The organism is Arthrobacter sp. 01L42, assembly GCF_056400005.1.
In genome coordinates this window covers 1-43,995 of sequence record NZ_JBFTSL010000031.1, presented here as the reverse complement: position 1 = coordinate 43,995, position 43,995 = coordinate 1, and the positions used below count along the sequence as shown (strand labels likewise).

The window sequence follows — 43,995 nt, the reverse complement described above, 5'->3', positions numbered from 1 at the left end:
GAAATCATCAGCCACCCGCGCCCGCCCAAAGGAACCGTCTACATCGGCCTCAACGGCACGGGCAGGCAACCGTCCACGAAGTCCTGAGACATGAACCGTCCACGATCAGTTGAGACATGAAGTGTCAACGATGAGGTGAGACAGCACAACGCCGAATGACGACCAGGACTGATAGCGCAACCAGGTTAGGTAGGATGGATTTAGTAGGCCTTGACCCGCTGTTCGACGATGAGGTGGACCAGGGCGAACACACCGTCCCGGTCGATGGCGGCCAGCGCCGCCTCGAGGGCGGACGGCACATCCTTATCCTCGGTGACGGTGATGCCGAAACCGCCGAACGCCCGGGCCATCATGCCGAAGTCGGGGTTCTTCAGCTGCGTGCCCGACACCCGGGACGGGTAGTGGCGTTCCTGATGGGTGCGGATGGTGCCGTACTCCTGGTTGTCCATCACGACGATCAGCGGCGTGGCTCCGTACTGGGCGGCCGTGGCGAGCTCCTGGCCGTTCATCAGGAATTCCCCGTCGCCGGCGATGGTGACCACCCGGCGCTCCGGGCTGGCCAGTGAGGCGGCGATGGCCGAGGGCACCGAGTACCCCATGGAACCGTTCCGGGCACTGATCATCGAGGCGTAGCGCCGGGTGGGGAAGTACCGGTGCGCCCAGTTGGTGTGCTCGCCTGCCCCGAATGTCACCAGGGCGTCCTGCGGCAGCAGCGGGACGAGGTTGGCCATCAGGGTGTCCATCTTCGCGGGACCGGCGCTGGGTGTCGACGGCGGCAGGCTGGCGAACGACTGCTGCTCGGCGCGCATCCGGGCCGTCCACGCCTTCCACTCCTGCCTGACGGGCAGGTCGATGTTGACCAAGTCCCGGACGAAGGCGTCCGGCTTGGCCAGGATCTGGCGGGAGACCGGACCGGAGCGGCCGCGCAGCGAGGGATCGATGCTGACGAGGAAGTTGTTCTTGTTCCAGTCCTGCCGGCAGACGAAACCGTCCGTGATCACGTCCCCCGGGACCGTCCCGACGAAAACGAGCAGATCGGTTTCCTCCAGGAGGTCATAGGTGGGGCGGGGCCGGCCGTAGCCGATCGGCCCCACGTAGCTGGGCGAATCAAAGGAGACGGTCCCCTGTGTACGCCACTCCGCCGCGGCCGGGATGTGGTGCTTTTCGAGCCAGCGGGTTAGTTCCGAGGCGGCTTCCTGGGTCCAGTCGTTCCCGCCGGTGACAAAGAGCGGCTTCTTCGACTGTGCCAGTGCCTCAGCCAGCGCACCGGCATCGGTGCTGCTCATGCCGCCCGCGGCAACCGGGATGGTCGGGTGCAGGGCCGGATCAATGGGGACCCGGATGATGTCCTCCGGCAGGCCCACCACCACGGGCCCGGGACGGCCGCTCATGGCCGCGAACATTGCCTCCGCGACAATTTCGGAGGCCCGCTCGGGGTGGTCGAGGACCATCACGCGTTTGGCGCCGGTGTCGAACCACGCCTTGATGTCGAACTCCTGGAACGCCTCGCGGTCCCGGTGCGCGAACGGAATCAACCCGACGAAGAGCAGCATCGGGGTGGAGTCCTGCCACGCGGTGTGCAGGCCCACGTGGGCGTTCGCCGCCCCGGGTCCGCGGGTGACCATGGCGACGCCGGGGCGCTGGTTCATCTTGCCGTCGGCCTCGGCCATGTACGCGGCGCCGCCCTCGTGCCGGCAGACCACGGTCTCGATTTCAGAGCCGTGCAGCCCGTCGAGGACGTCCAGGAAGCTTTCCCCCGGGACAACAAAGGTGCGTTCCACCCCGTGCGCTGCGAGCGAATCAACAATCACGTGGCCGGCGGACTTGAGGGTGCTGGCGCCGTTGCGGTTATCCAGGACAGCCCCTGGGGCCGTCTGCAGGGGTTTGATGGTGTCGCCTTCAACTGGGTGCGTGTCGGTTGCGGTCATTGTGGATGCAGACTCGGTTTTCATCACTACTTGTCTTCTTGGGTTGGGTTGGCGGGCATGGCATGTCCACTGAATCCAGCGGAACGGTGGCTAGTCTGTTTCCGGTCCGGTGCAGAAGAAGCAGCCGTCCTCGCAACTGTCGTTCGACGCCGGCGGCTTGTCTTTGTGCGCGTCTGGCGGGTGGCGCTCCTGCAGAGCGCTAGGGCGGCCGGGACTCAGCGGGTTTCGTGGCTGCATGAAGGCTTTCGCGTTGGGTGCCGGGTTGTGGGATTGGTCGGCACTGGGATGTTCGATTAGCGGATTGGAGTCCGGTTGGCCAGCACGGGCGCGGCGCCCGTGAAGCCGTCGCGGGTTTCGGCGATGTCGTGGATTTGTTTCCGGCAGGCGTACCAGCCGCCTACCATCAGCGCGCAGGCCACCAGGGTCACCAGCAATGTGAGCGGGGAATCGATGAAGACCATGACGAGGACGCCGAGCAGGAATACCAGGGAGAGGTAACCGGTGTAGGGGGCGCCGAACATCCGGAAACTGGGGCGCTCAAGCCAGCCTTTGTCTGCCCACCGTTTGAGCTGGATCTGGCAGAGCACAATGGTGGCCCAAGTGACGACGATGCCTACGGCGGCGACGTTCAGGACAATCTCGAAGGCCTGGCCGGGGACCAGGTAGTTCAGCGGGACCCCGAGGAGGGAGACGCCGGCGGTGATAGCGATACCGCCGTAGGGGACACCGGCCTTGTTCATCCGCTGGGCGAACTTCGGGGCCGATCCGGCCACTGACATGGAACGCAGGATGCGGCCGGTGGAGTATAGGCCGGCGTTCAGCGAAGACAGTGCGGCCGTGAGGACCACGAGGTTCATGATGACGTCCACGCCTTGGATACCGATGGATCCGAAGAACGTCACAAACGGGCTGACGCCTTTTTCATACGAGGTGTAGGGCAGCAGCAGGGCGAGCAGAATGACCGAGCCGACGTAGAAGACGGCGATCCGGAAGACCACGGAGTTGATGGCCTTGGGCATGATTTTTTCGGGGTTTTCGGTTTCGCCGGCGGCGGTACCGATCAGTTCGATCGAGGCGTAGGCGAACAGCACGCCCTGCATAAGGATGATCATGGGCAGCAGGCCGTTGGGGAAGAGGCCGCCATTGTCGGTGATGAGGCTGAATCCGACTTCCTGGCCTTCCACGGGCGTGCCGAACATGACGAAGTAGGTGCCGACCAACAGGAACGCGACCAGGGCCGCGACCTTGATCAGGGCGAACCAGAACTCGAGCTCGCCGAACACCTTGACGGAGACGAGGTTGAGGCAGAGGACCACGACGAGGGCGATCAGCGCCCACGCCCACTGCGGTACGGCCCCCATCCAGGGGATGTATTTGCCGAAGAAGTTCATGTAGAGGGCCGCGGCGGTGATGTCCACGATGGTGGTGGTGGCCCAGTTGATCCAATAGAACCAGCCGGAGATGAACGCGGCTTTCTCTCCGTAGAATTCGCGGGCGTAGGACACGAACGATCCTGACGAGGGCCGGTGCAGCACCAGTTCACCCAGGGCGCGCAGGATCAGGAACGCGAAGAAGCCGCAGACTGCGTAGGCGATGACCAGTGACGGGCCTGCCGCGTTGAGCCGGCCGCCGGCACCCAGGAACAGGCCTGTCCCGATGGCCCCGCCGATCGCGATCATCTGGATCTGCCGGGGCTTCAGGCTCTTGTGATAGCCCGAGTCCTCCGCGTGGATCAGGGCATCCGAAGCGTGGGCGTGGCCGCCATCGGCCTGGTACAAGCCAACCTCGTCATTGGGGTTGTTGGGCATGGGTGTTCCTTTCGATCTGTCAGAGATCTAAATGGGGTTCTGGAGGGAGATTGTGGGGACAGCCGGGCATCAGATCAGAAAATCGACCACCCGGTCCGGTCGGACAGGTCAGCGAGAGCCGCCGTGCCTGCCAGGGAATTTCCTTTGGAATCCAGCCGCGGGCTCCAGACGCAGATGGCGCACTGGCCGGGGACAATCGCCAGGATGCCGCCGCCTACACCGCTTTTCCCGGGAAGTCCCACGCGGTAGGCGAACTCGCCGGCTGCGTCATACATGCCGCAGGTCAGCATGATGGAACCGATGCGCTTAGCCTCGCTCCTGGAGATCACCGCGCCTTGTACTCCACGACCATCCTGCGCGAGGAATAGACCCGCCTTGGCCACCTCCGCGCAGGTCATCATGATTGAGCACTGCCGGACGTAGTTCTCGACCACTGCCTCTGCGGGCTGCCGCAGGTTGCCGAATTCCTTCAGGAAGTGGGCGAGGGCCAGGTTGCGGCTGCTGCTGGAGAGTTCACTCTTTGCGGCGATCTCGTCGATGAAAGGGCCCTGTCTTCCATTCTGGTGTCCCACCTGGCCGGTGAGGAAACGCAGGACCTGGGCGGCGGCGTCGGGAGTTCTTTCCATCAGATGGTCGGTGACCACCAGGGCGCCCGAGTTGATGAAGGGGTTCCGTGGGATCCCGTGCTCGACTTCAAGCTGGACCAAAGAGTTGAAGGGCGTCCCTGAAGGCTCGCGAAGGACCCTGGACCACAACGAGCCGGAGTCATCGGCGCTGAGCGCCATCGCCAGGGTGAAGACCTTGGAGATGCTCTGGATCGAGAACGGAAGATCGGCGTCGCCGGAACTGAATAGTTCCCCGGACGTCGTGGCAACCGCGATGCCGAAACGGTCGAACGGCGGGGACTGCAGGTGGGGAATGTTTGCGGGGACTGACCCCGCTTCCGTCCGGGGCCGGTGGCCGCGGACAATGTCATCCAGTAATAAGGCAAGCGGCGGCGAATCAAGTGTTGTCATCATTTCTTGCCCACGTGCTCCTTCTGCGTGCCGGACCACTCCTGAACATGCAGCAGCGCGACCAGTGCATGGCGGGGATTGCCGAAGTCCAGGCCGGTGACCCGGCTGACCTTGCCGATCCGGTAGTAGACGGTGTTCTTGTGCAGCTGCATCCGCTTCGCGCACTCGGCCACGTCGAGTGAGGCGTCGAAGAAGGCACGCAGGGTTACGGCCAGTTCAGCGTCGTCGCGGAGCAGGGCCCAGAGGCTGCGGTGCCGAAAGGCCGCCGTCGTAAAGTTCTCCACGGCGTCGTGGAAGAGGATCTCGGCTTCGAAGTCGTCCACCGTCGCAACCGAAACTTCGCCGGAGCGGCGCATGCAGCCCAGCAGCGCTTCGCATATTCCGGTCACGGAATGGATTGATAGCAGATCGGGAACAGCGGGGCCGACGGCGGCAAAGGGGCTGATGCCGAGGTGCTTGTTGGCGTCCTTGACGATTGCCTCGGCCAGACTCCGCAGACCGGCCCCGGCGTTGGCGGACTGCAGCCCGGGAAGGATCACGGCGGTGTCGCCGTGAAACTGTCCCACGATGGCTGAGGGCTTGTAGGCGGCTGCATGGATTGAAGCGAGGTTGGCCAGCTCGCCGTGTTTGAGTGCGGCGTCGTTCTCCTGGGCTTCGGAGGCCGAGAGGCCAATCAGGATCAGGGCCGCGGGGCGGTCCGCAGGGATCTTCTCGCTGTGCGCGCTCGCCGCAGCCTCGGCGGGACCCGAAAGGAGGCGCACGATCCGGTCCTCGCGCATGTGCACGGATTGCTGGTTGCGGTACCGGATCAGCTCGGCGGAGGCCCGCGCGGCCGAGCCGGTGAGCACGTAGTCGACGTCGTCGCCGAAGCCGCCGCCGGTTTCCTGGAGCCAGATGTAACCCATGATGCGGTCGCCGGCGAACAGGCTGATGGCGACGCGCTCCCGCAGGCCGTCCTGGGGCCGGGCGGGAACCCGGACCGGCAGGCGCGTCCGGTGCAGCTCGCGGTAGGCGCCGAGGTCCTTGAGGAGGAGTTCGTATTTGCGCGGGCCGCGCCGGGCCAGGATCGAGGCCTTGCGCAGTTCGTCAATGGCGTTGGTGACCGTGGAGTAGGCCAGGACCTTGTTGGCGGCGTCCTCGATCACCACGTGGCTGGAGGTCAGGCGGGCCGTGGTCTGGGCGATGGCGAAGAGGTCTTCTTCGAGCAGGGTCAGCACTTCGCGCTGGTAGCTGGGCGGCTGGATTCGGTCCTTGGCGATGGACAGCAGGCGGTCCCAGTCTGCCGCCGGGTCCACCAGCAGCAGGCCGGTTCCGGCGGCGCGGAGCAGCTCTTCGGCTTCCGCCAGTTCCTCGGGGCTGCCCTTGACGGCCAGGACCAGGGGCGGGCGTTTCAAGAGGCGCCGCACTGCGGGCAACGCGGAGCGTCCGCGAACGCCGATCAGCAGGACGAACGCAGTCGCGCCGTCGGCGGTCTCGTCGTCGGCGTCGACGATCAGAAAGCGTTCGATCGCAGCATCCGTGCGGGACGGCCGAAGTATCAGGCTGGCGAAACCCAGCGGAAGATCCGCGAGGATGTCGTCCACTGTAGCTGCGGCCATGGGCTTCTTTCTGACATTGGCACCCGCCCGGACGGCTTTGTCCGGACACCTCAGCCTATCCAGCAGGCATCGCCGAAAGTATGGAAAAGCTCCTAAATTACGCGGCCCGTTTTAGGTCTACGGACCAAGGCGAGGTCTGCAGAGCTGCGGGGCCCCATCGATTGCTCCGTAAGTGCCGTAATCACTCGTCAAAAGGGCATTTACGGAGCGACCGACGGGGTTTGAGGACCGGAAGGGGACCGGTCATCATGGAGTGTTGGTGCGTCATTGCGGAACCCGACGTCCGCCGCACCCGCCGCCACTGGCGCTGACGCCCCTAGGAGAACCCATGGAGACGCCCCCGGACCTGATCGACTTCACCGCAGGCCGCGCCCGGTCCGGAGACCTGGAGGTGGCCTGGATCCACGGCTCGGAATCGGCGAAGCACAACACGGACCCGGACATCCAGGTCCACGCCTACGACCGGCACACGTTCATCCTGCGCCAGAACATGGCGGTCAACTACGAGGCGCCGTTCATGTTCCTGCTGTTCGGCAACGCGCGGGCCGTCCTCATCGATACCGGCGCGACCGCATCCGCGGACTTCTTCCCGCTGCGCCGCGTTGTCGACGGCCTTGTGGCGGCCTGGCTTGCCGCCCATCCCCGCGACGGCTACGGTCTCCTTGTCCTCCACACCCACCCGCATGGCGATCATGTCGCAGGCGATGCCCAGTTCGCGGGCCGTCCCGACACCGTTCTGGTGGACGCGGCCCGGGACAATGCCTGGGAATTCTTCGGATTCACAGCCGCGGGTGCCCCGGCCGCCGGTGCCTCGGACGACGGCGGCGCCGTTCAGCCCGCGCAGGTGGACCTCGGCGGGCGCGTCCTGGCATGCTGGCCCAGCCCGGGGCACCACAACGCGGCCGTGACGTTCTACGATCCCCACACCGGGTTCCTGCTCACCGGAGACACGGTCTATCCCGGCCGGCTCTACATCCAGGACTGGCCAGCGTTTGTGAGCACCATCGAGCGGCTGATCGGGTTCTGCGCCACCCACCCCGTCACCCATGTCCTGGGCTGCCACATCGAAATGTCGCAGCAGCCCGGCGTCGACTATCCGATCTTCACCACCTACCAGCCCGACGAACCACCGCTGCAGATGACCGTGGAGCAGCTCCGGCAGATCCGCCGGGCCATCGACGAGGTGGGCGGACGCCCCGGCCGGCATGTGTTTCCCGGGTTCATCCTCTGCCTCGAGGGGGAATGAGCGGGCGGGACCACCGGCCTCCAGCCCTCAGCGCCCCCGCAGCGACGCCGCGGCCGGGACGCCGGGCGGGAAATCGGGCAACGCCCCTGCGGGCGTGTGGAAGATCCACAACGAGAGCGCACGGTAGGTGGCCCAGTCGTCGTCGGCCGCCCGCAGGGACGCGATCTCGGTGCCGTCGGGTTGCCCGGTGGTGCGGATGACCTGCAGCCGGACCGGCGCGGCCTCCGGCAACCGGAGCATGACGGACCCCGAAGCCGGCAGCGTGCCGTGTGGGAAGCGGACTGCGGCGCCGCCGACCGAAATGTCCAGCAGCTCTCCGCCGGTGCCCTCGGCCTCCACCGGCGCGGACACCTCCATCCGGTAGGCGTTGCGGCGGGATGTGGCGAATTCGGCGGCCCGGATTCTGCGCGTTCCGAGCACCAGGACCGCGCCGGCGAGCACCAGCCAGGCACCGGACGCCACCGTGGAACCGGGCGTCGTGCGCCAGGGCACCAGCCCGGCCAACCCGGCGGCCGCGTACAGAATCACCGCGGAGATGAGGACAACCATCACGATCAGGATGCGCGGCGTCCGGCCCCGGAGCCGGAGGTCGGCGGCGCCCTTGGGCGTCACCTGGAACTCCAGGATGTTCCGCGACATGAGCCACCAGAGGCACGCCAGGCCGACCGGGACGCGGAAAATCCGCAGCGCGAAGGCCGTGGGCCAGTGGATTTCGTTGCGCATCAGCTGCTTGGAGCCCCACAGGCGCACGGTGAACATGACCAGGAAGACCCCGGTGAAAAGCAGCGGCCCGGCAGTGGAGGTCTGCGCCCCGGACAGCATGATCACCACCGGAATCAGGAAGGCCACGAGCGTGGCGATGCCCTCCAGCCACCACAGCGTGCCGTTGAGGTACTCGTGGTAATTCCGCCACGACAGCCACCCCTTCGCCGCCCACAGCTTCTCGTGGACGAGGATCTGCATGGCACCCATGCCCCAGCGCCGGCGCTGCAGCAGGTACTGGTCCGGGGTCGCCGGCGCGAGCCCGACGGCGAGCGTCTGGTGGTGGTAGACGGTCCGCCAGCCGCGCCGGATGAGTTTGAGCGTGGTGTGCATGTCCTCGGTGATGGTCTCGGTCGCCACGCCGCCCACCTCCTGCAGGGCGCTCAGACGCAACAACGACGTCGACCCGCACCAGAAGGGTCCGGCGCCGGGTACGTTGCGGGACGCCATGAGGACGTTGAAGAAGGTGCCCTGCTCACCCGTGATTCCGTCGTCGTCGAACGCGCCGCCGTTGTAGAACGACTGCGGACCCTGGATCAGGGCGATCCCGGGGTCTTCGAACCAGCCCAGGGTGGCGGTGAGGAAAGTGGGCAGCGGGACGTGGTCGCAGTCCAGGACGGCGATAATGTCGATGCCGGGGCCGCCGGCGGCCTTCTCCGAGGCCATCAGGCCCAGGGCGTGGTTCATGTTGCCGGCCTTGGCGTGGTCGTGGACGGGCCGCCGGACATACCGGGCGCCGTAGGCGACGCACATTTCCTCGACCCAAGGCCGGTCGCCGTCGTCGAGGACCCACGTCTCATGCGCCGGGGCCAGCTCGCAGGCCGCCGCGACCGTGGGCGTCAGAACCTCGATGGGCTCGTTGTACGTGGGGATCAGCACCGCCACCCGCATGCCGTTCGGGGCCTCCGTCACGGGCGCCGGCGGATGGCCGCGGCATGGCACCAGTGACCGGATCCGCCGGAATCCTTGCAAAACTGCGGAGGGAGTGTGCTTCGTCCTACTGCTTTGGTCTATTGCTTTGCAACGTGCTCGGCGTCCTCGGGCCCGACGAAATTGCACGAGCCGGGGTGGCGCTTGGGCAACGTGCACGTGCGCCCGGTGGGCAGGTGGACGTTGGCGCACCGGCCCGCCATGGCCACGTCTTCGCGGACATGCGTGACGTGCGTGCTGCTCTGATCCTCTGGCGCTTCCTCGCGGCTGGTTTGTAGGGGGCTTCCGGACGCGCTCTGGTTTTGGCTGTTCACGGCTGCAACTCCTCGGGATCTGCTGTGCAGAAAAGATGGGAAGGATGCTTAGTTTTATCCGAAGTCCCCAGCTTCGCACGGGTGAGTTAACGCCGGGTTACGGGAGTGTAAGGATCCCGTCTCGGCGAGGGGGCGGGTTGCCATCGTCGCGGTTCGCCGCCGCGCGGACCTTTTGCCGCCGCCCCGCTGTTCCTCATACTGGAAGGCAGATCCGCGATTCCGACAGGCGAGGACGGTGGTGACTGATGAGGAGCGGGGTCAGTGGTTCCAACAGCGCTTTCCGGCGCCGGGTGGAGCGTGCCGCGGAACTCCGGGCCGTGCGGGCCTCGGGCAGCACGGCGCAGGAGAACGACGAGCTCAACGCCGCCGAGGAGGAACTCCGGCAAAAGCGCGCCAAGATCGACGACGCCGCCAAGGCTGAGTACCTGATCCGGGATGCCATGGCGCAGGGCAAGTTCGACAACCTCAAGTACGCCGGCAAACCCATTCCCGGGCTGGGTGAGGCGTACGACCCTGACTGGTGGGTCAAGGGCCTGATCCAGCGGGAGAACATCTCCGGGCTGGGCCCGAAGGCGATCCTGCTCCGCACCGAGGACGCCGAGCTCGACGCGCGGCTCGATGCCCAGTTCAGCGAAAAGCAGGTCCGCGACATCGTGGAGGACTTCAATGCCCGGGTCATCGATGCCCGGCGGCAGCTCCAGGGCGGGCCGCCCGTGATCACCAAAACGCGGGACGTCGACGCCGAACTGGACCGCTGGCGGGGCCGCCGGGCTGCCGCGGCCGCCGTCGCCCCTCCGGAGCCGGAGCCGAAGCGGCCCTGGTGGCGGCGGCTGTGGAGAGGGGCGGGCCAGGCGCCGCTGAACTAAACGCTCACAGGCTACGGGCGCCGTCGAACTCCTTGGGCTCATTACTCGAGGGCCGGCCCATTGCAGCTGCCGCAGAGAAAACAACTAGGAGATAACAATGTCTGAACAGGAACCCGTGCTGGTGGTCGGTGCGACGGGATCGCTCGGTGGGCAGGTCGTCGACCGGCTTCTTGACCGGGGCAAGAAGGTGCGGGCGCTTGTCCGCCCGAGCTCGGACGCGGGCAAACTCGAGGCCAAGGGCGTCGAGATAGCCCGCGGCGACATGCTCGACCTCGATTCGCTCGTCGCCGCGATGACCGGCGCCGCCGCTGTGATCACGACGGCGGCCGGGTACACCGGGAAGAACAAGAACGCCCACGAGATCGACACGCGTGGCAACGCCAATCTCGCCATCGCCGCCAGCAAAACCGGGGTGCCGCGCTTCGTGCTCACCAGCATCCTCACGAGTGACCAGACACCCGGTGTGCCGCATTTCTGGCACAAGAAGCTCGCCGAGGACAAGCTCGAAGAACTCAACGTCCCGTTCGTGGCCCTGCGTCCCGGAGCATTTTTCGATCAGATCGCCCAGCTCGGCGGTGACCCGTTCGAGAAGGGCCGCATCATCTGGCTCGGCTCAAAGAGCGTCCCCCTGACGTTCGTTCTGACCAGCGACCTCGCAACCTACCTCGCCGAAGCCGTCGACGCCGACATCGCCGACGGCGAACGCATCGAAATCGGCTGGACGCGCCCCATCAGCATGCGGGAAGGCGCTGAACTGGCGTCGCGGCTGGCGAACAAGAAAATTAGGGTGCTCTCCCTTCCCACCGGACTGCTCCTCAGGATAGGCAAGATTTCGGGAAAGTCCGGCTCGCGCATGAGCGACATGGGAGCCATGGCGGCGTGGTTCGAAACCGGCCGCTACGTGGCCAACACGAGCCGCCAGGCAGAACTCTTCGGCCCCGCGCCAACTCCGGAAGACGCGGTCGCGCGCTTCGCTGCGCGGTTGGGCCACGGACGAGCGCAGTCCTAGTGGGTGCGGCGGTGTCCAGATTAACGGGCGGTCCCGCCGGGTCACACGTGCCGCCGCCACATGCCGGTCAAAGGCCCGTGGCTCCGGGGACGCAATCGGCGTAGCCTGCGCTTAGGCGCGCACTTCGCGCACCCGCGCGTCGGCACGAAACGGGCGATGCCATGAAGAAATACGGCACTGATCATAATCCGCGGCCGGCGGCTTCGGCCGGGTCTGGGCGCCCGGCATCAGACCGTGCACCGCTTCGCCTCGCCGCCACCCTGGCGTTTGCCGGCTTCGCGCTGTCCGTGGTCGCCGGGCTGCTCCATGCCGATACGGCCAGCGCAAATGACCACCCGGCGACGTTCGCGGAGTACGCCCGCAGCGGTATTTGGACGGCGGTCCACCTCGGCCAGTTCGCCGGCATGGCGCTTCTCATCTCCGGGCTGCTGGTCCTGCTGGTGGTCCTGAAAGCACCGGACGGGGCCATGGCCTGGACGGCCCGCTTCGGCGCTGTCGCTGCGGTCGCCGCGCTGGCACTTTACGCCGCCCTCCAAGCCGTCGACGGCGTTGCCCTCAAGCACGCCGTGGACGCCTGGGTTGCGGCTCCGGAGCCGGAGAAAGCTGCGCGGTTTGCGACGGCCGAGGGTATCCGTTGGCTGGAGTGGGGCATGCGCAGTTACCAGAGCTTCGTGCTGGGTGTGGCCCTGGTCCTGACCGGTGCCGTGGTTGTCGGGGCGCGCCGCGTCTCCCGGCTGATCGGCTATTTTATGGCGCTTTCCGGGCTCGCCTACCTCGCGCAGGGCTGGATCGTCGGCGCCGAAGGCTTCTCTCCGGCCAACTCCATTCCTACACTCGCTGGGATTGTCCTCATCCTCGTGTGGTCCGCGTGGCTCCTGGTCAGTGCATGGTTCGGGAAGGACGCGCCCGCCCGCGACAGGTGACGCGGCTAGCGGACCCCGACGGCGGGAGGTTCAGCCGCCGTCGTCGTCGCGTCCGTCAGAGTTCCGGGACGCAGGGGCCGGAGCCCAGCAAAGCGCATAGGGGAATGACCATCCGGGAGTCGTCCCCCTTCAGGGCTTCCCGGGTCCTGCGGTGGCGTAGCCGCGCGCTGCCGCCCGGATTCGCCGGATACCTGCCCGGTCGCCGGAAAAGACCGGCGACTTCGCAGGCTTCCGGCGAATTCGCGCGGCGAGGCGAGCCTCGTGGAGACTGTCGCCTGCATGATCGGGACCCTGCTCAAGGAAGCCCTGCACGAAACCGTGCACACCGCCGGCGTCCCCGAGGAAGCAGCCAAGGCCATGCTGTTCGGGCACGTCCAGATCGCCCTGACCCAGGCCCTGCGCGGTTCCAACCCGTTCTCCGAGGCGTGCGACATCGCCATCCAGTACGGCAAGGACACCATCATCAAGGACGACTGGAAGAAGATCTTCGACGACTCTGAGCTCGACTACGTCATCGCCAAGATGCTCAAGCTCGAGCCCGCCGTCCAGCGCTGACCCCTAACCCCCGGCCGAATTCGCCGGATAGCTGCGAGCTCGCCGGAAAAGTCCGGCGACTTCGCAGGCTTCCGGCGAAATCGCGCGCCCGGGGCAGGACGGGTCAGATGGTGCGCGGAGCCTTGGCCAGGTTCTCCGTGAGCTCGGCCGCGTTCTGCCGGATCACGTAGGCCGGGCGGTCCCGTTCCGTGCGCCAGCTTTCGGCGAGCGGGCCCATGTTGACGGTGTCGAAGCCGAATTCGTCATAGAGCCTGGTCACCAGCTCGGCCGCTTCCGGGAAGTCGCTCGCCGTGGCCAGGGCACGGCGGTTCGGGGTGCCGGCCGGGGTCCCGTCCGTGGTGATCTGGGAGAACATGATGTGGTTGAAAGCCTTGGCCACCTTGGACTGGGGAAGGTGCTCCTGCAGCAGGCCGGACGTGGTGGCCTCGCCGTCATCCAGGGCCGGGATATGCCCGTCGCGTTCCCAGTAGTAATTGTTGGTGTCGAGGACGATCTTGCCGGCCAGCGGTTCCACGGGGACGTCCGGGAGGCTCCTGAGCGGCACGGTGACGACGGCGAAGTCGCCGGCTGCGGCCGCCTCGGCCGGCGTTGCGGCCCGGGCCCTGGGCCCCAGTTCCGCGACGAGCTCCGCCAGAGTTTCCGGCCCGCGCGAGTTGCTGATCACGACGTCGTAGCCGACCTCCACGGACTTGCGGGCGATCTGGCCGCCAATGTGTCCTGCACCGATGATTCCGATTGTTGTCATGCCGGAGAAACACCCGGGCGAGCGAAGATATTTCGCCGGTTCAGGACTGTGTGCGCCGGGGACCGTCAGGACACCGGCCGGGGCAGGCGAGCCCAATTCGCCGGAAGCCTCCCCGCTCGCCGGAAAGTTCCGGCGAGCCCGCAGAGTTCCGGCGAGTTCGCTCGTAGAGAGGCTAGCGCCTAGGGAGGCTAGGCCGTGGGGCCCGGTTCGTCGTCGGTGTCCGGGCCCTCTGCCGCGTCCTGGGAATGGGCGCGGTCGTCGAAGGGTTCAGCCGTTGCATCACCTTCGGCGGGGGTCTCGCTGTGGTGACGCTCCGGCGCCTGTGAGTCGTCGCTCATGTCCGCTCCTTAGCTGCTCCTGCGGTGGATTGCTGGCTATTTGAACATCTAGCTCCCGCAGCGAGAGAGCTGTCAAGGGCCCCTGGATCCTGCGGATTCAGACGGGCGTCCGGCCGCCGGGACGGCTGGAATCCCGGTTGATTACCTTGCGGGGGCGCAGGGCATAGTCGCGGGACCGCTTGCTGGAGAGCGCCAGAAGCAACAGGATGTCCAGGGTCAGGCCGGGGAGATTGGACTTCAGGGTGATGTCCGGGCCGCCGTGGAAAACATCGACGGCCTGGAAGCAGATGGCGGCCGTGCTCAGTGCCATGGCCACCGTCCTGGCCCAGTTTCGGCCGAGGAACACGAACCACGCCAGCAGGATCTCTGCCACGGCAAAGAGCAGGACAACCGCCGTTGCGGCGCTGACGGCCAATTCCGCCTGGGCCTCTGTGACCGCCGGGCCGGCTACGGGCTGCACCAGTGAGCTGACGTGCGCGTCCTTGAAGAGCACCAGGGACAGGGCCAGCAGCGCGGCCGCCGCCGCGCGGGCACCGACGAAGACCGCCCCGACAATCGTGGTCGAAGGACGCCTGGCGCGGCCCTCGCCCGGGGGCGTGTCGCTCCCAAGCAAGCCCGCAGCGGTCGGCTCCGCGACGGTCTGCCTGAGATCGACGATGGGGAGATTGCCGTCGGTGGTGATGGTGTCGCCCCCGCCGTTGCGCGCGTGATAGCCGGTGGAAAAATCACGGATCACCCGGAGCCCGGCCGCGGGATCAGCCCCGGTAATGGCGCCGACCACATGGTCGCGTTCGGCGTCGGTGTTCTCATCGATCTTGTGGGTGATCTGCAGGGTAAACAGGGACAGCCCGACGCTGCGGTCATACGTGCCGGCCGCCAACCAGTCGACGGCCAGCCCGCCCGGCAGCAGCCAGCCGGGCGGGCACCGCCAGAAGCGGACGTGGTGCCGTTTGCCCGGGGTGCCGTCGACTTCCTGCTGGTAGGCAAAATCCTGCTGGCGGCCGAACAGGAACAGCGGACTGACCGGGGCCTCGAGATAGCTGCGGCGCAGGAGGGTGGAGGAGACGATCCGCCGGCTGCTGGCCAGGGTCACGTCATCGGCCCTTGTCCAGCCCGCGGACCGCATCACGCCATGGATCTGCGGTTCCGATCCCAGCAGGGCGATGTTAACGGGATCGCCCAGCAGCCCGTCGCTGGTGCGCGCCCGGCCGATGAAGTAGTCCGGAACGTAGAGCCGGGTCAGGATCCGGTGCAGACGGGGAAGCACCAGATAGGCGAGCAGGGCCCAGAAGATGAAGAGGAACCAGACCTGCGCCCAGCCCCATTCGAAGCTCAACTGCACCAGCAGCGCGGTCAGCCACACAGCCGCAACGCCGCCCACCACGAAGAACACGCTGTCCAGCACGGAGTACGGCACCGCTTCGGCGGGAGCTGTGACCTCAACCGCTGCCTTGGTCATGGCCGCCATACTACGCCCGCTATCGACGGAGGGCTGGCTCGAAAGATGAATCTTCTGGCCCCAAGGTGGAGTGCGGCCGGATGTGACCTGCCTGTGACAGCCGCCGTGGATAGGGTGACAGCATGGAACCACTACTGAAAGTTTTGCGGCATTGGGGCGCCCCCGCGGCGGCCGTTCTCTTCTTCACGCTGTGGTGCGTGGCCGAGGCCGGGCGGATGGGCCCCGGCCTCCACACCTGGGAGGGGACGTGGCCGCTGATCCTCATGACGGCAGCGATTGCCTGCGCTGCCTGGAAGCCCTACGCGTCACTCGGATTCACGGCAGGGCTGCTCGCGGGCCAACTGGGGTACGCCATTCCCGCGATGCACGCCAACCACTGGGCCATTTACCTCGGGGCGTTCGTGTCCCTGGCTTTCATCCAATGGACGGCCCGGCGAAGGACACGCTTCATCGCGGCGGCCGCCAACGTGGTGTTCGCCGGCGCCATGACCTTCCTGATGCTGTCCTGGCGCTACGGCAACGGCGTCGGCTGGCTCCTTCCGCTGTACATGGGCGACCGGTGGACCTTTCAAGCCTACGGCTGGCAACTCTTTTCGCTGCTGCTGGTGATCGCGGCAGCCTGCGCCGCCGTCGGACTTCTGCTGGCGATGTATCAGGAACGCGGCAGCCTGTTCCAGGCCAGGACCATCGCCCAGACCAGCCTCAGGGAAGCCGAGGTGGACCTGATCGTGGAGCAGGAACGGACCCGGATCGGCCGGGACCTGCACGACGTGCTGGCCCACTCACTCGCCGTGATCGCGGCGCAGGCGGATGGCACCCGCTACCTGAGCAAGGACCAGCCGAGGGCAGTCCTAAACGCCCTGGAGAACATTGCGACGTCGGCCCGGAGCGCCCTGGTGGACGCGCAGCGCGTCATCGAGGGGGTGCACGACGACGGCATGGTCACGCCCCAGCCCCGGCTCAGCGACGTCGGGCCCCTCGTGGCGCGCATGCAGGGCAGCCTCGAGATCGAACAGAGCGAGTCCGGCGCACCCGCCGAGCTTTCCGCCGGGCAGCAGCTCGCCGTATTCCGGATCATCCAGGAATGCCTGACCAACGCACTGAAACACGGCGGCCGCGGCACCGCGGTGCGGCTGCACCTGGACTGGAGCGGCCCGGGGCTGACCCTGCATGCGGCGTCCGGGATCCCGGAGACCACAGGCAGGGACAGCCCGGACCCTGCCGCCGAAACGCGGGTGGGCCGCGGCCTCGCCGGGATGCGGGAACGCGCCCACCTCGCAGGAGGTTGGATGACGTCCGGCCCGGATGGCGAGCAGTACCGGGTGACAGTCTTTATCCCCTACGGCACAAGGACGGCCGACGCCGACGCTGCCGCTGCCGCCGCCAGCGCGGAGCCGGACCTGGTTCCCGCGGGAAGCCCTGCAGCGCGCCCGGGAATGCCGCTGGCCGAAGCCGGCGACCGTGGCTGATGCCGGGGCGGCCATTACCGTGGCGATTGTCGATGACCAGGCCCTGTTCCGGGCGGGAATCCGGATGCTGGTGGAGAGCCAGCCGGACATGGCGATGGCCTGGGAAGCCGGCGACGGCGCGCAGGCGGCGGCATTCGCCGTCGAACGGTGCCCCGACGTGATGCTCATGGACCTGCGCATGCCGGTCCTTGACGGCGTCGGCGCCACACGGCGGATCGTGCGGCAGGCGGAGGCCGCAGGCACCGGCGCGCCGAAGATCATCGCCCTGACCACCTTCAACCGGGACCAGGCGGTGGTTGACGCCGTGCACGCCGGGGCCAGCGGCTACCTGCTCAAGAGCGCCGAACCGGAGTTCCTGCTCGCCGCGATCCGGACCGTGTACTCCGGGTACTCCGTGATTGCGCCGGGATCAGTGCAGGATTTGTTCCAGCATGCCGCCCGGACCGTGCCGGCCGGGGGACCGGACCTGTCCGCGCTGGAGGTGCTGTCTGTCCGGGAACGGGACGTCTTCCTGCTCGCGGCCAAGGGGCTGGCCAACGGTGAGATCGCCGGAAGCCTGTTCGTATCCGAGGCGACAGTCAAGACACACCTCAGGAGCGTGCTGGGCAAGCTGGGCCTCGGGACCCGGCTCCAGCTGGTGGCCTTCGCCTATGAACGCCGGCTGCTGGGCTGAAACCCGCTGCTGGGCCGAAACCCGGCTGGGCCCCCGGCTGAGACTCGCCGAGGGCCGCTGGCGCGGCGACTTGCGCCGCCGGATTCCTCACCGCCGCAGCGTCAGAAGCTCACCGTCTGGGTCAGGTATCCGTAGTACTGCCCCGAGATCGGGTGGATGGGATCGCCGCCGAAGCCGTAGTCGTGGTGCCGCGTCGAGTACGACTTTGTCAGGTCAAGGTACTGCTCCATGACGTGCTCGGCTGATCCCGTGCAGGCCTTCTGGCTGATGCAGAGGGCCACGGACCCTGCCACGGCCGGGCTGGCGAAGCTGGTGCCGTTGCTTACGTTGTAGCCGCCGGGCCAGGTGGAGAGCATGCACACGCCGGGGCCGGAGACGGTGTGGGCCTTGTCGTCACTCGTGGTGGCGAAGTTGGAGAAGAACGCGGGCTGGTCATCCTTTTGCCCGTACTTCGAAAAGTCGTCGGGGCCGCAGATCGGGGCGGCATCCCCGCCGGACTTTCCGTCGAAATCGCCCATGGCGGTGGCGGTCAGTACTTGGTCGTACGTGGCCGGCACTGTGTTGGCGAAGTCCTCACCGGCGTTGCCGGCCGCGACGGCATAGGTGACACCGGCCCGGACGGAGCGGCAGATGGCGTAGTGCATTGGGTCCGTGCCCTTGCCGCAGTTGGGCGTGTCCGCGGCGCCGCCGGCGATGCTGATGTTGGCCACGGCGATGTCGTTGCTGTCGTCATGGTCCTTGCGCGTCGAGGTCACCCAGTCAATCGCGCAGATCAGGCTCTGCTCGGAGATCAGGCCGTTGTCGTCAACCACCCGGACAGACCACAGCGGAGTGCCCGGGGCGGTCCCGATGACGCCCAGGCGGTTGTTCCGGGCGCCGATCACGCCCGCAACGAATGTCCCGTGCCCCAGGACGTCAACGGGGGTCACATCGACGGGCGAGCCGGACTGGCAGTCGACGCCGCCCTTGACGTTCAGGTCCGGGTGGGTCGCATCGATGCCGCTGTCGATCACCGCTACGTTGACGTTGATCCGGCTTGGCCCCCGGTCGAGGGCCTTCCGGACGTCTGAGCTGGTTCCGGCGATCCGCTTGCGCCAAAACGGCGTCTCCTGGGTGGCCGCGGTTCCAAGATCCCGCGGTTGCTGGAAGGTCCGGCCTGCCGTGACGAAGTCGACGTTGGGGTCGGCCTTGACGCGTTGCGCCTGGGCCGCCGTCAGGGTGGCAGAGTAGCCGTTCACAGCGTTGCGGTAGACCTTCGATGCCGTGAATCCGTAGGCGCTTTGCTGGGCGGCCGCCGCCGCTCCGGCGTCCACGACGCCGTCCTTGAGCACCACGATGTAGTTTTGTGCCGGGTTGGCGGCGTTCGAAGGAGCTGCCGCCACCAGGCCGCCGCCCGCCGCCAGGGCAAAGGCCGCCAGCGAGGCCAGCCCGCGCCCGAACCAAAATGTGTCCGGTCTGGGAAGGGAGCTGCGCCGGTGTCTGCGCGGGGTCCGCGCCACCGATGTTAGCTTCGGTTTTGATGCCTTGCGGCTGGCTTGGCTGAACATCGTGGCCTCCCATTAAGCGAGTTCGCTAATTCGAGTGCCCCCCGCCCATATCTTAAGCCTCCGACCGCGTCTTACACCCGGGCCCTTTGGAAAAACTTGAGCCGGCCCCAGAGGCCGGCTCAGACGAGGCTGTCTTCCTTTGCGCGTGCGGAGGCATTTTCCGGTGCCCGGCCGGCCGCGTGGGCCGACGTCGCCGCGTGGGCAGGCGTCGCGGCGTGGGCCGCGCCGGTGTGGTGGCCGAACGGGTTGAACCGGCTGAAACCGAGCTCGGCAAAGGCATACGCGGTCTCGGCGTGTTCGGACCGGTCGACTCCGGCGAGTTCGTCCTCGCGGCTGACCCGGAAACCCAGCGTCTTGTGGATGGCGAGTCCGATCACCGCGGTCCCGAGGCCGGACACGGCCACCGTGATGAGGACGGCCACGGCCTGCGCGATGACCTGGTGGAGCCCGCCGCCGTAGAACAGCCCGCCGCCGGCACCGTCCACCGGGAGCGCAATGAAACCGAGGGCGAGCGTGCCGATCAGGCCGCCGCCGAGGTGGACGCCGACGACGTCGAGCGAGTCATCGAAGCCAAACTTGAATTTCAGGTCCACGAACACGGCGCAGGCCGCACCGGCCACGAAGCCAAGGCCCAGCGCGGCGAGCGGGCTGATGTTGGCGCACGACGGCGTGATCGCCACCAGGCCGGCGACGGCGCCGGACGCCGCGCCCAAGGAGGTGTGGTGGCCGTGGCGGACCTTCTCCGTCACCAGCCAGCTGATCATGGCTGCGGCAGGGGCGGCCAGGGTGTTCACCCAGATCAGGCCGGCCTGCTCCACTGTGGTGGCGGCGCCGGCGTTGAAGCCGAACCAGCCGAACCACAGGATGCCCGCGCCGAGCATAATGAAGGGGATGTTGTGGGGGCGGTGGCCGGGGTCCTTGCCGAAGCCGTGCCGGTTGCCCAGGATCAGGACCAGGACCAGCGCCGCCGTTCCGGACGCGATTTCCACTACGGTGCCGCCGGCGAAGTCGATGACCTGGCCGAAGACGGCACTTACGGCGCCGCCGGCACTCATGAGGCCTCCGCCCCAGACCATGAAGGCCAGGGGGCAGTACACGAGGGTGATCCAGACGGGGACGAAGAGGGCCCAGGAGGTGAACTTCGCGCGGTCCGCGATGGCGCCGCTGATGAGGGCCACGGTGAGGATGGCAAAAGTGGCGCTGTAGCCGGCCTTGATCAGGTCCGGCGAACCGATGAGGCTGCTCAGGCCGAAGCTCGCGAACGGGTTGCCGAACACGCCGAGGACACCTTGCCCGGTGCTCATGGAGTAGCCCCAGAGGACCCACACCACGCCGACGATCCCGACCGAGACGAAGCTCATCATCATCATGTTGAGCGAGGCCTTGGCCCGGGTCATCCCGCCGTAAAACAGGCCCAGGGCCGGGGTCATCAGCAGAACCATCGCTGCCGACACAATCATCCAGACGCTTCCAGCAGTGAGCTGCACCGGCGGGTCCCTTCTCGTCAGTCTTCCGTACCGGGACACGTCGCCGCCGGCCCCCCGATCCGGATTTAATCCTCGCGGAGCCATGTTTCCGGCAGTGAGGCGAAAAGTTGCGGGCACGTTACGGGAATCGCGACGGCGTGAAGTTCGCGTGACCGGCATGTTTCAGGAATGTAAACGCGGCCTCATATGCCCGCCGGTTTTGATGCTGCCGGGTGAGGCCAGGAATGAATCCAAATGATTGAATGTTCAATAAATATGGACTTTGGTATCTTCACTTTCGGCGAGCTCACCCGCGATAGCAGCACCGGCATCGCGCTGTCCCCGCAGCAGCGGCTAAAAGAGATCATCGAACTCGCCAAGCTGGCCGATCAGGCGGGCCTCGGATTCCTGGGGTTGGGGGAGCATCATCGGCGCGACTTCGCCCTCTCGGCCCCGGAAGTCGTCCTCGCCGCGATCGCCCGGGAAACATCCAATCTCCGGCTGGGCACGGCCGTGACGGTGCTCTCCACCCAGGACCCCGTGCGGCTCTTTGAACAGTTCGCCACTCTGGACCTGATCTCCGACGGCCGGGCCGAGATCATTGCGGGCCGCGGCGCGTTCGTGGAGTCGTATCCATTGTTCGGCCACAAGCTCGACGACTACGACGCCCTGTTTGATGAGAAGCTGCGCCTGCTGCTGGAACTGCGGGACAACGCCCGGGACAACTCCACAGTGCAGTGGGCCGGACGACTGACTCAGAGCATCCCGGACATGGACATCGCCCCGCGCCCGGTGCAGGCGAAGCTGCCAGTCTGGGTGGGCGTCGGTGGCACCCCGGCGAGTTTTTCCCGGGCGGGCAGGCTCGGGCTTCCTCTTTTCATCGCCCTGCTGTCAGGGCCGGCCCGTTTCCGCCGCCTTGTTGAGCTCTACCGCGAGAGCGCTGCCGAGGCCGGCCACGATGCCGGCGCGCTGCCGGTGGGGGCCGGCGGTCACTTCTACGCGGCGCCGACGTCACAGCAGGCGCGCGACACGTTCTACCCCTACTACCGGGCCTACTTCGAACAAAACATGCCGCGACCCGTAGACCACTTCCCCCGATCCACCTTCGATTCCTGGACCGAGCCCGGCGGCGGGTTGCTGGTGGGGAGCCCGCAGCAGATCACCGAGAAGCTCCTGGAGATCCACCAGACTCTGGGGAACTCGCGATACCTGGCCCAGATCGGACTGGGCGGCCTACCCTTTGCCGAGACGGCCCGGTCGATTGAACTGCTGGCCACGGAGATCATGCCCGCCGTCAACAGGGAGGTCTCGGCCGCCCTGGTAAGCAGCCGGACCGGCAAGCAACCAGTCTGACAATCAGCCCGCCGGCTGGCCCACTACAGCGATTCAGTTTTGGTCCAGCGGAATCTCAAGGCAGCGGCCGGAGGCGTTCCAGTAGCCCAGCGTGCCCAGCTGACCGCTCAGCCGCTGCATCCGGGCGGCAATATCGGGTGCCGATCCGCGGGCCAGGCGCGCCTGGAATCCGTCGATGATGGTCGGATGCAGCCGAAGCGTTCGGGGTGCGCCGGCGCCGGTGTCGAGCATGAACACGAAAGACTGGTCATTGCGCTCGACCGGGTCCACAGCGTAGTCGTCAATGAAGTCCCCGGCACTGAAGATGATAGGACGGTTCCGGTGGATGCCGACGCCGCGAAATATGTGCGGCGAGTGGCCGAACACGACGTCGGCCCCGGCCTCGATGAGGTCCCGGGCAAGGTCCTGGTGCCCGGCCGGGACGTCGTAGCCCCAGTTGCCGCCCCAATGGGCTGACACGATGAGGACCTGGACGCGGGCCTTGGTCCTGGCGACCAGTTCCAAGAGTCCGTCCAATCGTGTCCCGCCGCGCCGGCCGGCGTCATCGATGGGGACATCCTCCACCGGGACGTAGTAGACCCCGGGAGCCGCGGTGCCCGCCTCCCAGCCGGGCTCGTTGTCCGTGAAGGCAATGAATCCGACGGCGACGGCGCCCACGCGCCACACGGCCGGGCGGCGGGCGGCCTCCAGGTCGGGGCCGGCCCCGGCATGGAGAATGCCGCAGCCGTCCAGCGCGGGCAGCATCTCCCCGAACGCGTCCTGGCCGAAATCCAGGACGTGGTTGTTGGCGAGCGAGACGACGTCGATCCCGGCCGCGAGGAGGCTTGCCACATTCTTCGGGTCCGAGCGGAAATGGAAGATCTTGCCGGGTTCGGGCTCGCCGCCGGCCGCCAGGACACACTCGAGGTTGGCGATGCGGACGTCCGCCTGCTTCAGGACCGCCAGCGTGTCGCCCCACGGATAGGCAGGCCTGGCCGCTGCCAGGTGCCGGTTCACCAGCCGGCCCAGCATGACGTCTCCCAGCAGCGCGATCAGCATGGACTGCCTGCCTGCCTGCCTGCCTGCCTGCCTGTCAGGTCAGGGCCCGGGGGCTAGCTTTGGTAGCCTTCGACCTCGCTGACCGGCCGCACTTCCGCCTCGTCGGGGTTCTCGCCATAGTCTTTTTTCGCGCGCCGCTGGCGGAGCAGGTCCCAGCACTGATCCAGTTGTTCTTCCACCTGCTGCAGCCGGAGGATGTCCGGGCCTCCGGTCCCGCCAGACTGGGTTGAGCCTTCGCGGAGGCCGTGTTCCTCCTCCACCAGGGCCTTGATGCGCTCCAGGATGTCTTGGTTGTCCATGGTGTCCTCTTTTCGTCCGACGGCGGCAGGCAGCCTTCTCTTCGCAGGGTCCACTTCCAGCAGGTCCCCTTCCAGCCTACGGAGGGGACGGTGCGGTGAACAGGGGCGCCGGATGCCGGGGCCGGGCGGCGCTGGCCGGCGCCTGCGGCCTAGCCAAGGAGTTCGTCCGGGTAGCACCAGCGCCAGTCCTCGCCGGGCTCGACGCTGCGCATGACGGGGTGGCCGCTGAGCTGGAAGTGTTTGTACGCGTGGGTTCCCGGCGAGGAATCGCAGCAGGCCACGTTGCCGCACTGCAGGCACATCCGCAGATGCACCGTCGTCGTCCCCTCCCGTTCGCACGCCTCGCAGAAGGGACCAGACGGGACGGTGAGATCGGGGGCGGACTCCAGGTGCGGACAAACGCCGCGGGGCCGGGCGATTCCCTCGCCGCCGCTGCCGTCCGCGTCCGGTTCCTCCAGTGCGGCGTCGAGCATGGACTCTTCGACGTCGAGGCGGTCAAGGACGTTGACCAGGACCTCGTGCGCGTATCCGCCGCCGCGCCGCAGCTCGAGGACCTTGGTGCGCTCGGCGTCCAGCATCGCCAGCCGGAGTTGGGCGTAACGCTGGCTGGGGGTGGCGGCTTCGGCGGACGGCCGGCCCAGCCGCTCCCATGCGGCCAGCCCGCGCTCCTGGGTGCGCCGTTTCAGCATCGCCACGACTTCGGGGGGATCGGCGTCCGAACGCAGTTCCTGGAGCCGCTGCACGCCAGCCGCCGTCGCCATCTGCATCAGCGACGCCTCGTTGAGCGCGTCCTCGCGCGGGTCCGGTCCCTTCACGCGCAGCAACCGGACCAGGGCCGGGAGCGTGAAACCCTGCAGGGTCAGCGTGCCGGCCACCACCACGAGGGCCATCAGGATCAGAACCGACCGGTGCTCCAGCTCCGCCGGCAGGACCAGGACAGCGGCAAGCGTCACCACGCCGCGCATGCCCGCCCAGGAGACGATCGCCGGAAATTGCCAGGGCGGCGCGGGATCCTTGCGCCGAACCGCGGGAATGAGCCGCGGCAGGTACGTTGCGGGGAAGACCCAGACCGGGCGCAGGACCAGCACGGCCAGCAGCACGGCGGCACAGCCGAACCAGATCCGTTCCGGCCCCAGCGAGTCATCCCGGACGCCCTCGATGATGGTCCGGACCTGCAGCCCGATCAGCAGGAAAACGGAGTTCTCCAACAGGAACTGGACCGTGTGCCAATTGCTGCGCTGGCTCAGCCGGGCCGCCCCGTTTGGCATGGACGGCGCCTTGGTCCCCATGATCAGCCCGGTGACGACGACGGCCAGGACGCCGGAGGCGTGGATCGCTTCCGCCGGGAGGTAGGCGACAAGCGGGGCGATCAGGGAAGTGGAAGTGTTGATGGCCACGTTCCGGATCCGCTTGCGGAGCGCCGTGAGCACGAAGGCCGCGGCAACGCCCACCGCCACGCCCCCGCCAACCGCCAGGACGAAGCCGCCGGCAATCTCCGCGGCGGAGACAACTCCGGCGATCGCGGCGATGGCAGCACGCAGGCAGACCAGCGCCGTGGCGTCGTTGACCAGCGATTCGCCCTCCAGGATGGTGACAACCCGGCGGGGCATGCCCACCTTTCGCGCAATCGCCGTCGCCGCCACGGCGTCAGGGGGCGCGACGACGGCGCCCAGGGCCATGGCGGCCGCCAGCGGGATCTCGGGAAACAGCCAGGCGACCACCAGCCCGACGCTGACGGTGCCGAAAATGACGTAGCCGACCGACAACAGGCCGATGGAGCGGCGGTTGGAACGGAAATCGAACAGCGAGGTCTGCAGCGCCGCCGCATAGAGCAGCGGCGGCAACAGCCCGACCAGAACGATTTCGGGGTTCAGCTCGATGGTCGGAACGAACGGCAGGAACGAGCACACCACGCCGGCCAGCACCAGCAGCAGGGGGACGGAGATGTTGATCCTTTGGCCCAGTGCGCTGCAGGCACAGACGATGGCGACGAGGGCCAGCAGCCCGAAAGCGACTTCCATGGGCCCATTCTCTCAGCTTCCCGTCCTGTGCCGGCGGGATCTCTGCAATGCATCATCAGCTTGCTTACGACTTGGCGGCTTTCTAGAGTTAACACTGCAAACCAAGTGGGACATTGCGCGTGGCGCCGGCACTGAACGAATGTTGCCGGCCCGCGCCCGGCACGAGGAGGACACATGTCAGAGCACAATCTTTCCGGCAAGAAAGTCGCGTTCCTGCTGACGGACGGTGTGGAGCAAGTGGAGCTGACCAGCCCGTGGGATGCCGTCAAGGAAGCCGGCGGTGTGCCAACCCTGGTCTCGCCGAAGAGCGGAGAGCTGCAGGGCTATGACGGCACCGAAAAGGGACAGCGGTTCGCCGTCGACCTCGCCGTGGGGCGGGCCGACGCCGCCGATTTCCACGCCCTCGTCATCCCCGGCGGCGTGGTCAACGCCGATCACCTCAGGGTCGACAAGGAGGCCCAGGCGTTCACGCGTGCCTTCTTCGAGCAGCACAAGCCCGTCGCCGCCATCTGCCACGGGCCGTGGCTGCTCATCGACGCCGGCGTGGTCAGCGGCAGGAACCTGACCTCCTACCACACGCTGCAGACGGACCTGAAGAATGCCGGCGCGATCTGGACTGACGAGCAGGTCGTGGTGGACCAGGGCCTGGTGACCAGCCGCAGCCCACGTGACCTTCCGGCCTTCAACGCCAAACTCCTTGAGGAAATCGCCGAAGGCGAGCACGCAGGCCAGACGCCGTAGCCGCACTCCCGCCGCAGCGTCCGACGGCGGCACCGGCCGCCGTCGGACGCATTCGGCCGGCCGTTCACCTGCTTAGTCGCGGGCTGTCCGGTTCCGCGGCCGGACATCTACCCACGCTGTTGGTTTTGCGGCAGGATATGCCCTGTACCGTGCACCGTCGTCGTTGCCGCCCGGCCGGCGCCCCCAACAGCAAGGAGTTTCGGACATGACTACGCTCAATCCCTACCTCGGCTTCCGCGACAACGCGAAAGACGCCATGACCTTCTACCAGTCGGTGTTCGGCGGGGAACTGACCATGAGTACTTTCGCCGAATACCACGCCAGCGAAGACCCGGCGGAGCAGGAGAAAATCATGCATGCCCAGCTCAGGACGGACGCCGGCATGGTGCTGATGGGCGCGGACACGCCCAACAGCATGGACTACACCCCGGGCAACAACTTTTCCGTGTCCCTGAGCGGTGCCAACGAAGCTGAGCTCCGCGGCTACTTCGACAAGCTGGCCGATGGCGGCACAGTCGCCATGCCGCTGGAGAAGGCACCCTGGGGCGACGTCTTCGGCATGTGCAAGGACCGGTTTGGTGTGGACTGGCTGGTAAACGTCGGCTCCGAGCCCGCCTAAAACGGGCCCTCGGCCGCGCCGGCAGTAAGGGCTATCCTGAATGCAGCCAGGACAGAGCAAGCGCGAGTCCATCCCCTGGCCAAGGGAGCCATGCAATGACCGAGAAGCTGCACCTCAGCCCGGAAGATGACTTCCCGGAGGATCTCAGCAAGTTGCCGGACAAGGATCTTCAGGTCCTCGACAGCCAAGTCGAGCGCCAACTGGACTATGAGTACGTGGTGGAGGGGGAGCCGAATCCGGAGACGGAATTCCGGCACTATGACCTCGATGAGGAGTTCGAGGAGCGGGACAAACGGGACAACTGATCCGCCCGATCATCCTGAAGGGCCGGCCGCCCCGCACGGCGTCAGGGTTCTAGCCAGCAGGCTTACTAGACTGGGCTGACCACCCGGCGACGAAACGAGCCCTTCATGACCCCGGCAGCTGCCACGCGGTCCCTCCTGTACCCGTGCTCCCCGCCGCGGTCTTTCACAGCATGACCGGTCCGGTCCGCCTGGAGATTTCAGCCGCGGGCCACGCCGGCCACGTCTTCGCCTCGCGCGAAGTGGCCGGCGGGTCCGCGCCCGCCGTCGTGCTCATCCACGGAATCGGCGCGTCACACCGCTACCTGCGCCGGCTGCACCGGCTCCTGGCCGGGTCGATGGAGACCTACTCCATCGACCTGCCGGGATTCGGTGCCACCCCCAAGCCCGCGTACCAGCTGTCCATTGCCGACCACGCCCGTTACATCCTCGGCGCCATGGAACAGCTTGGCGTTGCGGAAATAGTGCTGGTGGGGCACTCAATGGGAACACAGATGGCCCTGGAGGCGGCCCTTCAGCAGCCGGAACAGATCTCGAATGTGGTGCTGATGGGTCCCGTGGTGGACCCCAGACACGGATCCGTGGCACAGATGGGCCTGGCGCTGGGCCGTGACTGCCTGTTCTACGAGAGTCCCTCCTCGAACGCCTTGGTTTTCACCGACTACCTGCGTTGCGGCCCGTCCTGGTACTTCAAGACCCTGCAGGTCATGATGGAGTACCCGATGGAACAGAAGATCGCCGGCGTCAGCGCACCGGTCCTCGTGGTGCGCGGCGCCAACGACCCCATCGCGGATGCAGACTGGTGCCGCCGGCTGGCCGGGCTCGCCAGCCGCGGGCGGCTGCTGGAAGTGCAGGGAACCGGGCATGTCGTCCAGCACAACCGGGCCCTCGAAGTGCGGGACGGCATTCTGGCGTTCACGGGCCTTGGCGCGGCGGCGGGCGAGCCGCTGCCCGGAAGCCCGGCCTGACCGCACTGGCTGCTCGGGGCCGGGGTTAGACGTCGAAGTGGGTCCGGGTGGGGCCCTGCCCGAGTGACTCAACCACCCCGGCCGCGACGGCGTGGAGCTTGATGTTCCGGGCGCTCGAGGCCGACTTCAGGAGCTCGAACGCCTCGTCCTGGCTGCAGCGGTTCTGCGCCATGATGATGCCGACGGCGACGTCGATCACGGTCCGCGTCTCCAGGGTGGCCTTGAGGTTGGCGGCTGTATCGCTGCTGTGCGCGAACCGGACGGCGAGGCGCAGCGCCATGGACGTCTGGTGGACGAAGTCACGGGCCAGCTCCGTGGCGCGGTGATCGAACCGGCCCGGCCGGTGCGAATAGAGGTTCAGGGCGGCCCGGGTCTCGCCTTCCAGCAGGAACGGCAGCGCCAGGATCGACCGGAAGCCGTGCCCCCGCACCGCCGCGGCGTACTGCGGCCAACGGCCATCGAGTTCAAGGTCCCCAACGTGGACGGTTACCTGTTCCCGGGAAGCCGTCATGCAAGGGCCGTCACCGAAGGTGTACTGGATTTCGTCCATGGCCTGCGCGGCGGGGCTGCTGCTCGCGACGGTGGCCGCCTTCTTTTCCCGAAGAAGCGTGATGCCGCACAGGATCTCGTCCCCGGGCTCGGACAGGCTGCGCGCGGATACGCGGGCCAGCTCCCCGAGGAAGTCCTCGACGTCGGAGCTGCTGAGCACCAGTTCATGCAGCTGCTGGTTTATTGAATTTGCGGTTGACTCGCTGACCACTTATCTGTTGTGCCGTTTCACTCAGGTCAAGACGACCCGGCCGAGCTTCCCACCGCGGCAAGGGGCGGATACGGCAGCGGCCGGATCGAAGAACAATCCAACGGCTCGCTGCAAAACCGTACCGGGAGAGTATATACATCCGGGAAACGCAGGTTCCACACGGGCTCCGGCCCCGACGGCTCCTGAACCGTTCGTCCTGGGCATAAGCTGTGCCTTAGGCGAAATGTCGCGAACGGATTCCGTATGCCAGAGCTGGACGTCAAGGACTTACCCTCCGCCCCGCTGGCGATCGCCCGCGCCGCGGGCCGGCCTGTTGCCGCCGTGCTGGCCGAGCTGGGCTCGGGCGGGAACGGACTGACGGGTGCCGAAGCGGGCAGGCGCCTGACGGAAATAGGGCCGAATGCGGTGCGGACCCACATGGCCAGCGGGTGGTCGGTGCTGGGCCGGCAGCTGGCAAGCCCCATCCTGCTCCTCCTGCTCATCACCGCCGGGCTTTCACTGTTTCTCGGGGACGCCACGAACGCGATCGTCATCGGCGTGATCCTGCTGGTCAGCGTCGGGCTGGGGTTCAGCAACGAATACCGGGCCGAACGCGCTGCGGAGGCCTTGCATTCCCGCGTCACGCACCGCGCCGTCGTCGTCCGCGACGGAAGTCCGGGCGAAATCGACGTCACCGCGCTGGTGCCCGGCGACGTCGTCCACCTGGGGATCGGCGCGATCATTCCGGCGGACATGCGGGTGCTGACGGCCAAGGACCTCCTGTGTGATGAAAGCATCCTGACCGGGGAATCGCTGCCGGTCGCCAAGGATCCTGCGCCCGTGCCGCAGGATGCCCCGCTGGCGGACCTGACCAGCTGCGTCTTCATGGGGACCGTGCTCCAGTCCGGCAGCTGCACGGCAGTGGTGGTAGCCACCGGAGGCCGGGCGGAATTCGGCCGGATTGCACTGGGCCTGGGCGAACGGCAGCCGCAGACCGAGTTCCAGCTGGGCCTCAAGCGGTTCTCCTTCCTGCTGCTGCAGGTGGCCATCGGACTGAGCTCGCTCATCTTCGTCGCGAACCTGCTGCTGCACCGGCCCGTGATCGAATCCCTGCTGTTCTCCCTGGCGATCGCGGTCGGCATCACGCCGCAGCTGCTGCCCGCGGTGGTCAGCACCAGCCTGGCCACGGGCACCCGGCAGCTGGCCCGGCGCAAGGTCCTGGTGAAGCGCCTGGTCTGCATCGAGGACCTGGGCGACATGGACATCCTGGTCACGGACAAGACCGGGACGCTGACCGAGGGCCGGATCAGCTTCACCACCGCGCTGCCCGTCGGCGCGGGCATCGAGCCCGCCGAGCTGCTCACGCTCGGACTGCTGGCGACAGAGGCCGACTACGCCGAGGCGCGGCTCTCCACGGTCGGCCTGAACCCCCTGGATGCAGCCCTCTGGGAATCACCCGACGCGGCGGGCTTCCGGCCGGAGCGCTACGAACGGCTGGACGTCATAGACTTCGACCACCAGCGCCGCCGGACCAGCGTGCTGGTGCGCGAAGCGAACGGACCTGCCCGCATCATCACAAAGGGCTCGCCGGAAGATGTCCTGGCGCTCTGCGTGGGCACGCCGGCGGACGTGCAGGCGATGCTGGACAAGCAGTTCGACGCCGGATCCCGGGTGGTGGCTGTCGGAACGCGACCCGCTGGCGGCCTGGAGGACCTGACGCCGCCCGACGAGAAGGACCTGATCCTCGCCGGTTTCCTCATCTTCCTGGACCGGCCCAAAGCCAATGCACGGGCCTCCCTTGACCAGCTCGAGGCGCTCGGCATTACGGTCAAGATCGCCACCGGCGACAACGCCAGGGTCGCCGAAAAGGTCTGTGACGAACTCGGCGTGCTCTCCGGCGGGACGCTCAGCGGCGCCGCCGTGGAGGCCATGTCCGATCCGGAGCTGGCCGCCGCCGCACGGGAGGCGAGCATCTTCGCCCGCGTGTCGCCCGAACAGAAGGCTCGGATCATCCGGCTGCTGCGGCTAAGCGGCGGCGCCGTCGGGTTCATGGGCGACGGCGTCAACGACGCCCTCGCGCTGCATGCCGCGGACATCGGCATCTCGGTCGACAGCGCCACCGACGTCGCCAAGGACGCCGCCGACGTCGTGCTGCTCGACAAGGACCTGGGGGTGTTGGCCGAGGGCGTCATGGAAGGCCGGCGGATCTTCGCCAACACCATCAAGTACGTTCTCATGGGCACGTCCAGCAACTTCGGCAACATGTTCAGCGCGGCCACGGCCTCCGTGGTGTTGAGTTTCCTGCCCATGCTGCCGGGCCAGATTCTGCTCAACAACCTGCTCTACGATGCCGGCCAGCTGGCCATTCCGGGCGACCGGGTGGACAAGGAACAGCTGGTGGCCCCATCGCACTGGGACATCGGCTTCATCCGGCGTTTCATGTTCCTGTTTGGCCCCATCAGCTCCATCTTCGACTTCGCGACCTTCGCCCTCATGCTTTTCGTCTTCGACGCGGTTCCGGGCGAATTCCGGGCCGGCTGGTTCATCGAGTCCATCGTGACGCAGACGCTGATCATCTTCGTCATCAGGACCCGGCGAGTGCCCTTCTTCCGGAGCAGGCCGTCGCTTGGCCTGGTCGGGGCCTCCCTGGGCGTGGTGGCCCTCGGGGTGTACCTGCCGTTCTCGCCCCTGGCCGGCGTGCTGGGCTTCGATCCGCTGCCTGTGCCGTTCTTCCTCGCCCTGCTCGGGATGGCAGTGGTGTACCTGGTGCTGGTGGAAATGGCGAAAGTCTGGTTCTACTCCCGGGCCGCCCAGCAGCCTGTCTCACGCGAGCCGGCGGCGCTCCGGCACCGCGGCCAGACCCACCGCATCGCCCGCCGGGCCGCCCGCTTCAGCATCCCGGCGGCCAGGCCGCTGCTCGTCCACCGTGGCCCGGGCTGGCGCCGCCGACGCAAACTCGGGCATAAAGGCCCTCACAGGGTTTCGGGCGCGGGCGGATAGTTGGAGTCAGCGGCCACCTGGTCCTGTTCGGGTTAGGGGAACCCGTAGGAGCGCACCAGTTTAAGCAGCACACGACTGATGGCCGATGGCCCACGCTTCGACTTGAAAGCCATAGCCCATGAGCATTTTTGAAGACAGGGTCGACGCCGGCAGGCAGCTCGGCAGGCGTCTGGCGGAATTGCGTGGCCAGGACATTGTGGTCCTTGGCCTGCCGCGCGGCGGCGTGCCTGTGGCCTTCGAAGTCGCCGCCGCCCTGGATGCTCCCCTGGATGTGATTGTGGTGCGGAAACTTGGGCTTCCCTACCAGCCCGAGCTCGCCATGGGGGCTATCGGTGAAGGCGGCGCCAAAGTCCTGGACGAGGAGGTCCTGGCCCATGCGCGGATCAGCGGTGCGGAACTCCAGGCTGTTGAAGAACGCGAACGCGGCGTGCTGGAAAACCGGGTGGTCCTGTTCCGGAAGGGCCGGACCCGGCACGACCTGACCGGACGCATCGCGGTGATCGTCGACGACGGGATCGCCACCGGCTCCACCGCCCGCGTGGCCTGCCGGGTCGCCCGCAAACAGGGTGCGGCCCGCGTGATCCTGGCCGTTCCGGTTGCCCCCGCCGAGACCCTCGCCGACCTGACGGAACCGGACGAAGTTGTCTGCCTGGCCACGCCGCGCCAGTTCACCGCCGTCGGATACCACTACCGGGACTTCTCGCCGACTGACGACGACGAGGTGCTGCGCCTGCTCGATCTTGCGGCCAAACGCGTCGAGGCCGCACCGCCGCCCTTCTGGACCTCGATGGCGACCCGCGCCGACACTGCCGCCGACGTCGACGAGGAAGTGGAAATCCCGTCCCGCGCGGTGCGGCTCCAGGCCCAGCTGCACCTTCCGGTGCCGGCCAGCGCCGTGGTGCTGTTCGCCCATGGCAGCGGCAGCAGCCGCCACAGCCCCCGGAACCGGTACGTGGCCGGCGTCCTGCAGCAGGCCGGTCTCGGCACGCTGCTGCTGGACCTGCTGACGCCGGCGGAGGAGCGCCACCGCGCCAACGTCTTTGACATCGAACTCCTGGCCCGCAGGCTGTCCTCGGCCACGGACTGGCTTTCCACCCGGGCGGACACGGCCTCCTGCGCTCTGGGGTACTTCGGTGCGAGCACGGGAGCCGGGGCTGCGCTGTGGGCGGCGTCGGAGCCGTCGGCGCGGATCGCGGCTGTCGTGTCCCGCGGCGGCCGCCCCGACCTCGCCGGCCCGCGGTTGTCCGCCGTCAAGGCGCCCACGCTCCTGATTGTGGGGAGCCTGGACCACGAGGTCCTGGAACTGAACCGCCGGGCGAAGGCGATGATGCGCAGTCCCAGCCAGCTCGCCGTCGTGCAGGGGGCAACGCACTTGTTTGAAGAGCCGGGCACGCTCGCGGCGGCGGCCATCCTGGCGCGGGACTGGTTTGTCGACTACCTGCTGCCCCCGAACGGTGCCGGCGCGCGGGCCGCGGGCGTCTGAGGGGCCGCGGGCGTCTGAGGTGGCCAGAACCGGGGAGTGCAGGGACCACGAATCCCGCGGACCCTAGCGCCGGCGGCCCTCTGCCCTGGACCGGATCCCCAGGAGCATCCGCCGTTCCATCAGGAACTGCACCGGTTCCAGCAGTGCACGCAGGGCCAGACCCTCCGCCAGGGGCGAAAAGTCGTACCGGGTGCGGGACAGCAGCCTGGTGGCCTGGGGCCCAGCAGGTCGCAACACGAACGTCCAGCCGACGTCCAGCCGGCGCCCGATGGGACGGACCCCCGCCGGCGACATCCTCCCCGTGCGCAGATCGATGGTTCCGCCCAGCCCCAGCGCCGCCCCGGACTGGATGAGCCGGACCGGAAGGCCGCCGTCGGGGGACAGCGGAACGACGTCGCCAACTTTCAGGCGTTGCAGCTCCGGGAGAATCCGGTCCGCACTCCGGATGCCCAGACCCGCGCCGCGTTCGAGCCAGTCGTAGGAGTAGAAGCCGCCCCGCCCGGCGCCCATCTGGACAAGCCACGGCCAGACCTCTGCCACCGGGGCCGCAATAGTGATCGCGCGGGTGCTTTGCATGCGCGGGGCGGGCACGATCTCGTCCCCGGCGAGCGGGCCGGCGGCCTCCTGGGTGGTAGCCCCCCAGCGCAGGAGCCGCGGCCGGACGGCCAGGACGTAGGCTGCGCCCGCCGATGCCGCAGCCAGCGCCGCGAGCGGTCCGCGCAACCGGCCGGGGACGTGCTGACCGCTCACGCGAGGGACCTCATGCGCTGGTCCGGCCCCTGGGGTCGTCCGATTCCGGCCCGACCACCACCACCGGGCAGTGGGAGTGGGCCGCGACGGCCGCGCTCACCGAGCCCATGACCTGATGGAGGAAGCCGCCCTTGCCGCGCCGGCCCACCACGAGCATTTCGGCGTGCTGGCTTTCCTCGACGAGGACCTTGGCGGGCGCCCCGAACTTGACCGAGCGGGTAAGTCCTTCCGGACGCGATTCGCCGAAGGCCCGCTCCAGTGCCTGGTCCACGAGGCGTTCGGCGGTCTCCTCCAGCTCATCGAGGGTGGGCGTTCTGTCCTCGGGCAGGTGGGAGGCCAGGAAGAAATCGGAAGTTCCCAGGCATGTGATGACTTCCAACGGGATGTTCAGAGCGGTGGACATGCGCCCGGCGAGGCGGAGCGCCGTCGTCGAAAACTCGGAACCGTCCACACCCACGACAATGCGCTGATCACCGTTCATGGTCCCCAGCCTTGCCCCTGCCCCCGGGACTGCCTAGGGCCGAAAGTCACGCGGGGCTGGGCACCGTGGCCGCCTCCGCTTAGGGTGGAACGGTGACCGCCGGCACCGGAGCAGGTGCCGGCCCCCCGGCCTGACCATGACGGTCGGCCGAGCCTGCCACCCGAGGAGTTCCTGATGAAAGTTGCTGTTACCGGAGGAAGCGGAAAGCTGGGCCGAAACGTCGTGCGGCGGCTCAGCGATGACGGGCACGAGGTGACCAACCTTGACCGCACCGGTGTGCGCGGCCCGGGCTTCACGGAGGTGGACCTGCGCAACTACGGCCAGGTGGTGGACGTGTTCCTCGGCCTGGAGGACCGCCATGCCGGCTTTGACGCCGTGGTGCACCTGGCCGCGATTCCCGCACCGGGACATGCCCCGGATGCCGCCACCTTCGAGAACAACATGCAGTCCACCTACAACGTGTTCCAGGCTGCCCGGCGGGCCGGGATCAAGAAAATCGTCTACGCGTCCAGTGAGACGGTGCTGGGGTTGCCTTTCGACGTCGACCCTCCCTACATCCCGGTGGACGAGGACTACCCCGCCCGGCCGGAAAGCACGTACTCCCTGGTCAAACACCTTGAGGAGCAGATGGCCATCCAGCTGACCCGCTGGGACCCGGTCCTGAGCATCACCGGCCTGCGGTTCTCCAATGTGATGGACCCGGAGGACTATGAGGAATTCCCCTCCTTCGACCACGACGCGCGGGCGCGCAAGTGGAATCTCTGGGGCTACATTGACGGCCGGGACGGCGCCCAGGCCGTGGCCCGAGCCCTGGAGCACGGCAAGCCCGGGTTCGAGGCGTTCATCATCGCCAACGAGGACACGGTGATGAGCCGCTCCAGCGCCAGCCTGGCTGCCGAGGTGTTCCCGAACGTCAAAGTCGTCAAGGACCTGGCCGAGCACGAGACCATGCTCTCGATCGACAAGGCCAAACGGCTGCTGGGTTACGCGCCGGAGCACACCTGGCGGACCTACCACCCGCTGCGCACCACCCCCACTGAAGACTGACCCCAACTTGAGGAGCTCCATGCAATACCGCACCCTGGGCAACAGCGGCGCCGTCGTCTCCAACTATGCGCTGGGCACCATGACTTTTGGCGCCGAGGCCACCGAGGAGCAATCCCGCGCGATCCTGGATGACTACTTCGCGGCGGGCGGCAACTTCATCGACACCGCCGACGTCTACAGCTCGGGGGTGTCGGAGGAAATCATCGGCCGGTGGCTGGCGGACCGGGCCGAGGTCCGGGACCGGGCGGTGGTGGCCACGAAGGGCCGCTTCCCGATGGGCCAGGCCCCCAACGACGTCGGAACCTCCCGCCGGCACCTTGTCCGGGCACTCGATGACTCGCTGCGCCGGCTCGGCGTAGAACAGATCGATCTCTACCAGCTGCACGCGTGGGACCCTGTTACGCCCCTCGAGGAGACCCTCCGGTTCCTGCACGACGCCGTCACCAGCGGCAAAATCGCCTACTACGGCTTCTCCAACTTCCTGGGCTGGCAGTTGACCAAGGCGGTCCATGTGGCGAAGGCCCATGGCTGGAGTGCCCCGGTGACGCTGCAGCCGCAGTACAGCCTGCTGGTCCGTGAGATCGAGTCGGAAATTGTGCCGGCCGCACTCGACGCCGGGATCGGTCTGCTGCCATGGTCGCCGCTGGGCGGCGGGTGGCTGTCCGGCAAGTACAAGCGCGACCAGCCGCCGGCCGGGGCCACCCGTCTGGGCGAAAACCCGAAACGGGGGATGGAGGCCTGGGAGGCCCGCAACGCCGATCCGCGCACCTGGGACGTGATTGCCGAGGTGGAGCAGACCGCCGGGCGCCACGGCGTGAGCCCTTCCCAGGTGGCGCTGGCCTGGCTGGCGGACCGGCCGGCGGTCACCTCGGTGATCCTGGGCGCCCGCACCACCGCGCAGCTGGCGGACAATCTCGCGGCCGCGGATCTGCGGCTCACCGCGGGGGAGACGGAGCGGCTGACCGAGGCCAGCCGGCCGCGCGTCGGAGTCTATCCGTACGGGCCGATGGCCCAGGAACAGCGCAGCCGGAAGCTCGAGGGCGGCCGCTAACAAGGCAACGGGCTAACAAGGCAACGCGGGGTCACGTAGCGCCGGTCCGGGGGGTGGCGATGGGCCGGAGGTGACCCCGCGCTGTCATTCGGGGGAGTGCTGCCCTTCCGGGGAGGCGGGGCCGCCGGCATGATAGCTGGACCAGATGTCGCCCATTTCCTCCGTGGACTGCTCCACGATCCTGCTCATGGCGGCGTGCGCGGCGTCCGCCTCGCCGCGCTGAATGGCGCTGGCCACATCGACGTGCAGCTGCAGGGCCTCGTGGTGTGGCAAGTGCGGCATGAGGCCGTGCTGGGTGCGCCCGGTGAGGACCTCGGTGACCAGGTTATGCAGCTGGGCGAACATGGCGTTGCCGGAGGCCCGGAGTACTGACGCGTGGAATTCGATGTCGAGCCGCAGGAACTCGTCCCGGTCTCCGCGCTGACCGGATGCCCACAGCCGAGCGGCCAGCGAGACGAGGTCGCTCCCGGCATCCCAGGAAGCCCTCCCGGCGGCGAGGCGGGCGGCCGCCGGTTCGATTGCCCCGCGGAGCTCGTTCAGTGCCTGCAGCTGCGCCAGCCGCTTTGACGAGGCCAGCCGCCAGCGGATTACCTGCGGGTCGTACGCATTCCACGATTCCTCCGGCTGCACCACCGTCCCCAGCCGCCGCCGCGACTCCAGCATCCCCTTGGAGGACAGCACGCGGGTGGCTTCCCGCACCACGGACCGGGAGACGTTGTGCCGGGCCTCAATCTCGTCCAGGCGCAGGATCGAGTGCGGTGCCAGCGTCCCTTCGGCGATGGCAAGCCCCAGGTTCTGGAGCAGCACGGCGTGCAGGTCTGCTGTTGGCTCCGCCTTTGGAGTTTTCATAAATAAATCATACTGGGAACCCTCAAGGTCTTGTATAAATCTGCTTTATTTACCTAAGATCACTTCCAGAGCAGATGTAAAGATGCATTTGCAGCCGGCTGGACAGAGACGCCCAGCCCTGAAAACCAAAGGAAGTCGTAATGAAGCGACGTTCAATTGCGAAGTACGCGGCCGTCGCCGCCGTCCTTTCCCTGGGCCTGACTGCCTGCGGCGGGGCCAGCGGCAGCGCCGACGCCAAGACCTCCGGCACCGTCCGGGTCACCCTCGCCAACCATGTCTGGACCGAGGGCATCAAGGCAGCCATTCCGGAATTCGAGAAGTCCAGCGGGCTCAAGGTCGAACTGACCCAGCTGGGCGAAGACCAGCTCTCGGACCAGTACAACGTCAAGCTCAACGCCGGCAGCGACGAGATCGACGTCATGATGTACCGCCCGCTCCAGGAAGGAAAGGCGTTCGCGAAGAACGGCTACCTCGCGGACCTGACGTCCAAGGTCTCCTCGGACGCCGCGTGGGACTGGAAGGACTACCAGGAGGGCCCGGTCAAGGCCACCACCGCTGACGGCAAGGTGGTCGGCGTCCCGATCATCACCGAGCGCGAAGTCCTCTACTACCGCAAGGACCTGCTGAAGGCCGCCGGCCTGGAGGTTCCCAAGACCATGGACGAGCTCGAAGCCGCGGCTAAGGCCATCAAGGCTTCCTCCCCGGGCACGGCCGGCTTCGTGGCCCGCACCGGCAAGTCCGCCGCCGTCACCCAGTTCTCCAGCTTCCTGTACAGCTTCGGCGGCGACTTCACCGACGCCAGCGGCAAGTCCGCCGTCAACTCCGACGCTGCGAAGAAGGCCTACGCGTTCTACGGCGGCCTGATCAAGAACTACGGCCCCGCCAACGTCAGCACCGACATGAGCTGGCCCGAGGCAATGGCGATCTTCACCCAGGGCAAGGCCGCCTTCTACACGGAGGCCGACTCGCTCTACAAGAACGCCACCGACCCGGCCAAGTCCAAGGTCGCCGACACCGTCGGCTTCGCAGCACTGCCCGCCGGCCCCGCCGGCTCCAAGCCGTACAACATCCCGTCCTGGGGCCTCGCCATCAACCAGGCATCCAGCAACCAGGACAACGCCTGGAAGTTCATCCAGTGGGCCACCAGCAAGGAACGCACCCTCGAGGCACAGAAGGCCGGAGTCCCCGGACCCCGCGCCTCGGTCTGGGCAGACCAGGCCGGCACCTCCACCTACCCGAAGGACCTCGCCGAGGCCATCTCCGCCAGCGCCAAGAACGGCGTCGGGCACGACCGTCCCGAGGTTGTCACCGTAGGCAAGGCCCGCGAAATCGTGGGCGGCCCGATCGTCGCCACTATCACCGGCTCTGACTCGTCCGCCGCAGCCGACACGGCGCACGACGCCTTCCAGAAGTTCCTGGACAGCGAAAAGAAGTAGCGCCCCCGGCGCGCCAGCCAGGCTTCGCGCCTGAGCACTGCGCCTGGGCACCAAACAGCCCGGCGGGACGGCGGTCCGATGCCGTCCCGCCGCGGCCAGCTTTTCACTTCACCCCCAACTCCTTAGGTGAACCATGTCTGTATTGACCACTCCCCGCAGCGCCCAGACCCAGCCGCCGTCCGGCCGCAAGGGCGCCCGCACCCCCGGTGCACGCGAGAACTTCTCCGGCTGGGCCAACCGGCACCGCAAATGGCTCTTCGCTGCCCCCGCCATGATCTTCGTCGGCGTCCTGATCGTTTTCCCCCTCGGCTGGACCCTGTACCTGAGCCTGACCGATTCGCAGGGCTCGGTCCGGGCGGCCTCCGATTTTGTCGGCGTGCAGAACTACCTCACGGTCCTCTCCGACGTCGAACGCTTCTGGCCCGCCGTCGGCCGCACGCTGAGCTTCACCGGCGTTGCCCTTGTCTGCGAAGTGGTCCTCGGCATGTGCATTGCGCTGCTGCTGTGGCGCCCGTTCCGCGGCGAAAAATGGGTCCGCGTGGCCATCCTGCTCCCGCTCGTCGCCACTCCCGTGGCCGTCGGCATGATGTGGCGGCTGATCTTCGATCCCAACATCGGCTTCGTCAACCAGCTGCTCGGCATGGTCGGGATTCCCGCCCAGCCCTGGCTCTCCGGCCAGGACACGGCGCTCGGCACCACCATCTTCATGGACGTGTGGCAGTGGACCCCCATGGTGGTCCTGATCCTCCTGGCCGGACTGACCTCGCTCTCCGAGGAACCCGACGAGGCGGCCCGGATGGACGGCGCCAACGCCTTCCAGCGCTTTTTCTTCATCACGCTGCCCCTCATGATGCCGACCGTGATCGTCGCCATCCTGCTCCGGGGCATCGACGCCTTGAAGACCTTCGACATCCTCTACGCCACCAAGGGCAAGGGCGGCGGGTCCTTCCACGAAGTGGAAACGCTCAACGTCTACGCCTACGGGCTGAGCTTCGACTACAACCAGTACGGGCTCTCCTCCGCGGTGCTGATCCTGTTCTTCATGATCATCATCGGCTCCATGTGGCTGCTGACCATGCGCAAGAAAGCGGTAAGCAAATGACCGTACTGACAGAAAACACAGAAAACACCGAACCCCGGACCGCAGACCCCGCCCGGCCCACACCGGCGCCGCGCCCCCGGAAGACGCTGGGCACCCGCGCGTACAAAGTGTTCCGCGTGGCGGCATTGGTGGCCGTGGTGCTGTTCCTGATCGCCCCGCTGTTCTGGATGCTGCTGGCATCCCTCAAGACCAACGTGGACATCTACGACACCGGCAAGTCGTTCCTGTTCACCCCCACGTTCGAGAACTACGCCAATGTGCTGCAGCGGAACAACTACTTCGTCTTCATCTTCAACAGCTTCTGGGTGGCCTTCGTCTCCACTGCCCTGTCGCTGGTCCTGGGCGTGCCCGCCGCCTACGCCATGAGCCGGTTCACGATGCACCGCTCGGCCCTTGTGGTCCTGATGGCCCGCGTCATCCCCGGCGTCTCCCTGCTGGTGCCCTGGTACTACGTCTTCTCCAACCTGAAGATGGTGGGCGGCTTCGAGGTGCTGATCCTCAGCCACATGTTCGTCGCGCTGCCGCTGATCGTGTACATCATGATGAGCTACTTCGATTCCCTGCCGCTGGAGCTGGAGGAGTCGGCCCAGGTGGACGGCCTCACCCCGATCGGCGCCTTCCGCCGCATCACCCTGCCGCTCTCCGTCGCCGGCATGGCCACCGCCGGCATCCTGTCCTTCATCTTCTCGTGGAACAACTTCATGTTCGCCCTGGTGCTCTCCGGCTCCAAGACCAAGACCCTGCCGGTCGCGATCTTCGACTTCGTCTCCTACGCCAGTATCGACTGGGGCGGACTCATGGCGGCCGCCACCGTGGTCACCATTCCGATCATGATCATTGCGCTCTTCACGCAGAAGTACATCGTCTCCGGCATGACCGCCGGCGCGACCAAGGGCTAGGCAACAGATGACACTCATCAGCAGGATTGAAACGTTCCTCGTCGCTCCGCGCTGGCTCTTCGTCCGGATCGAGACGGACAGCGGGATCGTCGGCTGGGGCGAGGCGAGCTGCGAAGGCCGCAGCGAAACCGTGCGCACCGCCGTCGACCAGCTCTCCGAGCTGCTCATCGGCAACGACGCGCTTCGGATCGAGGACCACTGGCAGGTCATGACCAAAGGGTCCTTCTACCGCGGCGGGCCCATCCTGGCCAGCGCCGTGTCCGGCCTGGACCAGGCCCTCTGGGACATCGCCGGCAAGCACTTCAACACGCCCGTGCACCAGCTGCTCGGCGGCCACGTCCGGGACCGGATCCGGATGTACGGCTGGGTGGGCGGGGATGAGCCCAACGAGGTGGCGGACCAGATCAGCGCGCAGCTGGAGGTCGGCCTGACGGCGGTCAAGATGAACGCCAGCGGCCGGATGAGCCCCATCGCCTCCGTGGCCGAGCTCGACGGCGTCGTCCGCCGCGTCGCCGCCGCACGCGAGGTCCTCGGCGACCACCGCGACGTCGCCGTGGACTTCCACGGCCGCTTCAGCCTCGCCAACGCCCGCCGGGTGGCGCCGCTGCTGGAACCGTACCGGCCCTTCTTCCTCGAAGAGCCGGTGGTCCCGGAAAACACGCACCTGCTGCGCGAGTTCACATCCTCCACGACGACGCCGGTCTCCACCGGTGAGCGGCTCTACAGCCGGCAGGAATTCCTGCCCGCGCTACAGGCCGGCATCGCCGTTGCCCAGCCGGACCTCTCCCACGCCGGCGGCATCACCGAGGTCCGCAAAATCGCCTCGCTCGCCGAAATCTACGAGGTCCAGCTCGCCCCTCATTGCCCGCTGGGCCCGCTGGCGCTCGCCGCCTGCCTGCAGGTGGGCTTCGCGACGCCCAACTTCCTGATCCAGGAGCAAAGCATCGGCATCCACTACAACCAGGGCGCCGAAGTCCTGGACTACGTGGTGGACAAGTCCCCGCTGAAGTTCGTGGACGGCCACATTGAACGGCTCACCGGCCCGGGCCTGGGCATCGAGATTGACGAGGCCGTGGTCCGTGCCGCGGACAAGCGCGGGCATGCCTGGCGCGGTCCCGTCTGGCGGCACCCCGACGGCGCCTTCGCCGAGTGGTGAACGCCGGAACGCTGGGACCGGACCTGTTGCCCCGGCGTATTCGCCCTGACGTATTTGCCCCGAAGGAGAAGCCTGACATGGAGAACACCCTGACGCCCGAACTGCTGCTGGCCGGGATCCAGGAAAGCCGGCTGGTGGCCATTGTGCGCGGCACGGACGGCGCGGCCGCCGCGAAGGCAGCCCTCGCGGCGATGGAGGAGGGCTTCCGGTATGTCGAAATAGCGCTCACCACGCCGCGGGCCCTTGAAGCCATCCGGGAAGTCCGCGCGGCCGCCCCCGCGGGCTGCTTCGTCGGTGCCGGAACGGTGCTGACGGCCCGGGACGTTGCCCGCGTCGCCGAGGCGGGCGGCCAGTTCATGGTGACCCCGTCGCTGGCAGAGTCGATTGCCGAGTCGGCCCGGCTGGCACTGCCTGTGCTCGCCGGTGCGCTGACACCCAGCGAAGCCCACGAAGCCATGAACCGCGGCGCCACGGCCGTCAAGCTCTTCCCCGCTTCCATCGGCGGTCCGGGCTACCTCAAGGCGCTCCGCGACCCGTTCCCCGGGATCCCGTTCATCGCCGTCGGCGGCGTCGGGCTGGATGAAGCCGAGGGCTACTGGGAAGCCGGCGCCATTGCCGTGGGGCTCGGCGGACCGCTGTTCGGCGATGCCGGCTCCGGCGGCGACCTCGCCCCGATGCGGGAGCGGGCCCGCGGTTTCGTGACCCTGGCCGCCGGGTTCGGCCGCCCCCGCGCGGAGAGCCTGCGGTGATGGCCGCCGTCGGCCCGGCTCTGGCTGGGGAGGGCGTCGACCTGCTGACGTTTGGCGAGTCCATGGTCTCGCTGCGGTCTACCGGCCCGCTGTCCGCCGGCGGCAGCCTCGGCATGCACGTGGCCGGGGCCGAATCGAACGTGGCCGTCGGGGTCGCCCGGCTCGGGCACAGCGTCACCTGGGCCGGGGTTGTCGGCGCCGACCCGCACGGGGAGTACATTCTGCGGCAGCTGCGCGCCGAGGGGATCGGGCTGCGGCACCGGATTGACGCGGCAAGGAACACCGGGGTGATGTTCCTTGAACAGCGCACCGCGGATGTCACCCGGGCCTTCTACTACCGCGCCGGATCCGCCGGGTCCACCCTCGGCCGGGAGGACCTGGACCGTGCCCTGGCGGCCGGGGCCCGGATCCTGCACCTGACCGGCATCACCGCCGCCCTCAGCCCCGACGCCCGCAAGGCCGTGGAGTACGCGGCCGAGCGCGCCGCCGCCGAAGGCATGGAGGTCTCCCTCGACGTCAATTACCGCAGCAAGCTCTGGACCCGGGAGGAGGCCCGCGCCGCGCTCTCGCCGCTCGCCCGGCACGCCAGCATCGTGATCGCCTCCGACGATGAGCTCGGGCTGGTCGCTGCCCCGGGGGGAGCTGGCCCGGAGGGATCACCGCACCCCGGCGATGCCGATACAGATGCAGATGCCGCCGAAACAGCCATGGCCGCCGAACTGCTGGAGCGCGGCGTCCGCGAAGTCGTGGTCAAGCGCGGCGCCGCCGGCGCCGGTGTCCACACCGCCGACGGGCGATGGGAAGTGCCCGCCGTGCCTGTGACCAGCATCGATACCGTGGGCGCCGGGGATGCCTTCACCGCCGGCTACCTGTCCGCCCTGCTCGACGGCGCCGACGTCGCCGGCCGCCTGCAGCGCGGCGCCCTGGCGGGAGCCTTCGCCGTCAGCACCGCAGGGGACTGGGAAGGCCTGCCCGGGCGTGCGGAGCTGGCACTGCTCGGGACCACGCCGGGCGGAACCACCCAGCGCTAAGCCCCCCGCGCTGAACCACCCGTGCTGAACCACACTGGCGGCTATCCGGCGCGCCCGACATTCACCGACCAAGAAAGCCTGGACCTGTTGTGAAAATCATTGCCGCTGAAGTGTTCGTCACCAGCCCCTCCCGGAACTTCGTGACCCTGCGGATCACCACCGAGGACGGCGTGACCGGGATCGGGGACGCGACCCTGAACGGGCGCGAGCTCGCCGTGGCCGCCTATTT

39 protein-coding genes and 2 pseudogenes are annotated in these 43,995 nt (G+C 67.6%); 23 read left to right on the top strand and 18 right to left on the bottom strand.

Features of this window, described 5'->3' with window-relative positions; translation table 11 throughout:
- Nucleotides 1-200 precede the first annotated feature (200 nt).
- The 4 genes from AC1DN2_RS20510 to AC1DN2_RS20495 form a co-directional block, all read right to left on the bottom strand.
- A complete protein-coding gene (locus AC1DN2_RS20510) occupies nt 201-1,928 on the bottom strand; it encodes a thiamine pyrophosphate-dependent enzyme (protein ID WP_476851758.1) in 1,728 nt (575 codons plus the stop codon).
- 293 nt (nt 1,929-2,221) lie between these two features.
- Nucleotides 2,222-3,736, bottom strand: a complete 1,515-nt coding sequence (locus tag AC1DN2_RS20505) for an amino acid permease (protein ID WP_476851757.1) — start codon at nt 3,734-3,736, stop codon at nt 2,222-2,224.
- Between the two features lie 74 nt (nt 3,737-3,810).
- Nucleotides 3,811-4,755 carry a glutaminase gene (locus AC1DN2_RS20500; RefSeq protein ID WP_476851756.1) on the bottom strand — a complete coding sequence of 315 codons (945 nt, stop codon included), beginning with the start codon at nt 4,753-4,755 and terminating at the stop codon, nt 3,811-3,813.
- On the bottom strand, nt 4,752-6,350 hold the full coding sequence (locus AC1DN2_RS20495) for a PucR family transcriptional regulator (RefSeq protein WP_476851755.1): 1,599 nt from the start codon (nt 6,348-6,350) through the stop codon (nt 4,752-4,754). The genes AC1DN2_RS20500 and AC1DN2_RS20495 overlap by 4 nt, the downstream gene beginning before the upstream one ends.
- Nucleotides 6,351-6,678: 328 nt before the next feature.
- On the opposite strand from AC1DN2_RS20495, the gene AC1DN2_RS20490 reads away from it, so the two are divergent.
- A complete protein-coding gene (locus AC1DN2_RS20490; RefSeq protein WP_476851754.1) occupies nt 6,679-7,596 on the top strand; it encodes an MBL fold metallo-hydrolase in 918 nt (305 codons plus the stop codon).
- Nucleotides 7,597-7,623: 27 nt separating this feature from the next.
- On the opposite strand, the gene AC1DN2_RS20485 is transcribed toward AC1DN2_RS20490, so the two are convergent.
- Nucleotides 7,624-9,270, bottom strand: a complete 1,647-nt coding sequence (locus AC1DN2_RS20485) for a glycosyltransferase family 2 protein (protein ID WP_476851753.1) — start codon at nt 9,268-9,270, stop codon at nt 7,624-7,626.
- 98 nt (nt 9,271-9,368) lie between these two features.
- Entirely contained in the window at nt 9,369-9,602 is a 234-nt protein-coding gene (locus tag AC1DN2_RS20480; protein ID WP_028276090.1) for a hypothetical protein, read from the bottom strand.
- A gap of 245 nt (nt 9,603-9,847) precedes the next feature.
- On the opposite strand from AC1DN2_RS20480, the gene AC1DN2_RS20475 reads away from it, so the two are divergent.
- The 4 genes and pseudogenes from AC1DN2_RS20475 to AC1DN2_RS20460 form a co-directional block, all read left to right on the top strand.
- Nucleotides 9,848-10,468, top strand: coding sequence for a DnaJ family domain-containing protein (locus AC1DN2_RS20475; RefSeq protein ID WP_476851752.1), 621 nt, complete (start codon nt 9,848-9,850; stop codon nt 10,466-10,468).
- A gap of 97 nt (nt 10,469-10,565) precedes the next feature.
- On the top strand, nt 10,566-11,477 hold the full coding sequence (locus AC1DN2_RS20470; protein ID WP_476851751.1) for an SDR family oxidoreductase: 912 nt from the start codon (nt 10,566-10,568) through the stop codon (nt 11,475-11,477).
- 161 nt (nt 11,478-11,638) lie between these two features.
- A complete protein-coding gene (locus AC1DN2_RS20465; protein WP_476851750.1) occupies nt 11,639-12,400 on the top strand; it encodes a DUF4386 family protein in 762 nt (253 codons plus the stop codon).
- 249 nt (nt 12,401-12,649) lie between these two features.
- Nucleotides 12,650-12,955, top strand: a pseudogene (locus tag AC1DN2_RS20460) (phosphogluconate dehydrogenase C-terminal domain-containing protein); the annotation flags it as partial.
- 103 nt (nt 12,956-13,058) lie between these two features.
- On the opposite strand, the gene AC1DN2_RS20455 reads toward AC1DN2_RS20460, so the two are convergent.
- The 3 genes from AC1DN2_RS20455 to AC1DN2_RS20445 all read right to left on the bottom strand — a co-directional run bounded on the left by AC1DN2_RS20455 (nt 13,059) and on the right by AC1DN2_RS20445 (nt 15,497).
- A complete protein-coding gene (locus AC1DN2_RS20455) occupies nt 13,059-13,700 on the bottom strand; it encodes an NADPH-dependent F420 reductase (protein WP_476851749.1) in 642 nt (213 codons plus the stop codon).
- 188 nt (nt 13,701-13,888) lie between these two features.
- Nucleotides 13,889-14,038: a hypothetical protein gene (locus AC1DN2_RS20450; RefSeq protein WP_164468554.1), complete on the bottom strand. Its 150-nt coding sequence runs from the start codon at nt 14,036-14,038 to the stop codon at nt 13,889-13,891.
- Between the two features lie 97 nt (nt 14,039-14,135).
- Nucleotides 14,136-15,497, bottom strand: coding sequence for an LssY C-terminal domain-containing protein (locus AC1DN2_RS20445; RefSeq protein WP_476851748.1), 1,362 nt, complete (start codon nt 15,495-15,497; stop codon nt 14,136-14,138).
- A 122-nt stretch (nt 15,498-15,619) separates the two neighbouring features.
- On the opposite strand from AC1DN2_RS20445, the gene AC1DN2_RS20440 reads away from it, so the two are divergent.
- Entirely contained in the window at nt 15,620-16,966 is a 1,347-nt protein-coding gene (locus tag AC1DN2_RS20440; RefSeq protein ID WP_476851747.1) for a sensor histidine kinase, read from the top strand.
- Nucleotides 16,959-17,639 carry a response regulator gene (locus AC1DN2_RS20435; RefSeq protein ID WP_476851746.1) on the top strand — a complete coding sequence of 227 codons (681 nt, stop codon included), beginning with the start codon at nt 16,959-16,961 and terminating at the stop codon, nt 17,637-17,639. Before AC1DN2_RS20440 ends, AC1DN2_RS20435 begins: the two co-directional genes overlap by 8 nt.
- A 101-nt stretch (nt 17,640-17,740) precedes the next feature.
- Here the strand turns inward: AC1DN2_RS20435 and AC1DN2_RS20430 are convergent, their stop codons facing one another.
- Nucleotides 17,741-19,186, bottom strand: a complete 1,446-nt coding sequence (locus AC1DN2_RS20430) for a S8 family peptidase (RefSeq protein ID WP_476851745.1) — start codon at nt 19,184-19,186, stop codon at nt 17,741-17,743.
- Nucleotides 19,187-19,305: 119 nt separating this feature from the next.
- The gene (locus AC1DN2_RS20425) at nt 19,306-20,646 is read right to left on the bottom strand and encodes an ammonium transporter (RefSeq protein ID WP_476851759.1); all 1,341 of its coding nucleotides are present in this window, start codon (nt 20,644-20,646) and stop codon (nt 19,306-19,308) included.
- Nucleotides 20,647-20,907: 261 nt separating this feature from the next.
- Here AC1DN2_RS20425 and AC1DN2_RS20420 point away from each other — a divergent pair, with 261 nt between their 5' ends.
- On the top strand, nt 20,908-22,005 hold the full coding sequence (locus AC1DN2_RS20420) for an LLM class flavin-dependent oxidoreductase (protein WP_476851744.1): 1,098 nt from the start codon (nt 20,908-20,910) through the stop codon (nt 22,003-22,005).
- A 33-nt stretch (nt 22,006-22,038) separates the two neighbouring features.
- Here AC1DN2_RS20420 and AC1DN2_RS20415 read toward each other — a convergent pair whose 3' ends face one another.
- The 3 genes from AC1DN2_RS20415 to AC1DN2_RS20405 form a co-directional block, all read right to left on the bottom strand.
- The gene (locus tag AC1DN2_RS20415; RefSeq protein ID WP_476851743.1) at nt 22,039-23,043 is read right to left on the bottom strand and encodes a CapA family protein; all 1,005 of its coding nucleotides are present in this window, start codon (nt 23,041-23,043) and stop codon (nt 22,039-22,041) included.
- 53 nt (nt 23,044-23,096) lie between these two features.
- Complete coding sequence (locus AC1DN2_RS20410) at nt 23,097-23,342, bottom strand: DUF2630 family protein (RefSeq protein ID WP_223913561.1); 246 nt, start codon at nt 23,340-23,342, stop codon at nt 23,097-23,099.
- 149 nt (nt 23,343-23,491) lie between these two features.
- Entirely contained in the window at nt 23,492-25,363 is a 1,872-nt protein-coding gene (locus AC1DN2_RS20405; protein WP_476851742.1) for a Na+/H+ antiporter, read from the bottom strand.
- Nucleotides 25,364-25,537: 174 nt separating this feature from the next.
- Between AC1DN2_RS20405 and AC1DN2_RS20400 the strand changes: the two genes are divergently transcribed.
- The 4 genes from AC1DN2_RS20400 (at nt 25,538) to AC1DN2_RS20385 (ending at nt 27,993) form a co-directional block, all read left to right on the top strand.
- Complete coding sequence (locus AC1DN2_RS20400; RefSeq protein WP_476851741.1) at nt 25,538-26,104, top strand: type 1 glutamine amidotransferase domain-containing protein; 567 nt, start codon at nt 25,538-25,540, stop codon at nt 26,102-26,104.
- A gap of 205 nt (nt 26,105-26,309) precedes the next feature.
- Nucleotides 26,310-26,723 carry a VOC family protein gene (locus AC1DN2_RS20395; RefSeq protein ID WP_223913564.1) on the top strand — a complete coding sequence of 138 codons (414 nt, stop codon included), beginning with the start codon at nt 26,310-26,312 and terminating at the stop codon, nt 26,721-26,723.
- Between the two features lie 95 nt (nt 26,724-26,818).
- The gene (locus AC1DN2_RS20390; protein ID WP_028276113.1) at nt 26,819-27,028 is read left to right on the top strand and encodes a hypothetical protein; all 210 of its coding nucleotides are present in this window, start codon (nt 26,819-26,821) and stop codon (nt 27,026-27,028) included.
- Between the two features lie 170 nt (nt 27,029-27,198).
- Nucleotides 27,199-27,993, top strand: coding sequence for an alpha/beta fold hydrolase (locus tag AC1DN2_RS20385; protein ID WP_476851740.1), 795 nt, complete (start codon nt 27,199-27,201; stop codon nt 27,991-27,993).
- Between the two features lie 25 nt (nt 27,994-28,018).
- Here AC1DN2_RS20385 and AC1DN2_RS20380 read toward each other — a convergent pair whose 3' ends face one another.
- Nucleotides 28,019-28,753, bottom strand: a complete 735-nt coding sequence (locus AC1DN2_RS20380; RefSeq protein ID WP_476851739.1) for a GAF and ANTAR domain-containing protein — start codon at nt 28,751-28,753, stop codon at nt 28,019-28,021.
- Nucleotides 28,754-28,996: 243 nt separating this feature from the next.
- Between AC1DN2_RS20380 and mgtA the strand changes: the two genes are divergently transcribed.
- Both mgtA and AC1DN2_RS20370 read left to right on the top strand, forming a co-directional pair.
- Nucleotides 28,997-31,732, top strand: coding sequence for a magnesium-translocating P-type ATPase (gene mgtA / locus AC1DN2_RS20375; RefSeq protein ID WP_476851738.1), 2,736 nt, complete (start codon nt 28,997-28,999; stop codon nt 31,730-31,732).
- Between the two features lie 118 nt (nt 31,733-31,850).
- Nucleotides 31,851-33,215: a phosphoribosyltransferase family protein gene (locus AC1DN2_RS20370; protein WP_476851737.1), complete on the top strand. Its 1,365-nt coding sequence runs from the start codon at nt 31,851-31,853 to the stop codon at nt 33,213-33,215.
- A gap of 63 nt (nt 33,216-33,278) precedes the next feature.
- Here AC1DN2_RS20370 and AC1DN2_RS20365 read toward each other — a convergent pair whose 3' ends face one another.
- Both AC1DN2_RS20365 and AC1DN2_RS20360 read right to left on the bottom strand, forming a co-directional pair.
- Nucleotides 33,279-33,965: an SRPBCC family protein gene (locus tag AC1DN2_RS20365; protein ID WP_476851736.1), complete on the bottom strand. Its 687-nt coding sequence runs from the start codon at nt 33,963-33,965 to the stop codon at nt 33,279-33,281.
- 10 nt (nt 33,966-33,975) lie between these two features.
- Nucleotides 33,976-34,446, bottom strand: a complete 471-nt coding sequence (locus tag AC1DN2_RS20360) for a universal stress protein (protein ID WP_223913569.1) — start codon at nt 34,444-34,446, stop codon at nt 33,976-33,978.
- A gap of 174 nt (nt 34,447-34,620) precedes the next feature.
- On the opposite strand from AC1DN2_RS20360, the gene AC1DN2_RS20355 reads away from it, so the two are divergent.
- Nucleotides 34,621-35,493, top strand: coding sequence for an NAD-dependent epimerase/dehydratase family protein (locus tag AC1DN2_RS20355; protein ID WP_476851735.1), 873 nt, complete (start codon nt 34,621-34,623; stop codon nt 35,491-35,493).
- 19 nt (nt 35,494-35,512) lie between these two features.
- Nucleotides 35,513-36,544, top strand: a complete 1,032-nt coding sequence (locus AC1DN2_RS20350; protein WP_476851734.1) for an aldo/keto reductase — start codon at nt 35,513-35,515, stop codon at nt 36,542-36,544.
- 84 nt (nt 36,545-36,628) lie between these two features.
- On the opposite strand, the gene AC1DN2_RS20345 is transcribed toward AC1DN2_RS20350, so the two are convergent.
- Nucleotides 36,629-37,393 (bottom strand): FadR/GntR family transcriptional regulator, encoded by a 765-nt coding sequence (locus AC1DN2_RS20345; protein ID WP_476851733.1) that lies wholly within the window; start codon nt 37,391-37,393, stop codon nt 36,629-36,631.
- 140 nt (nt 37,394-37,533) lie between these two features.
- Between AC1DN2_RS20345 and AC1DN2_RS20340 the strand changes: the two genes are divergently transcribed.
- From AC1DN2_RS20340 to AC1DN2_RS20310, 7 genes and pseudogenes are all read left to right on the top strand, one after another.
- Complete coding sequence (locus AC1DN2_RS20340; RefSeq protein ID WP_223913573.1) at nt 37,534-38,829, top strand: ABC transporter substrate-binding protein; 1,296 nt, start codon at nt 37,534-37,536, stop codon at nt 38,827-38,829.
- A gap of 133 nt (nt 38,830-38,962) precedes the next feature.
- Complete coding sequence (locus tag AC1DN2_RS20335; RefSeq protein ID WP_476851732.1) at nt 38,963-39,931, top strand: carbohydrate ABC transporter permease; 969 nt, start codon at nt 38,963-38,965, stop codon at nt 39,929-39,931.
- The gene (locus AC1DN2_RS20330) at nt 39,928-40,830 is read left to right on the top strand and encodes a carbohydrate ABC transporter permease (protein ID WP_476851731.1); all 903 of its coding nucleotides are present in this window, start codon (nt 39,928-39,930) and stop codon (nt 40,828-40,830) included. The genes AC1DN2_RS20335 and AC1DN2_RS20330 overlap by 4 nt, the downstream gene beginning before the upstream one ends.
- A 7-nt stretch (nt 40,831-40,837) precedes the next feature.
- A complete protein-coding gene (gene dgoD, locus AC1DN2_RS20325; RefSeq protein WP_056430100.1) occupies nt 40,838-41,986 on the top strand; it encodes a galactonate dehydratase in 1,149 nt (382 codons plus the stop codon).
- A gap of 77 nt (nt 41,987-42,063) precedes the next feature.
- Nucleotides 42,064-42,735: a bifunctional 4-hydroxy-2-oxoglutarate aldolase/2-dehydro-3-deoxy-phosphogluconate aldolase gene (locus tag AC1DN2_RS20320; protein WP_476851730.1), complete on the top strand. Its 672-nt coding sequence runs from the start codon at nt 42,064-42,066 to the stop codon at nt 42,733-42,735.
- The gene (locus AC1DN2_RS20315) at nt 42,735-43,766 is read left to right on the top strand and encodes a sugar kinase (RefSeq protein WP_476851729.1); all 1,032 of its coding nucleotides are present in this window, start codon (nt 42,735-42,737) and stop codon (nt 43,764-43,766) included. The genes AC1DN2_RS20320 and AC1DN2_RS20315 overlap by 1 nt, the downstream gene beginning before the upstream one ends.
- 89 nt (nt 43,767-43,855) lie before the next feature.
- Nucleotides 43,856-43,995 (top strand): annotated as a pseudogene (locus AC1DN2_RS20310) (bifunctional D-altronate/D-mannonate dehydratase); the annotation flags it as partial.

Bases quoted from the DNA above. Each gene is read 5' to 3' on its own strand.
- AC1DN2_RS20510 (WP_476851758.1), bottom strand. From the start codon at position 1,928: ATGACCGCAACCGACACGCACCCAGTTGAAGGCGACACCATCAAACCC.
- AC1DN2_RS20505 (WP_476851757.1), bottom strand. From the start codon at position 3,736: ATGCCCAACAACCCCAATGACGAGGTTGGCTTGTACCAGGCCGATGGC.
- AC1DN2_RS20500 (WP_476851756.1), bottom strand. From the start codon at position 4,755: ATGATGACAACACTTGATTCGCCGCCGCTTGCCTTATTACTGGATGAC.
- AC1DN2_RS20495 (WP_476851755.1), bottom strand. From the start codon at position 6,350: ATGGCCGCAGCTACAGTGGACGACATCCTCGCGGATCTTCCGCTGGGT.
- AC1DN2_RS20490 (WP_476851754.1), top strand. From the start codon at position 6,679: ATGGAGACGCCCCCGGACCTGATCGACTTCACCGCAGGCCGCGCCCGG.
- AC1DN2_RS20475 (WP_476851752.1), top strand. From the start codon at position 9,848: ATGAGGAGCGGGGTCAGTGGTTCCAACAGCGCTTTCCGGCGCCGGGTG.
- AC1DN2_RS20470 (WP_476851751.1), top strand. From the start codon at position 10,566: ATGTCTGAACAGGAACCCGTGCTGGTGGTCGGTGCGACGGGATCGCTC.
- AC1DN2_RS20465 (WP_476851750.1), top strand. From the start codon at position 11,639: ATGAAGAAATACGGCACTGATCATAATCCGCGGCCGGCGGCTTCGGCC.
- AC1DN2_RS20455 (WP_476851749.1), bottom strand. From the start codon at position 13,700: ATGACAACAATCGGAATCATCGGTGCAGGACACATTGGCGGCCAGATC.
- AC1DN2_RS20450 (WP_164468554.1), bottom strand. From the start codon at position 14,038: ATGAGCGACGACTCACAGGCGCCGGAGCGTCACCACAGCGAGACCCCC.
- AC1DN2_RS20445 (WP_476851748.1), bottom strand. From the start codon at position 15,497: ATGACCAAGGCAGCGGTTGAGGTCACAGCTCCCGCCGAAGCGGTGCCG.
- AC1DN2_RS20440 (WP_476851747.1), top strand. From the start codon at position 15,620: ATGGAACCACTACTGAAAGTTTTGCGGCATTGGGGCGCCCCCGCGGCG.
- AC1DN2_RS20430 (WP_476851745.1), bottom strand. From the start codon at position 19,186: ATGTTCAGCCAAGCCAGCCGCAAGGCATCAAAACCGAAGCTAACATCG.
- AC1DN2_RS20425 (WP_476851759.1), bottom strand. From the start codon at position 20,646: ATGATTGTGTCGGCAGCGATGGTTCTGCTGATGACCCCGGCCCTGGGC.
- AC1DN2_RS20420 (WP_476851744.1), top strand. From the start codon at position 20,908: ATGATTGAATGTTCAATAAATATGGACTTTGGTATCTTCACTTTCGGC.
- AC1DN2_RS20415 (WP_476851743.1), bottom strand. From the start codon at position 23,043: ATGCTGATCGCGCTGCTGGGAGACGTCATGCTGGGCCGGCTGGTGAAC.
- AC1DN2_RS20410 (WP_223913561.1), bottom strand. From the start codon at position 23,342: ATGGACAACCAAGACATCCTGGAGCGCATCAAGGCCCTGGTGGAGGAG.
- AC1DN2_RS20405 (WP_476851742.1), bottom strand. From the start codon at position 25,363: ATGGAAGTCGCTTTCGGGCTGCTGGCCCTCGTCGCCATCGTCTGTGCC.
- AC1DN2_RS20400 (WP_476851741.1), top strand. From the start codon at position 25,538: ATGTCAGAGCACAATCTTTCCGGCAAGAAAGTCGCGTTCCTGCTGACG.
- AC1DN2_RS20395 (WP_223913564.1), top strand. From the start codon at position 26,310: ATGACTACGCTCAATCCCTACCTCGGCTTCCGCGACAACGCGAAAGAC.
- AC1DN2_RS20390 (WP_028276113.1), top strand. From the start codon at position 26,819: ATGACCGAGAAGCTGCACCTCAGCCCGGAAGATGACTTCCCGGAGGAT.
- AC1DN2_RS20385 (WP_476851740.1), top strand. From the start codon at position 27,199: ATGACCGGTCCGGTCCGCCTGGAGATTTCAGCCGCGGGCCACGCCGGC.
- mgtA (WP_476851738.1), top strand. From the start codon at position 28,997: ATGCCAGAGCTGGACGTCAAGGACTTACCCTCCGCCCCGCTGGCGATC.
- AC1DN2_RS20370 (WP_476851737.1), top strand. From the start codon at position 31,851: ATGAGCATTTTTGAAGACAGGGTCGACGCCGGCAGGCAGCTCGGCAGG.
- AC1DN2_RS20360 (WP_223913569.1), bottom strand. From the start codon at position 34,446: ATGAACGGTGATCAGCGCATTGTCGTGGGTGTGGACGGTTCCGAGTTT.
- AC1DN2_RS20355 (WP_476851735.1), top strand. From the start codon at position 34,621: ATGAAAGTTGCTGTTACCGGAGGAAGCGGAAAGCTGGGCCGAAACGTC.
- AC1DN2_RS20350 (WP_476851734.1), top strand. From the start codon at position 35,513: ATGCAATACCGCACCCTGGGCAACAGCGGCGCCGTCGTCTCCAACTAT.
- AC1DN2_RS20345 (WP_476851733.1), bottom strand. From the start codon at position 37,393: ATGAAAACTCCAAAGGCGGAGCCAACAGCAGACCTGCACGCCGTGCTG.
- AC1DN2_RS20340 (WP_223913573.1), top strand. From the start codon at position 37,534: ATGAAGCGACGTTCAATTGCGAAGTACGCGGCCGTCGCCGCCGTCCTT.
- AC1DN2_RS20335 (WP_476851732.1), top strand. From the start codon at position 38,963: ATGTCTGTATTGACCACTCCCCGCAGCGCCCAGACCCAGCCGCCGTCC.
- AC1DN2_RS20330 (WP_476851731.1), top strand. From the start codon at position 39,928: ATGACCGTACTGACAGAAAACACAGAAAACACCGAACCCCGGACCGCA.
- dgoD (WP_056430100.1), top strand. From the start codon at position 40,838: ATGACACTCATCAGCAGGATTGAAACGTTCCTCGTCGCTCCGCGCTGG.
- AC1DN2_RS20320 (WP_476851730.1), top strand. From the start codon at position 42,064: ATGGAGAACACCCTGACGCCCGAACTGCTGCTGGCCGGGATCCAGGAA.
- AC1DN2_RS20315 (WP_476851729.1), top strand. From the start codon at position 42,735: ATGGCCGCCGTCGGCCCGGCTCTGGCTGGGGAGGGCGTCGACCTGCTG.